At 70.4% G+C, this 55,894-nt stretch carries 54 protein-coding genes, 2 tRNA genes and 1 riboswitch (1 of these 57 cut by a window edge); of the genes, 24 read left to right on the top strand and 32 right to left on the bottom strand.

The window, feature by feature from the left end:
• A protein-coding gene (gene nagB / locus ABZT17_RS25905; RefSeq protein ID WP_356351980.1) for a glucosamine-6-phosphate deaminase crosses the window boundary here: on the top strand, positions 1-678 show its 3' portion. The gene continues 108 nt to the left of window position 1, outside the view; only the last 678 of its 786 coding nucleotides appear in the window; its start codon lies beyond the left edge, outside the window; its stop codon occupies positions 676-678.
• Between the two features lie 118 nt (positions 679-796).
• On the opposite strand, the gene ABZT17_RS25900 is transcribed toward nagB, so the two are convergent.
• From ABZT17_RS25900 to ABZT17_RS25885, 4 genes are all read right to left on the bottom strand, one after another.
• Positions 797-2,377, bottom strand: a complete 1,581-nt coding sequence (locus tag ABZT17_RS25900; protein ID WP_356351979.1) for a glycoside hydrolase family 3 protein — start codon at positions 2,375-2,377, stop codon at positions 797-799.
• An 8-nt stretch (positions 2,378-2,385) separates the two neighbouring features.
• Entirely contained in the window at positions 2,386-3,249 is an 864-nt protein-coding gene (locus ABZT17_RS25895; RefSeq protein WP_356351978.1) for a carbohydrate ABC transporter permease, read from the bottom strand.
• Entirely contained in the window at positions 3,246-4,235 is a 990-nt protein-coding gene (locus tag ABZT17_RS25890) for a sugar ABC transporter permease (protein WP_356351977.1), read from the bottom strand. The genes ABZT17_RS25895 and ABZT17_RS25890 overlap by 4 nt, the downstream gene beginning before the upstream one ends.
• A 106-nt stretch (positions 4,236-4,341) precedes the next feature.
• Positions 4,342-5,622 (bottom strand): extracellular solute-binding protein, encoded by a 1,281-nt coding sequence (locus ABZT17_RS25885; protein WP_356351976.1) that lies wholly within the window; start codon positions 5,620-5,622, stop codon positions 4,342-4,344.
• A 306-nt stretch (positions 5,623-5,928) separates the two neighbouring features.
• On the opposite strand from ABZT17_RS25885, the gene ABZT17_RS25880 reads away from it, so the two are divergent.
• The 9 genes from ABZT17_RS25880 (at position 5,929) to ABZT17_RS25840 (ending at position 16,632) form a co-directional block, all read left to right on the top strand.
• A complete protein-coding gene (locus ABZT17_RS25880) occupies positions 5,929-6,693 on the top strand; it encodes a GntR family transcriptional regulator (RefSeq protein ID WP_356351975.1) in 765 nt (254 codons plus the stop codon).
• Between the two features lie 266 nt (positions 6,694-6,959).
• Entirely contained in the window at positions 6,960-7,214 is a 255-nt protein-coding gene (locus ABZT17_RS25875; RefSeq protein WP_356351974.1) for a DUF3311 domain-containing protein, read from the top strand.
• Positions 7,211-8,830: a monocarboxylate uptake permease MctP gene (gene mctP / locus ABZT17_RS25870; protein WP_356351973.1), complete on the top strand. Its 1,620-nt coding sequence runs from the start codon at positions 7,211-7,213 to the stop codon at positions 8,828-8,830. The genes ABZT17_RS25875 and mctP overlap by 4 nt, the downstream gene beginning before the upstream one ends.
• Positions 8,831-8,916: 86 nt before the next feature.
• A complete protein-coding gene (locus ABZT17_RS25865) occupies positions 8,917-9,420 on the top strand; it encodes a GNAT family N-acetyltransferase (RefSeq protein ID WP_356351972.1) in 504 nt (167 codons plus the stop codon).
• A gap of 55 nt (positions 9,421-9,475) precedes the next feature.
• Positions 9,476-9,624, top strand: a riboswitch (cobalamin riboswitch).
• 120 nt (positions 9,625-9,744) lie between these two features.
• A complete protein-coding gene (locus ABZT17_RS25860) occupies positions 9,745-12,135 on the top strand; it encodes a ribonucleoside-diphosphate reductase subunit alpha (protein WP_356351971.1) in 2,391 nt (796 codons plus the stop codon).
• Complete coding sequence (locus ABZT17_RS25855) at positions 12,135-13,145, top strand: ribonucleotide-diphosphate reductase subunit beta (protein ID WP_356351970.1); 1,011 nt, start codon at positions 12,135-12,137, stop codon at positions 13,143-13,145. Before ABZT17_RS25860 ends, ABZT17_RS25855 begins: the two co-directional genes overlap by 1 nt.
• Positions 13,142-13,750, top strand: coding sequence for a nucleotidyltransferase family protein (locus tag ABZT17_RS25850; protein ID WP_356351993.1), 609 nt, complete (start codon positions 13,142-13,144; stop codon positions 13,748-13,750). The genes ABZT17_RS25855 and ABZT17_RS25850 overlap by 4 nt, the downstream gene beginning before the upstream one ends.
• Positions 13,751-13,985: 235 nt before the next feature.
• Positions 13,986-16,028 (top strand): putative Ig domain-containing protein, encoded by a 2,043-nt coding sequence (locus ABZT17_RS25845; protein ID WP_356351969.1) that lies wholly within the window; start codon positions 13,986-13,988, stop codon positions 16,026-16,028.
• A 121-nt stretch (positions 16,029-16,149) separates the two neighbouring features.
• Positions 16,150-16,632, top strand: a complete 483-nt coding sequence (locus ABZT17_RS25840) for a hypothetical protein (RefSeq protein WP_356351968.1) — start codon at positions 16,150-16,152, stop codon at positions 16,630-16,632.
• Here the strand turns inward: ABZT17_RS25840 and ABZT17_RS25835 are convergent.
• Positions 16,599-16,766, bottom strand: coding sequence for a hypothetical protein (locus ABZT17_RS25835; RefSeq protein ID WP_356351967.1), 168 nt, complete (start codon positions 16,764-16,766; stop codon positions 16,599-16,601). The two genes, ABZT17_RS25840 and ABZT17_RS25835, sit on opposite strands and share 34 nt — an antisense overlap.
• 93 nt (positions 16,767-16,859) lie before the next feature.
• Between ABZT17_RS25835 and ABZT17_RS25830 the strand changes: the two genes are divergently transcribed.
• Positions 16,860-17,828 carry a helix-turn-helix domain-containing protein gene (locus ABZT17_RS25830; RefSeq protein ID WP_356351966.1) on the top strand — a complete coding sequence of 323 codons (969 nt, stop codon included), beginning with the start codon at positions 16,860-16,862 and terminating at the stop codon, positions 17,826-17,828.
• 6 nt (positions 17,829-17,834) lie between these two features.
• Here ABZT17_RS25830 and ABZT17_RS25825 read toward each other — a convergent pair whose 3' ends face one another.
• The 9 genes from ABZT17_RS25825 to ABZT17_RS25785 all read right to left on the bottom strand — a co-directional run bounded on the left by ABZT17_RS25825 (position 17,835) and on the right by ABZT17_RS25785 (position 27,337).
• A complete protein-coding gene (locus tag ABZT17_RS25825; protein ID WP_356351965.1) occupies positions 17,835-19,187 on the bottom strand; it encodes a cytochrome P450 in 1,353 nt (450 codons plus the stop codon).
• The gene (cyc1, locus tag ABZT17_RS25820) at positions 19,184-20,269 is read right to left on the bottom strand and encodes an epi-isozizaene synthase (protein WP_356351964.1); all 1,086 of its coding nucleotides are present in this window, start codon (positions 20,267-20,269) and stop codon (positions 19,184-19,186) included. The genes ABZT17_RS25825 and cyc1 overlap by 4 nt, the downstream gene beginning before the upstream one ends.
• A 290-nt stretch (positions 20,270-20,559) precedes the next feature.
• Positions 20,560-21,210 carry a peptide deformylase gene (gene def / locus ABZT17_RS25815; protein ID WP_356351963.1) on the bottom strand — a complete coding sequence of 217 codons (651 nt, stop codon included), beginning with the start codon at positions 21,208-21,210 and terminating at the stop codon, positions 20,560-20,562.
• Between the two features lie 75 nt (positions 21,211-21,285).
• Positions 21,286-22,266 (bottom strand): hypothetical protein, encoded by a 981-nt coding sequence (locus tag ABZT17_RS25810; RefSeq protein WP_356351962.1) that lies wholly within the window; start codon positions 22,264-22,266, stop codon positions 21,286-21,288.
• A gap of 108 nt (positions 22,267-22,374) precedes the next feature.
• Positions 22,375-23,631, bottom strand: coding sequence for an HD domain-containing protein (locus ABZT17_RS25805; RefSeq protein WP_356351961.1), 1,257 nt, complete (start codon positions 23,629-23,631; stop codon positions 22,375-22,377).
• A gap of 34 nt (positions 23,632-23,665) precedes the next feature.
• Positions 23,666-24,976 carry an HD domain-containing phosphohydrolase gene (locus ABZT17_RS25800; protein ID WP_356351960.1) on the bottom strand — a complete coding sequence of 437 codons (1,311 nt, stop codon included), beginning with the start codon at positions 24,974-24,976 and terminating at the stop codon, positions 23,666-23,668.
• Between the two features lie 124 nt (positions 24,977-25,100).
• Complete coding sequence (locus ABZT17_RS25795) at positions 25,101-25,490, bottom strand: roadblock/LC7 domain-containing protein (protein WP_356351959.1); 390 nt, start codon at positions 25,488-25,490, stop codon at positions 25,101-25,103.
• 648 nt (positions 25,491-26,138) lie between these two features.
• Entirely contained in the window at positions 26,139-26,981 is an 843-nt protein-coding gene (locus ABZT17_RS25790; protein ID WP_356351958.1) for a hypothetical protein, read from the bottom strand.
• The gene (locus ABZT17_RS25785; protein ID WP_356351957.1) at positions 26,978-27,337 is read right to left on the bottom strand and encodes a hypothetical protein; all 360 of its coding nucleotides are present in this window, start codon (positions 27,335-27,337) and stop codon (positions 26,978-26,980) included. The genes ABZT17_RS25790 and ABZT17_RS25785 overlap by 4 nt, the downstream gene beginning before the upstream one ends.
• A gap of 170 nt (positions 27,338-27,507) precedes the next feature.
• On the opposite strand from ABZT17_RS25785, the gene ABZT17_RS25780 reads away from it, so the two are divergent.
• Positions 27,508-27,873, top strand: coding sequence for a hypothetical protein (locus ABZT17_RS25780; RefSeq protein ID WP_356351956.1), 366 nt, complete (start codon positions 27,508-27,510; stop codon positions 27,871-27,873).
• Between the two features lie 126 nt (positions 27,874-27,999).
• Here ABZT17_RS25780 and rsrA read toward each other — a convergent pair whose 3' ends face one another.
• The 4 genes from rsrA to ABZT17_RS25760 all read right to left on the bottom strand — a co-directional run bounded on the left by rsrA (position 28,000) and on the right by ABZT17_RS25760 (position 30,696).
• Positions 28,000-28,311, bottom strand: coding sequence for a mycothiol system anti-sigma-R factor (rsrA, locus tag ABZT17_RS25775; RefSeq protein ID WP_356351955.1), 312 nt, complete (start codon positions 28,309-28,311; stop codon positions 28,000-28,002).
• Entirely contained in the window at positions 28,308-28,991 is a 684-nt protein-coding gene (gene sigR / locus ABZT17_RS25770) for an RNA polymerase sigma factor SigR (RefSeq protein ID WP_356351954.1), read from the bottom strand. The genes rsrA and sigR overlap by 4 nt, the downstream gene beginning before the upstream one ends.
• 258 nt (positions 28,992-29,249) lie before the next feature.
• Positions 29,250-29,879 (bottom strand): alpha/beta family hydrolase, encoded by a 630-nt coding sequence (locus ABZT17_RS25765; RefSeq protein ID WP_356351953.1) that lies wholly within the window; start codon positions 29,877-29,879, stop codon positions 29,250-29,252.
• Between the two features lies 1 nt (position 29,880).
• Positions 29,881-30,696: an SOS response-associated peptidase gene (locus ABZT17_RS25760; protein WP_356351952.1), complete on the bottom strand. Its 816-nt coding sequence runs from the start codon at positions 30,694-30,696 to the stop codon at positions 29,881-29,883.
• 50 nt (positions 30,697-30,746) lie between these two features.
• On the opposite strand from ABZT17_RS25760, the gene ABZT17_RS25755 reads away from it, so the two are divergent.
• From ABZT17_RS25755 to ABZT17_RS25740, 4 genes are all read left to right on the top strand, one after another.
• Positions 30,747-31,469, top strand: a complete 723-nt coding sequence (locus ABZT17_RS25755) for a M50 family metallopeptidase (RefSeq protein ID WP_356351951.1) — start codon at positions 30,747-30,749, stop codon at positions 31,467-31,469.
• A 127-nt stretch (positions 31,470-31,596) separates the two neighbouring features.
• Positions 31,597-32,925, top strand: coding sequence for a 3-phosphoshikimate 1-carboxyvinyltransferase (gene aroA / locus ABZT17_RS25750; RefSeq protein ID WP_356351950.1), 1,329 nt, complete (start codon positions 31,597-31,599; stop codon positions 32,923-32,925).
• Between the two features lie 11 nt (positions 32,926-32,936).
• Entirely contained in the window at positions 32,937-33,947 is a 1,011-nt protein-coding gene (gene rsgA / locus ABZT17_RS25745; protein WP_356351949.1) for a ribosome small subunit-dependent GTPase A, read from the top strand.
• A 97-nt stretch (positions 33,948-34,044) separates the two neighbouring features.
• Positions 34,045-34,368, top strand: coding sequence for a multidrug efflux SMR transporter (locus ABZT17_RS25740; RefSeq protein ID WP_356351948.1), 324 nt, complete (start codon positions 34,045-34,047; stop codon positions 34,366-34,368).
• Between the two features lie 45 nt (positions 34,369-34,413).
• Here the strand turns inward: ABZT17_RS25740 and ABZT17_RS25735 are convergent, their stop codons facing one another.
• Positions 34,414-35,022 carry a helix-turn-helix domain-containing protein gene (locus ABZT17_RS25735; RefSeq protein ID WP_356351947.1) on the bottom strand — a complete coding sequence of 203 codons (609 nt, stop codon included), beginning with the start codon at positions 35,020-35,022 and terminating at the stop codon, positions 34,414-34,416.
• Between the two features lie 175 nt (positions 35,023-35,197).
• On the opposite strand from ABZT17_RS25735, the gene hisN reads away from it, so the two are divergent.
• The 3 genes from hisN (at position 35,198) to ABZT17_RS25720 (ending at position 37,094) form a co-directional block, all read left to right on the top strand.
• Entirely contained in the window at positions 35,198-35,998 is an 801-nt protein-coding gene (gene hisN, locus ABZT17_RS25730; RefSeq protein WP_356351946.1) for a histidinol-phosphatase, read from the top strand.
• 161 nt (positions 35,999-36,159) lie between these two features.
• Entirely contained in the window at positions 36,160-36,558 is a 399-nt protein-coding gene (locus ABZT17_RS25725) for a CBS domain-containing protein (protein ID WP_356351945.1), read from the top strand.
• Between the two features lie 119 nt (positions 36,559-36,677).
• A complete protein-coding gene (locus ABZT17_RS25720) occupies positions 36,678-37,094 on the top strand; it encodes a Fur family transcriptional regulator (RefSeq protein ID WP_356351944.1) in 417 nt (138 codons plus the stop codon).
• A gap of 171 nt (positions 37,095-37,265) precedes the next feature.
• On the opposite strand, the gene ABZT17_RS25715 is transcribed toward ABZT17_RS25720, so the two are convergent.
• The 4 genes from ABZT17_RS25715 to ABZT17_RS25700 form a co-directional block, all read right to left on the bottom strand.
• Positions 37,266-37,339 (bottom strand) — tRNA-Met (locus ABZT17_RS25715).
• Between the two features lie 68 nt (positions 37,340-37,407).
• Positions 37,408-39,228, bottom strand: coding sequence for a tetratricopeptide repeat protein (locus tag ABZT17_RS25710; protein ID WP_356351943.1), 1,821 nt, complete (start codon positions 39,226-39,228; stop codon positions 37,408-37,410).
• Positions 39,229-39,434: 206 nt separating this feature from the next.
• A tRNA-Met gene (locus ABZT17_RS25705) sits at positions 39,435-39,508 on the bottom strand.
• A gap of 43 nt (positions 39,509-39,551) precedes the next feature.
• A complete protein-coding gene (locus tag ABZT17_RS25700) occupies positions 39,552-42,521 on the bottom strand; it encodes a UPF0182 family protein (protein WP_356351992.1) in 2,970 nt (989 codons plus the stop codon).
• Between the two features lie 166 nt (positions 42,522-42,687).
• Here ABZT17_RS25700 and ABZT17_RS25695 point away from each other — a divergent pair, with 166 nt between their 5' ends.
• On the top strand, positions 42,688-43,230 hold the full coding sequence (locus ABZT17_RS25695; protein WP_356351942.1) for a PPA1309 family protein: 543 nt from the start codon (positions 42,688-42,690) through the stop codon (positions 43,228-43,230).
• A gap of 72 nt (positions 43,231-43,302) precedes the next feature.
• On the opposite strand, the gene ABZT17_RS25690 is transcribed toward ABZT17_RS25695, so the two are convergent.
• The 4 genes from ABZT17_RS25690 to ABZT17_RS25675 all read right to left on the bottom strand — a co-directional run bounded on the left by ABZT17_RS25690 (position 43,303) and on the right by ABZT17_RS25675 (position 46,492).
• Entirely contained in the window at positions 43,303-44,400 is a 1,098-nt protein-coding gene (locus ABZT17_RS25690; RefSeq protein WP_356351941.1) for a PDZ domain-containing protein, read from the bottom strand.
• A 53-nt stretch (positions 44,401-44,453) separates the two neighbouring features.
• A complete protein-coding gene (locus ABZT17_RS25685; RefSeq protein WP_356351940.1) occupies positions 44,454-44,618 on the bottom strand; it encodes a hypothetical protein in 165 nt (54 codons plus the stop codon).
• A gap of 167 nt (positions 44,619-44,785) precedes the next feature.
• Positions 44,786-45,247, bottom strand: coding sequence for a molybdenum cofactor biosynthesis protein MoaE (locus ABZT17_RS25680; RefSeq protein ID WP_356351939.1), 462 nt, complete (start codon positions 45,245-45,247; stop codon positions 44,786-44,788).
• Positions 45,248-45,379: 132 nt separating this feature from the next.
• Positions 45,380-46,492, bottom strand: coding sequence for an SDR family oxidoreductase (locus ABZT17_RS25675; RefSeq protein ID WP_356351938.1), 1,113 nt, complete (start codon positions 46,490-46,492; stop codon positions 45,380-45,382).
• Positions 46,493-46,684: 192 nt separating this feature from the next.
• On the opposite strand from ABZT17_RS25675, the gene ABZT17_RS25670 reads away from it, so the two are divergent.
• Both ABZT17_RS25670 and ABZT17_RS25665 read left to right on the top strand, forming a co-directional pair.
• Complete coding sequence (locus ABZT17_RS25670) at positions 46,685-48,142, top strand: zinc-dependent metalloprotease (RefSeq protein ID WP_356351937.1); 1,458 nt, start codon at positions 46,685-46,687, stop codon at positions 48,140-48,142.
• The gene (locus ABZT17_RS25665; RefSeq protein WP_356351936.1) at positions 48,139-48,660 is read left to right on the top strand and encodes an NUDIX hydrolase; all 522 of its coding nucleotides are present in this window, start codon (positions 48,139-48,141) and stop codon (positions 48,658-48,660) included. Before ABZT17_RS25670 ends, ABZT17_RS25665 begins: the two co-directional genes overlap by 4 nt.
• 69 nt (positions 48,661-48,729) lie before the next feature.
• On the opposite strand, the gene ABZT17_RS25660 is transcribed toward ABZT17_RS25665, so the two are convergent.
• The 4 genes from ABZT17_RS25660 to ABZT17_RS25645 all read right to left on the bottom strand — a co-directional run bounded on the left by ABZT17_RS25660 (position 48,730) and on the right by ABZT17_RS25645 (position 52,618).
• Positions 48,730-49,485: an AIM24 family protein gene (locus ABZT17_RS25660; RefSeq protein ID WP_356351935.1), complete on the bottom strand. Its 756-nt coding sequence runs from the start codon at positions 49,483-49,485 to the stop codon at positions 48,730-48,732.
• A gap of 17 nt (positions 49,486-49,502) precedes the next feature.
• Positions 49,503-50,183, bottom strand: a complete 681-nt coding sequence (locus tag ABZT17_RS25655) for an AIM24 family protein (RefSeq protein WP_356351934.1) — start codon at positions 50,181-50,183, stop codon at positions 49,503-49,505.
• 11 nt (positions 50,184-50,194) lie between these two features.
• A complete protein-coding gene (locus ABZT17_RS25650) occupies positions 50,195-51,898 on the bottom strand; it encodes a TerD family protein (protein ID WP_356351933.1) in 1,704 nt (567 codons plus the stop codon).
• A gap of 123 nt (positions 51,899-52,021) precedes the next feature.
• Positions 52,022-52,618 (bottom strand): M48 family metallopeptidase, encoded by a 597-nt coding sequence (locus ABZT17_RS25645; RefSeq protein WP_356351932.1) that lies wholly within the window; start codon positions 52,616-52,618, stop codon positions 52,022-52,024.
• Positions 52,619-52,899: 281 nt separating this feature from the next.
• Here ABZT17_RS25645 and ABZT17_RS25640 point away from each other — a divergent pair, with 281 nt between their 5' ends.
• Both ABZT17_RS25640 and ABZT17_RS25635 read left to right on the top strand, forming a co-directional pair.
• Positions 52,900-54,168, top strand: a complete 1,269-nt coding sequence (locus tag ABZT17_RS25640) for a TOMM precursor leader peptide-binding protein (protein ID WP_356351931.1) — start codon at positions 52,900-52,902, stop codon at positions 54,166-54,168.
• A complete protein-coding gene (locus ABZT17_RS25635; RefSeq protein WP_356351930.1) occupies positions 54,161-55,528 on the top strand; it encodes an AarF/ABC1/UbiB kinase family protein in 1,368 nt (455 codons plus the stop codon). Before ABZT17_RS25640 ends, ABZT17_RS25635 begins: the two co-directional genes overlap by 8 nt.
• 1 nt (position 55,529) lies before the next feature.
• Here ABZT17_RS25635 and ABZT17_RS25630 read toward each other — a convergent pair whose 3' ends face one another.
• Positions 55,530-55,739: a hypothetical protein gene (locus ABZT17_RS25630; protein WP_356351929.1), complete on the bottom strand. Its 210-nt coding sequence runs from the start codon at positions 55,737-55,739 to the stop codon at positions 55,530-55,532.
• Positions 55,740-55,894: the final 155 nt, after the last annotated feature.

The raw sequence follows: 55,894 nt of genomic DNA, 5'->3' as shown, positions 1-55,894 counted from the left end.
GGCTCGACACCGCTGCCCATCTACGAGGCCCTGGCGGCCAAGGTGCGCTCGGGGGCCGTGGACGCCTCGCGGGCGCGGGTCGCCCAGCTCGACGAGTACGTGGGGCTGCCGGCCGAGCATCCGGAGTCGTACCGGTCCGTGGTGCGGCGGGAGGTGCTGGAGCCGCTGGGGATCAAGACGGACGCGTTCATGGGTCCGGACGGGACGGCGGAGGACGTGCAGTCGGCGTGCGCCGCGTACGACGCCGCGCTGGCCGAGGCCGGGGGCGTGGATCTGCAGTTGCTGGGGATCGGGACGGACGGGCACATAGGCTTCAACGAGCCCTGTTCCTCGTTGGCCTCGCGGACCCGTATCAAGACCCTGACCGAGCAGACGCGGGTGGACAACGCGCGGTTCTTCGACGGGGACATCGCGCAGGTGCCGCACCATGTGATCACCCAGGGAATCGGGACGATCCTCGAGGCACGGCATCTGGTGCTGCTCGCCACGGGTGAGGGCAAGGCGGACGCGGTGGCGGCGACGGTGGAGGGGCCGTTGGCCGCGGTGTGCCCCGCCTCGGCGCTTCAGTTGCACCCGCATGCGACGGTCGTGGTCGACGAGGGGGCCGCGTCCAAGCTGAAGCTCGCGGACTACTTCCGGCACACCTACGTCAACAAGCCGGACTGGCAAGGGATCTAGCGCCCCCGGACGACGGGACGGGCGCCGGTTCCCTCGAAAGGAACCGGCGCCCGTGCCGTCGTAACGGCTGCTCCCCTGCAGCCGCCACTCCCCCGTGATCCTTACTCCCCCGCGCCCATCACTCCCCCGTGCTCCCCGCGATGACCTCCGCCGCCGCCCTGCCGCACACCCTGGCCGCGCCGTGGGTGGCGATGTGGAGGGCGCCTCTCGGCGGTGCCTGGGGGAGGCCCATTTCGACGACGATCGTGTCGGGGCGGGTGCGGAGGATGGTGTCGAGGGCGGTTGCCATCCAGGGGTGGCGGTGTTCGTCGCGGACGACGGCCACGATACGGCGGCGGCCGGCCGCGGCCAGGGCCGCGAGGCCCGCGGAGTCACCGGTGAAGGTGCCGGTCTCCGTGCCGGGAAGCAGACGGAAGAGCTCCGCCGCCACACCCCAGGGCGTCTCGTTGCCGACCGCGAAGTTCGCGACCGGCGAGAGGGCGGCGACATAGGGCGGTTCGGTGAGCGGCACCGAGTCCCCGGGCCGCACCCGACCGCCGCCGGACGCATCCCGGAGGTCAACGCCTCCCGCGGCCGTGATCCGCAGGGCGCGTCGGGCCGCGCGCAGGCCGATCTCGCTGTCGGTGGACGGGTGGTCGGGGGCCGAGGAGGTTCCGTGCGAGGCGGTCTCCGCCTTGGCCGTCCTTGCCTCCGCCGTCCAGCGGGCGAGTGCGCGGACCCGTTCCGCCGCGTCGGCGAGGCGGGTCTCGGGGAGTTCGCCGGTGCGTACCGCCGTGACCAGGGCGTCGCGCAGGCGGCGTACGGTGTCGGCGTCCGACAGGCCGCCGCCCACGCAGATCGCGTCGGCGCCGGCGGCGATCGCGAGGACGCTGCCCCGTTCGATGCCGTAGGTGGCGGCGATGGCCTGCATTTCCATGCCGTCGGTGACGATCAGGCCGTCGTAGCCGAGTTCGCCGCGCAGCAGGTCCGTCAGGACCGGATGCGACAGCGTCGCCGGGCGGTCGGCGTCGAGGTCCGGGACCAGGATGTGGGCCGTCATGAGCGCGCGGCTGCCGGCGGCGATGGCCGCGCGGAACGGGGTCAGTTCGCGCTGCGCGAGGATCTCGGACGACACGTCGATGCGCGGAAGCGCGTGGTGGGAGTCGACCGCCGTGTCACCGTGGCCGGGGAAGTGTTTGGTGCAGGCCGCCACACCGGCGGACTGGAGGCCGGTGACATAGGCCGCGGTGTGGCGGGCGACCAGGTCCGGATCGGCGCCGAAGGAGCGTACGCCGATGACCGGGTTGGACGGGTTGGAGTTGACGTCGGCCGAGGGGGCCCAGTTGAGGTTGACTCCGCAGGCCGCGAGGCGGCGGCCCAGTTCGGCGGCGACCTCCTGGGTCAGGGCGACGTCGTCGACCGCGCCGAGCGCGTTGTTGCCGGGGAAGGAGGAGCCGGTGCGCACCTCCAGACGGGTGACGTCGCCGCCCTCCTCGTCGATGGCGACCAGGACGTCGTCCCGTTCGGCGCGCAACTGGGCGGTGAGGTCGGCCAGTTGCTCGGCAGTGGCGATGTTGCGGCCGAAGATGCCGACCGAGGCGAGCCCCTCGCCGAGGTTGCGCAACACCCAGTCGGGGGCGGTGGTGCCGGTGAAACCGGGCTGAAGGACCGTCAGTGCGTCGCGGGTCAGGGTGTCTGTGCCGCTGGCGAGAGTCGTCATCGGGGGCGTCATCCCTTCACTGCGCCGGCGGTCAGGCCCGCGGCCATCTTGCGCTGGACCAGGAGGAACAGGACGACGATGGGCACCGCCATCATCGTGGCTCCGGCCATCATCGGGGCGTATTCGGTGCCGTGCTTGGTGGTGAAGTTGCCCAGCCAGACGGTCGCCGTCTGGTGCTCCTGGCTGAGCAGCATCAGGGCGTAGATGTACTCGTTCCAGGCCTGGATGAAGGCGTAGACCGAGGTGGCGACCATGCCGGGGGCCAGCAGCGGGAAGACCACGCGGATGAAGGCGCCGGTGCGGGAGCAGCCGTCGACCATCGCCGCCTCCTCCAGCTCCTTGGGGATGTTGACGATGAAGCCGCGCAGCGTCCACACCGTGAACGGCAGGATGAAGGTCAGATACGTGATGATCAGACCGGAGAGCTTGTCGTACTGGTCCAGGTCGTTGAGGAGCAGGAAGACCGGGATGATCATGGCGACCAGCGGGACCATCTGGACCGCGAGGATGCCGACGATCACGATCTTGCGGCCGCGGAAGGCGAACCGGGAGATCGCCAGCGCCGCCAGCAGGCCGACCACGATGCCGATGCCCACGACCGACAGGGAGACGATCAGGCTGCGCCCGACCGGGCCCCAGAAGTCCGCGATCGCCAGCGCCCGGCGGAAGTTGTCGAGCGTGAAGCCGGTCGGGAACAGGCTCGGGTCGGGGTCGATGGTGTCCTTGGCCGGTTTGATGGCCGTGTTGAGCATCCAGTAGACGGGGAAGCCGGCGGAGAGGAAGACGAGGATGCCGAGGAGGTTCCAGCCGGCCTTCGACTTCCGGGGCCGGCCGGTGGCGGACGGGGTCCGCCCGGTGGTGATCGCGCTCATTCGACCTCTCCGATCTTCAGCATCTGCCGCATGTACACCGCGACCACGCCGAGCAGCAGGACCACGGTGATCAGGGCGATCGCGGAGCCCTGGGCGTAGTCGTTGATCTCGAAGGCTCGCTTGTACGAGTAGGTGGTGAGGAGCTGGAAGTCGTCCTCGGGGTGCCCGTCCCGCATCACGAAGACCTGCGGGAAGACGCCCATGTCCCAGATGACCGACAGGGTCGTGAGCATCACGATGATCGGCTTGAGGATGGGCAGGGTGACGAAGCGGAAGACACCCCAGGAGCCCGCGCCGTCCAGCCGCGCCGCCTCCTCCAGCTCCGCCGGGACCTGGGTGAGCCCGGCGCTGAGGGTGATGACGACGAAGGGGACGGCTCCCCAGACCACCAGCAGCATGATGACGGCGAGCCCCTGCGGGCCGCTGGCGAACCAGTTGTGACCGATCAGGTCCACGCCGGGCAGCTTGCTGAGCAGCGCGTTGAGGATGCCGTAGTCGCTGTCGAACAGCCATTTGAAGACCGTGGTGGCGACGATGATGGGCATGCCCCAGCTGGCCACGAGCACGATGTTGACCATGGTCTTCACCCAGCCGGAGACGCGCTGGAGCAGCAGCGCGATCAGCATGCCGATGACCATCGTGAAGATGACCGAGCCGGCGGCGAAGACGATCGTGCGGACCACGACCTGCCAGAACTCGCTGTCGCCCAGCACCCCGCTGAAGTTGTCGAACCCGACCCACTCGGCCGGCTGGAAGCCCCACAGCTGGGACTGGCCGAACTTCTGGAAGGACAGGGTGACCAGGCGGACCAGCGGATAGCCCATGACCAGGCCGAGGATCAGCAGACAGGGCGCGAGCAGCAGCCATGGAGTGCCCGCGCTCCCCGAAGTCCCGCTTCTGCGCGGCTTGTTCGGGGCGGCCGGTGGTGGTGGCGCCTGCCGCGGCGGCGGCACCTTGGCGGGGGTGGTGGTGTCTGCGGCACTCATCGCGCGCTCCTCAGCGGTCCCTCAGGCCATACGGTCTTACCGTCGTACGAGGAGCAGGGCCCCCTGCCCCCGATCAGCCCGGGGGTCAACGGGCCCTGCCCTGTGGTCACTTGGTGTTGATGACCTTGTCGATCGCGGCGTCCGCTTCCTTCGCGGCGGCCTCGACCGTCTCCTTGCCGGTGCCGATGTTCTGCAGCATGGTCTGCAGGACCTGGGCCTTCTCGACCTGGCCCCAGCCGGGCGCCATCGGGACGAACCAGTTGGACTCGGCCGCGGTGGCCGGGACCGCCGTCGCGGGGTCGTTCTTCAGGGTCGCGAGGTCGGTCTTGTTGTTGGGCAGGTTGCCCTTGGCCATCAGGCCCTTCTGGCCGGCGGGGCCGGTGAAGGCGTTGATCCACTCGGCGGCGACGCCCTGCGCCTTGGACTTGACCGGGATGGCGAGGTCCGAACCGCCCAGGAAGACGGGCATGTTCTTGCCGGACGGACCCGGCATCACGAAGTTCTCGAGGTTGTCCTTGAGCTTGCCGGTCTTGTCGTTCTTCGGGTCGGCCGCGGTGGCGCCCTCCCACGCGGCACCGAAGATCATGCCGGACTTGCCCTGGCCGTAGACGATGTAACGGTCGGACTCGTCCTTGGTCTTGTCGCCGTGCATGTACTTGTCGATGACGGTCTTGAACTCGGTGAGGCCCTTGATGGACTCGGGCGAGGAGAGGCTGCCCTTCCACTGGCCGCCCGACTCGGTGGCGATGGCGCCGCCGGCGTCGTAGACGTAGGACATGGCGGCGTACCAGTCGCGGGTGGGCTGGTACCAGGCGGAGAACTTGTCGCCCTCCTTCTTCTGCACCTTGTCCAGGTCGGAGAGGAGCTCGCTGTACGTCTTCGGCGGGGTCTTGGCACCGACCGAGGCGAACAGGTCCTTGCGCCAGTTGGCGACGCGGCCGCCGGCGTAGTACGGGACGCCGTAGGTCTTGCCCTGGTAGGTGACGGACGCCTTGAGGCCGTCGAGCCAGGCGGAGGAGTTGGTGAACTTCGAGGGGTCCACGGGGGCGAAGGCGCCCTTGACCATGTAGCCGAGCATCTCGGTGTTGCCCATCTCCACCACGTCCGGCACCTTGTCGGTGGCGAGGACCGCGTCGAGCTTGGTGTTCTTGTCCGGCCAGCCGTAGTACTCGTGCTTGATCTTGATGCCGGGGTGGGCCTTCTGGACGGCCGCGTCGGCCGCCTTCACCAGGTTCGGCCAGTTGTTCTGGGCGTCGACGGTCAGCCAGACCGTCAGCTCCTTGGCGTCGGTGCCCCCGCCCGACGAACCCTTGTCGTTGCCCCCGCACGCCGCGATGGAGACCATCATGCCCGCGATACCGATCGCGGCTATGAGCTTGCGCTTCACGCCACCCTCCTCAGGGATGCCCACACCTCCCCGCTCATGCGCCGGGACCTGAACCAATGGTGTAGACCAGTAGGGGGAGCTTGGACCAGACCACGAAGCCTGTCAAGAGTCCTCGAAACGGCCCTGACCAGCCGTTATGCGACCTACATATGCAGGAACCTTTAAGTAAGAAACCAGCGAAATCAGCGCCGCCGGAGTAATCTCGTCCGCTAGACCACTTGGCCTCGTGGACTAGACCAAAAGAAGCGGCGACGGTATACAGAAGGATCACGAAGTGACCCGCATCCGGAGCCGGGAAGGCAGAGCATGAGCAGCGACGTCAGCAGTGCGGACAACGAGGGCGGCGCAGGCGTCCGTACCGCGCGCGTGCCCAAGTACTACCGGCTGAAGAAACACCTGCTCGACATGACGGAGACACAGTCGCCCGGCACACCGGTACCGCCCGAGCGCACCCTCGCCGCCGAGTTCGACACCTCCCGCACGACCGTGCGCCAGGCGCTCCAGGAGCTGGTCGTCGAGGGCCGGCTCGAACGCATCCAGGGCAAGGGCACCTTCGTCGCCAAGCCGAAGGTCTCCCAGGCGCTCCAACTCACCTCGTACACCGAGGACATGCGCGCCCAGGGCCTGGAGCCGACCTCGCAGCTCCTCGACATCGGCTACATCACGGCCGACGACCGCCTCGCCGAGTTGCTCGACATCACCGCCGGCGGCCGGGTGCTGCGCATCGAGCGCCTGCGCATGGCCAACGCCGAGCCGATGGCCATCGAGACGACCCACCTCAGCGCCAAGCGCTTCCCGGCCCTGCGCCGCTCCCTGGTCAAGTACACGTCCCTCTACACGGCGTTGGCCGAGGTCTACGACGTCCACCTGGCCGAGGCCGAGGAGACCATCGAGACCTCCCTGGCCACCCCCCGCGAGGCCGGCCTCCTCGGCACCGACGTGGGCCTGCCGATGCTGATGCTCTCCCGCCACTCCTTCGACAAGACGGGCGAGCCGGTGGAGTGGGTGCGGTCGGTGTACCGGGGGGACCGCTACAAGTTCGTGGCCCGGCTCAAGCGACCGCAGGACTAGCGACGCTTCGGGGGGGGCCGTGGCGGGCCGTGCCGTGGCGGCGCGTTGCGGTGGCCGCGTGTCCGTCCCCCCAACCGCCGCCGTCCGGGCCCTCGTTGCGCCGATCGGTGCGGCGGGCCACCGGTCGTTGACACCGATGTCGGACCTTCACGGAATCGACATACCGATATACGGACGAGGTCTTCCGTCCCCATGACGCCGTGACCTACATTGCCTGCGCGTTACACACGTGAACACAGGCGATCGCGAGGGGACGGAGCCGCCGTATGTCCGAAGTGCCTGAAGTGAGACCGCCGATGGTGACCCCGGTCCGAGTGATCATCGCCGTATGCCTGATCGCGCCCTTCGTGGCCATGCTCTGGGTCGGCTCCTACGCCAGAACCGACCCGACGCTCATCGGCGTCCCGTTCTTCTACTGGTACCAGATGCTCTGGGTGCTGATCTCCACGGCGCTGACCATGACCGCCTACAAGCTGTGGCAGCGTGACCAGCGCGCCCGCAAGGGGGGTGCGGGCAAGTGAAGGACGGTGTGAACGGCGTCGCGCTCGGCGTCTTCATCTTCTTCTTCCTGGCCGTCACGGTCATGGGCTTCGTGGCCGCGCGCTGGCGCAAGGCCGAGAACGAGCACTCGCTCGACGAATGGGGCCTGGGCGGACGGTCGTTCGGCACCTGGATCACCTGGTTCCTGCTGGGCGGCGACCTGTACACGGCGTACACCTTCGTCGCGGTCCCCGCGGTGATCTACGCGGCGGGCGCGGCCGGCTTCTTCGCGGTGCCCTACACGATCCTCGTCTACCCGCTGATCTTCACCTTCCTGCCCCGCCTCTGGTCGGTCTCGCACCGCCACGGGTATGTCACCACCTCGGACTTCGTACGCGGCCGGTTCGGTTCGAAGGGGCTGTCCCTCGCCGTGGCGCTGACCGGCATCCTCGCGACGATGCCGTACATCGCGCTCCAGCTGGTGGGCATCCAGGCCGTGCTGGACGTCATGGGCATCGGCGGCAGCGCGGGCTCCAACTGGTTCGTGAAGGACCTGCCGCTGCTGATCGCCTTCGGCGTGCTGGCGGCCTACACCTACTCCTCCGGCCTGCGCGCCCCGGCCCTGATCGCGTTCGTCAAGGACACGCTGATCTACATCGTCATCGCGGTGGCGATCATCTACATCCCGATCAAGCTGGGCGGCTTCGACGACATCTTCGCCTCGGCGAACGAGAAGTTCACCAAGGCGGGCGCGGGCGCCCTGGTCTCCCCGCCGGCGGCCCAGTGGACGTACGCCACCCTGGCGTTGGGCTCCGCGCTGGCGCTCTTCATGTACCCGCACTCGATCACCGCGACGCTCTCCTCGAAGAGCCGCGAGGTGATCCGCCGCAACACCACGATCCTGCCGCTGTACTCGCTGATGCTGGGGCTGCTCGCGCTCCTCGGCTTCATGGCGATCAAGAGCGGGGTGTCCGTCACCAACCCCCAGCTGGCGATCCCCCAGCTCTTCGAGAACATGTTCCCGAGCTGGTTCGCGGGCGTGGCCTTCGCGGCGATCGGCATCGGGGCGCTGGTCCCGGCGGCGATCATGTCGATCGCGGCCGCGAACCTCTTCACCCGCAACATCTACAAGGACTTCATCAAGCCGGACGCGACGCCGGAGCAGGAGACCAAGGTCTCCAAGCTGGTCTCGCTGCTGGTGAAGGTCGGTGCGCTGGTCTTCGTCCTCACCATGGACAAGACGGTCGCCATCAACTTCCAGCTCCTGGGCGGCATCTGGATCCTGCAGACCTTCCCGGCCCTGGTCGGCGGCCTGTTCACCCGCTGGTTCCACCGCTGGGCGCTGCTCGCCGGCTGGGCGGTCGGCATGGTCTACGGCACGGTGGCCGCGTACAACGTCGCGTCCCCGACCAACCCCGGCCAGAAGCACTTCGGCGGCTCCAACGCCGAGATCCCCGGCCTCGGCGAGATGGGCTACATCGGCCTGACCGCGTTCACGCTGAACGTGGCGGTGACCGTGGTCCTGACCTTCGCCCTGAAGGCGCTGAAGGCTCCCGAGGGCGTCGACGAGACCAAGCCGTCCGACTACACGGCGGACGCGGGCGACCCGGGGGTGGAGGTGGAGCTGCCACCGGCGACGGCGGGCGCCTCCCACTAGGGCGTGTCGCGAAAGCCCCGCCTGCCGACGGGCCGCCGGAGTCGTCCGGCGGCCCGTTGTCGTATCCGTCCGGCACACTCGGGTTCATGGACATCGTGATCCGGCCGGTGGAACCCACCGAATACGACGAGATCGGCGAGATCACCGCTCAGGCCTACCTCCAGGACGGCCTCCTGGCCTTCGGTGACAGCGACTGGTACCTGGACGAGCTGCGGAACGTGGCCAAGCGCGCCGCCGCCGCGGAAGTGCTCGTGGCCACCCTGGACGGCCGGCTGCTCGGCACCGTCACCCATGTCCCCGCCGGCGGCCCGATGGCCGACCTCGCCGGCCCCGGCGAGGCGGAGATCCGCATGCTCGCCGTGGCCGGGGCGGCTCGGGGCCGCGGCGCCGGAGAGGCCCTCGTGCGTGCCTGCGTCGACCGGGCGAAGGCCGCCCCCGGCTGCACCGGAGTCGTCCTGTCCACCCAGCCGGTCATGCGCGCCGCCCACCGCATCTACGGACGCCTCGGCTTCGTCCGCGCCCCCGAGCGCGACTGGCGGCCGATCCCCGGTGACGACTTCACCCTCATCACCTATCAGTTGACGTTCTGACACGCTCCGAAGTCACCGCGACACAACATCTGGGGCCACTCCCGTCAGCCGGCACAACATGTATGCTCATGCTCGCTGTCGCCGCAGGGGAATCCGGTGCGAATCCGGAACTGTCCCGCAACGGTGTACTTGTGCATGTCCGTTCCCCCGAACCGTCCTGCACAGGCGTGAGTCCGAGGACCTGCCGACAGTGCGCCCGGCCATCCGGCCCGGGCGCCTGACGTCCGGGCCTCGTGGAATGGGCCGGTGGACGCGACGCGCCGTGCGCTCGTGAGCTGCCCCCTGCCCTCCCAAGGCCCCGTGCCGAGCGAGGGAGAGCCCCACGTGACCATCGCGCCAGCCGAACCGGCTTCAGCGACCACGACCGCGACCACGACCGCCCCTGTGGACGAGGACGGTCCCGAAGCCGCCCTGCTGCGGACCCTGACCGAGCTGACCGCCGACCTCCCCGACACCGACCCGGGCCGGGTCGCCGCGGCGGCGCTGCGCGGCCGGTCCGCGCACGCGGACGAGGCGGAGTTGCGCGAGCTGGCCACGGAGGCCGCCGCCGGGCTCATCTCCGAGGACCCCGCCTACAGCAGGCTGGCCGCCCGGCTCCTGACGATCGGCATCGCCGCCGAGGCCGCCTCCCAGGGCGTCACGTCCTTCACCGAGTCCGTCGCCGTCGGCCACCGCGAGGGGCTCGTCGCCGACCGCACGGCGGAGTTCGTGCGCGTCCACGCCGACCGCCTGGACGCGCTGATCGACCGCCGGGCCGACGACCGCTTCGGCTACTTCGGCCTGCGCACCCTGCACAGCCGCTACCTGCTGCGCCACCCGATCACCCGCAAGGTGATCGAGACGCCCCAGCACTTCATGCTCCGGGTGGCGAGCGGTCTCGCCGAGGACACCGGGTCCGGCGCGGAGGCGGGCTCCCGCGCCGTCGACGAGGTGGCCGACCTCTACGGCCTGATGAGCCGCCTCGACTACCTCCCCTCCTCCCCCACCCTCTTCAACTCCGGCACCCGGCACCCCCAGATGTCGTCCTGCTACCTCCTCGACTCACCCCGGGACGAGCTGGACTCCATCTACGACCGCTACCACCAGGTCGCCCGTCTCTCGAAGCACGCCGGCGGCATCGGCATCGCCTACTCCCGCATCCGCGCCCGGGGTTCACTGATCCGCGGCACCAACGGGCACTCCAACGGCATCGTCCCGTTCCTCAAGACCCTCGACGCCTCGGTCGCCGCGGTGAACCAGGGCGGCCGGCGCAAGGGTGCCGCCGCGGTCTACCTGGAGACCTGGCACTCCGACATCGAGGAGTTCCTGGAACTGCGCGACAACACCGGTGAGGACGCCCGCCGTACGCACAACCTGAACCTTGCGCACTGGATCCCGGACGAGTTCATGCGCCGGGTCGACGCCGACGAGCAGTGGAGCCTCTTCTCCCCCGCCGACGTACCGGAGCTGACGGACCTGTGGGGCGAGGAGTTCGACACGGCGTACCGCCGGGCGGAGGCCGCGGGTCTGGCCCGTAGGACCATCGCCGCCCGTGACCTCTACGGCCGTATGATGCGCACCCTCGCACAGACCGGCAACGGCTGGATGACCTTCAAGGACGCCGCCAACCGCACCGCGAACCAGACCGCCGAACCCGGCCATGTCATCCACTCCTCCAACCTGTGCACGGAGATCCTGGAGGTCACGGACGACGGGGAGACGGCGGTCTGCAACCTGGGCTCGGTGAACCTGGGAGCGTTCGTGTCCGGTCAGGACATCGACTGGGAGCGGCTGGACGCGACGGTCCGCACCGCCGTCACCTTCCTCGACCGCGTGGTCGACATCAACTTCTACCCGACCGAGCAGGCGGGCCGGTCGAACGCGCGCTGGCGCCCCGTCGGCCTCGGCGCGATGGGCCTCCAGGACGTCTTCTTCAAGCTGCGCCTGCCCTTCGACTCCCCCGAGGCCAAGGCGCTCTCCAGCCGTGTCGCCGAGCGGATCATGCTCGCCGCGTACGAGGCCTCCGCCGACCTGGCCGAGCGCGCCGGCCCCCTCCCGGCCTGGGAGAAGACCCGTACCGCCCGGGGCGTCCTGCACCCCGACCACTACGCCACCGAGCCCACCTGGCCGGACCGCTGGGCGGCACTGCGCCGCCGTGTCGCCGAAGTGGGGCTGCGCAACAGCCTGTTGCTGGCGATCGCGCCGACGGCCACCATCGCCTCCATCGCGGGCGTCTACGAGTGCATCGAGCCGCAGGTCTCCAACCTCTTCAAGCGCGAGACCCTCTCCGGCGAGTTCCTCCAGGTCAACTCCTATCTGGTGCGGGACCTCAAGGAGCTCGGCGTCTGGGACGCCCGCACCCGTGAGGCGCTGCGGGAGGCGAACGGCTCGGTCCAGGAGCTCGCCTGGATCCCGGCGGACGTACGGGCGCTGTACCGCACGGCGTGGGAGATCCCGCAGCGTGCCCTGATCGACATGGCGGCGGCCCGCACCCCGTACCTCGACCAGTCCCAGTCCCTGAACCTGTTCCTGGAGACCCCGACCATCGGCAAGCTCTCGTCGATGTACGCGTACGCCTGGAAGCAGGGCCTGAAGACGACGTACTACCTGCGCTCGCGCCCGGCGACCAGGATCGCCCGCGCGGCCCGGGCGACCGTCCCGCCGCCGCAGGTGACGTCGGAGGAAGCCGTCGCCTGTTCCCTGGAAAACCCCGAGTCCTGCGAGGCCTGCCAGTGATGCCCAGCAACCAGAACCTTCTCGACCCCGGCTTCGAGCTCACCCTGAGGCCCATGCGCTACCCGGACTTCTACGAGCGCTACCGGGACGCCATCAAGAACACCTGGACGGTGGAGGAGGTCGACCTCCACTCCGACGTCTCCGACCTGGCGAAGCTGACGCCGGGCGAGCAGCACCTGATCGGGCGCCTGGTGGCCTTCTTCGCGACCGGCGACTCGATCGTGGCGAACAACCTGGTGCTGACGCTGTACAAGCACATCAACTCCCCCGAGGCCAGGCTCTATCTGAGCCGCCAGCTGTTCGAGGAGGCCGTCCACGTCCAGTTCTATCTGACCCTGCTGGACACCTATCTCCCCGACCCGGACGACCGCGCCGCGGCCTTCGCCGCGGTCGAGAACATCCCCTCCATCCGTGAGAAGGCCGAGTTCTGCTTCAGGTGGATCGACTCGGTCGAGAAGCTGGACCGCCTGGAGTCCAGGGCCGACCGCCGTCGCTTCCTCCTCAACCTGATCTGCTTCGCGGCCTGCATCGAGGGCCTGTTCTTCTACGGCGCCTTCGCCTACGTCTACTGGTTCCGCAGCCGGGGCCTGCTGCACGGTCTGGCCACCGGCACCAACTGGGTGTTCCGCGACGAGACCATGCACATGAGCTTCGCCTTCGACGTGGTCGACACCGTCCGCAAGGAGGAGCCGGACCTCTTCGACGAGCGGCTGCGGCAGGAGGTGACGGACATGCTGAGGGAGGCGGTCGAGGCCGAGCTGCAGTTCGGGCGCGATCTGTGCGGTGACGGGCTGCCCGGCATGAACACCGAGTCGATGCGGCAGTACCTGGAGTGCGTGGCCGACCAGCGCCTCACCCGGCTGGGCTTCGCCCCGGTGTACGGCTCCGAGAACCCCTTCTCCTTCATGGAGTTGCAGGGGGTCCAGGAACTGACCAACTTCTTCGAGCGCCGCCCCTCGGCCTACCAGGTGGCGGTCGAGGGCACCGTCGACCTGGACGAGGACTTCTGATTCCCGACGAGGAACTCGACCTGCTGCGCACGGTGTTGTCCCGCAACACCGTGCTCACGGAGGTGCTGGCCCGCACCGCGACGATGGGGCTGCCCGGCTGGTATCTCACCGCCGGGTGCCTCTTCCAGACGGTGTGGAACGTCGTCACCCGGCGGCCGCCCACCCACGGCATCAAGGACTACGACGTCTTCTACTTCGACGCCGGTGATCTGTCCTGGGAGGCCGAGGACGCCGTGATCCGGGCGGGCCGGGAGCTCTTCGCCGGCCTGCCGGCCGAGGTCGAGATCCGCAACGAGGCGCGGGTGCACCTCTGGTACGAGCAGAAGTTCGGGGTGCCGTGCGCGCCGCACACCTCCACCGAGGCGGCCATCGACCGGTTCGCCGCGACGACCTGCTGTCTCGGCGTGCGGCTGGAGGCCGACGGACGGTGGCGGGTCTACGCCCCGCACGGGCTCTCCGACGTGTTCGATCTCGTCGTACGGCCGAACCCGGTGCTCGCCCCGCGGTTCGTATACGAGACGAAGGCCGCTCGATGGCGGGAGCTGTGGCCGGAGTTGACCGTGCTGCCGTGGCCGGAGACCACCTCGTCCATGGAGGGTCCATAGGGCCTCCATCGGCCGTCCATGGACTTCCCACGGAGCGGCAAAGTTCTTCCGGCGCGTCTGTTCCGGGCTCCTCGCACCCGGCTAACTTCTGGCCGTCCTGTCATGCACGCACAACGTCGGCACAGGATGCTCAAATGTCATGCCCATGACGAACCACGCGCACCGCCGCCGCTACGCGCGTCACAGGCCTGCCATCAGCGTCGAGAACCCCACTCCCACGACGGAGGCAGTACCCATGCGTGAGAAGCCCAGACGGAGCCTGCGAAGACTCCTCACGGTCGCCGTACCCGCCCTCGCCCTCGGCCTCGCCGGGCTCGTCGCCGTGCCCGCGCAGGCGGCGCCCGCGACGACCCACACCTCCCGGGTCACCCAGAACGCCAAGGCGCTCACCTCTCCCGCCCGCCAGGGCTTCCACTCGACCGGCAAGGCCGGCCAGAAGGTGCCGACCAAGCACCTCTGCGCCACCGCCGCGCCCGGCCACGCGGCCTGTTTCGCCCAACGCCGCACGGACATCAGGCAGCGGCTCGCGTCGGCGGCGGCCGCCGCCGCGCCCTCCGGTCTCAGCCCGGCCAACCTGCACAGCGCCTACAACCTGCCCTCGACGGGCGGCTCGGGCCTGACGGTCGCCGTGGTCGACGCCTACAACGACCCCAACGCCGCCTCCGACCTGGCCACTTACCGCTCGACCTACGGCCTGTCGGCGTGCACGGTGGCGAGCGGCTGCTTCAAGCAGGTCAGTCAGACGGGTTCGACGACCTCGCTGCCGACCAACGACAGCGGGTGGGCCGGTGAAGAGGCCCTCGACATCGACATGGTCAGCGCCGTCTGCCCGAACTGCAACATCATCCTCGTCGAGGCCAACTCCGCCACCGACGCCGACCTCGGCGCCGCCGAGAACGAGGCCGTCGCGCTGGGCGCCAAGTTCGTCTCCAACAGCTGGGGCGGCTCCGAGTCCTCCTCGCAGACCAGCGAGGACACCTCGTACTTCAAGCACCCGGGTGTCGCCATCACCGTCTCCGCGGGCGACTCCGCCTACGGCGCCGAGTACCCGGCGACCTCGCAGTACGTGACGGCCGTCGGCGGTACCGCCCTCTCCACCTCGTCCAACTCCCGCGGCTGGACCGAGTCCGTGTGGAAGACCAGCTCCACCGAGGGCACCGGCTCCGGCTGCTCGGCCTACGACGCCAAGCCGAGCTGGCAGACCGACACCGGCTGCACCAAGCGCATGGAGGCCGACGTCTCCGCCGTCGCCGACCCGGCCACCGGTGTGGCCGTGTACGACACCTACGGCGGGTCCGGATGGGCCGTCTACGGCGGTACGAGCGCCTCGTCGCCGATCATCGCGGGCGTGTACGCCCTCGCCGGCACCCCGGGTTCGAGCGACTACCCGGCGAAGTACCCCTACTCCCACACCAGCAACCTCTACGACGTCACCAGCGGCAACAACGGCTCCTGCTCGACGTCCTACTTCTGCACCGCCGGCACCGGCTACGACGGCCCGACCGGCTGGGGCACCCCGAACGGCACCACCGCCTTCACCGCCGGCACCACGACGGGCAACACGGTGACCGTCACCAACCCGGGCAGCCAGTCGACGACCACCGGCGGCTCGGTCAGCCTGCAGATCAGCGCCAGCGACAGCGCGGGCGCCGCGCTGACCTACAGCGCGAGCGGTCTGCCCACCGGGCTGTCCATCAGCTCGACCGGTCTGATCTCCGGTACGGCGTCCACCGCGGGCACCTACCAGGTCACCGTCACCGCGAAAGACTCCACCGGCGCCTCCGGCTCGGCCTCCTTCTCCTGGACCGTCGGCTCCAGCAGCTCCACCTGCACCTCGGCGCAGCTGCTCGGCAACCCCGGCTTCGAGTCGGGCGCCACCACCTGGACCGCGTCCAGCGGGGTCATCACCAATTCCACCAGTGAGTCGGCGCACGCGGGCTCGTACTACGCCTGGCTCGACGGCTACGGCTCCAGCCACACCGACACGCTCTCCCAGTCGGTGACCGTGCCCAGCGGCTGCAAGGCCACCTTCACCTTCTACCTGCACATCGACACGGCCGAGACCGGCAGCACCGCGTACGACAAGCTGACGGTCAGCGCCGGTTCGACCACCCTGGCGACGTACTCGAACGTCAACGCCGCCTCCGGCTACGCGCAGAAGTCCTTCGACCTGAGCTCGTACGCGGGCTCGACCGTCACCCTGAAGTTCAGCGGTGTCGAGGACTCCTCGCTGCAGACCAGCTTCGTGCTCGACGACACCGCCGTCACGACCAGCTGATCCCGTTCGCACCCGTACGACCCCGGGCCCCGGTCGCCGCCTTCGCGGCCGGGGCCCGGTCGTGCGTACCGGAGTGGATCCAGGGATGTGGGTGACACGTCAAAGGGGAGAGGAGGCCCCCATGCGTCGAACGATCCCCCACACGACTCTCGCCCTCACGGCACTCACCCTGGTGCTGGCCGGCTGCGGCAGCCAGGCCGACAGCGGCAAGGGAGGCGACGGCGGCAGCGTGTCGTCGTCGCCCACCCCGACGGCCGGTCCGACCGGCAGCCCGTCGCCGAGCACCCCGGGGTGTACGCCGGCCTCGACGCTCGGCGCCTCCGACAGCGGTCGTACGGTCTGCCTGACCGTGGGCGACACGCTCCGGATCACCCTCGACGGGACCAGGCAGCGGCCGTGGAAGCCGGTCACCGGGAGCGGGTCCGTGCTGGCGGCCACCAACAGCGGCATCGTGCTGCTGCCCGGGGACGCGAGCGCCGCCTTCAAGGCGGTGGAGAAGGGGAAGACCCGGCTCCGGTCCACCCGGCCGCTGTGCGCCGAGCAGCCCGGCCGGGTCTCCTGCCTGGGCATTCAGGAGTGGTGGGTCGCCGTAGTGGTGAAGTGACGCCTTGCCTGACGGATCTCGCGGTCGATGCGGCGGTCGCGGGCGATACCGAGCACGGCCGGCAGGACCAGGAGAACGAGGAGAGCGAGAACGGTGAGCATTCCGATCAGTCCTTCGATGTGTGCCGTATCCATGGACACCACTGTCGCGCCGTTAGCTCCTTACAAACAGTGGCAGGACTGCCGTAGACCCTCGAAATACTGCCAAGCCTGAGGCACACTGGATCCATGCTGAAGAACGTCGCCGCCGTCGTCCTCGACGGCGTGAACCCCTTCGAGCTGGCCGTCGTCTGCGAGGTCTTCGGAATCGACCGCAGTGACGACGGACTGCCCGTGTACGACTTCGCGGTCGCCTCCGCCGAGGGACCGGTGCTGAGCACGCGCGGCGCGGGCTTCTCCATGCAGGTGGAGCACGGTCTGGAGCGGCTGGAGGAGGCCGATCTGATCGCCGTGCCGGCGGGGGCCTGCTACGGGACGCGGGAGTTCCCGCCCGAGCTGCTCCAGGCACTGCGGCGCGGGGTCGAGCGCGGGGCGCGGGTGCTCAGCGTCTGCTCCGGAGTCTTCGTACTGGCCGCGGCCGGGCTCCTGGACGACCGCCGCTGTGCCGTGCACTGGCACGACGCCGAGCAGCTGGCCCGGGCCTACCCGCGGCTGACCGTCGAGCCCGACGTCCTCTACGTCGACGAGGGCTCGGTGATCACCTCGGCGGGCACCGCCGCCGGCATCGACGCCTGTCTGCACATCGTGCGCCAGGAGCAGGGCCCCGAGGTCGCCAACCGGATCGCCCGGCGGATGGTGGTGCCGCCGCACCGGGACGGCGGACAGGCCCAGTACATCGAGCGCCCGCTGCCCCGGTCGCACGTCGACACGGTCGCCGGGGTGCTGGTGTGGATGGAGCGGCACCTCGACGAGGAGGTGACCGTCGAGCAGCTCGCCGAGCGCGCGCACATGTCGCCGCGGACCTTCGCCCGCCGCTTCCAGCAGGAGACGGGGACGACTCCCTACCGCTGGATCCTGCGCCAACGCGTGCTGCTGGCCCAGCGGTTGCTGGAGGCGACGGACGAGACGGTGGACACGATCGCCGGACGGGCGGGCTTCGGCAACGCGGCCGCGCTGCGTCACCAGTTCGTCCAGGCGATCGGGACCACACCGAACGCCTACCGGCGCACCTTCCGGGGACCGGAGGCGGCCGCCTGACTCAGTTCACCGCGCGGTCGGCCGCAGCTTCAGCGCGCGCGGCCGCAGGGTGATGCCGATCCTGGGCCGGGTGTCGGAGCCGGACGCGTGCTCGAAGGAGTAGGTCCGGGCCGCCTCCGCGGTGAGCAGCGTCAGCTCGGCCATCGAGAAGTGGTCGGCCGGGCACTTGCGGTTGCCGACGCTGAACGGCTTCATCGCGTACTTCGGCACCTCCTTCGCCCGCTCGGGCAGCCAGCGTTCGGGATCGAACTCCTCGTGGCGCTCGAACGACCGCGCGTCGCGCTGGATCGCGTACGGGCTGTACACGATGTCGGCGCCCGCGGGAATTCGGTATCCGCCGAGCTCGGTGTCGGTGACCGCTCGCCGGGTCAATATCCATACGGACGGATGCAGGCGCATTGTCTCGACGACCACATTCGCGGTGTACGTCAGCTTCCGCACGTCTTCGAATGCGATCGGCCGATCGCCGGCCACGCTATTCACCTCGGCGCGGATCTTGTCGGCCGCGTCCGGGTGGTCGGTGAGCACCAGGAGCAGTGACATGACCGTGGAGCCGACGGATTCGTCGCCCGCGGTGAGCATGGCGACGACCTGATCGTGGATCTCCTGCTCCCCGATCGGCTCGCCATTCTCGTCCCGGGCCTCCAGCAAAGCCGTGAGCAAATCGTTCGGCTTTTGACCTGATGCCCTGCGGTCGGCGACGATCTCGTCCACCAGGAGGTGCAAATCGGCCAGCGCCCGGTTGAATTCGCGGTTGGCCGGAAGCGGCACCCGATAAAGCGGTCCGAGCGGTACGACCATGCGCTGGTACATACCACGGAACAAGGTGGCCAGTGCACCGGATATGCGTTCCGCCCGCTCGTCGTTGCAGGTGTCGTGCATGAGACAGCGCACCGAGATCCGGCAGGCCACCCGGAACGCCTCGGCGGTGGCGTCGATCACCTCCCCGGAGCGCCAGCGGGCCATCAGCGCACGGACCTCCTCCTCCATGACGGGCCCGTAGCCGGGGATCGCGTCGAGCCGGAAGGCGGGCTGGATGGTGCGGCGCTGCCGTCGGTGCAGCGGGCCGTTGGCGGTGGCCACGCCCTCCTTGCCGAGCAGGCTCTCCAGCGACTCCCACAGCGGCCCCGCGATGATCCAGTCGGGGCTGAGGGCGACGGCTCCGGTGAGTTCGGGCGTGGTGACGGCGTACACCGTCTTGGGTCCGAGCCTCAGCCGTACGACGTCGCCGTGGTCGCGCAGCCCGGTCAGGAAGGCCAGCGGGTCGCGCAGCAGCTTCCAGCCGTGGCCGAGCAGCCGCGTCCCGCCGGCGGCGAAGGGCGGTTCGCCCACCCTCGGCTTGACGGTCTCGACGGTCATTTCTCACCTGCCGCTTCGTTGTTGACGTACGGGGGCGTGGACCGGTCGTCCCAGCTGTCGACCATGTATCGGCCGGACTCGTGGTGGAACCAGTAGACCGCGGAGAACCAGTTCCGCATATTGCGGACGCAGGCACCGACGGCGGCGCTGAGTTCTTTTTCGCGCACGGTGCCTTCGGCCAGGACTTCGGCGAAGCGCAGGGCGCCCCGTTCCGCCACGACGAAATCGGAAATGCATTTCTCGACGCGCCGCCTGACTTCGGCGATCGCCTCTTCCAGTGTCATCCCCTCGTGTTTGATGAGACTGATCCCGAGATTGTGCACCTCGTCTCCCGCTATTTCCTTCGGGAGCGAGCAGAGGTCGTTGTACCAGGCGGCGAACTCCTGGCTCAGCAGTGCGGCCCGGCGAAATGCCGGGTGTTTCCGCACGACGTCCGGGAGTTCACACCCCGCACTGGGTTCCAGCAGATCGGTCCAGATATGGTGCGCGAAGGTGAGCCGCCGTAGGACGAGGTATTCCTCGACCGTGGGAATGACGCCCTCGGTGCGGTTGCGGAACTCCCGGTCGTATGCGTCGATCACCGCGTGGAAGTGCCGGGCGAAGCGGGCGTTCCAGGTGCCCGGCAGGAACGAGTACAGCCGGACCATGCTGTCCGCGAAGGCGGCGACCAGCGGGTCCTGGTGGTGCAGGTACCGCCGCGGCCGGTCCAGCGCCGCGTGCAGCTGAAGCCGCAGCCGGCGCCAGGCGTCCGGCCTTCGATGGACGATGTCACGGTCGTGCCGGTCGTCCCAGACGAAGAACCACGCGCTGTAGTCGGCTATCGCCTGGAGCACCTCGTCCGGGGCACCCAGGTAGTACCCGGCCATGAGGTCCGTGTAGCACAGTCGATCGGCATATTCCGCCACCTTGTCCGCGGGCATGAGCCGTTTTTCCAGCATCCAGGTGCGTGTCTTCTCCTGGAGTCGAGGCCAATAGGGATGGAGTTGCCGGGGAAACGCTGCCTCGATCACCGGAAGAGAGAGCGACGGTGGGACCGCGATCGCGGTCCCGGTCGATGTGGTGCTGTATGGGAAAGCAGGCACGAACGAGCCCCTCTCAGCCGCCAGTTACGCACGCCCCTCCCGATGTGCCCGGCGTGCGCCGTTGCGTATCCCCGCAGTTCCTATTCAGCACCACAACTGACCGATCTGGGAACGGATTTGCTTCATTCACCACCCCACACTGCCGGGATTCTCCCCTTGTGTGACCGGTTATCGATCACCACGTCCACACACGCGATCGAACATGTGACGGACAGACGAACGGCGCCCGGTCAGGAAGGGAAACCTGAACGGACGCCGTGCGTACGGGACGGGTGAGCGCTCCCGGGGGCTCAGTCGTTGGCGACCACGGGGTAGCGGGGCTCGTTCTCAGCCATCTGCCGCAGGGCGTCCTTGCGCTCGCGCTTGGACAGCCGGTCGATGTACAGGTAGCCGTACAGGTGGTCGGTCTCGTGCTGCAAACACCGAGCGAAGTAGCCGGTGCCCCGCACCCTGATCGGGTTGCCCTTCTCGTCCTGACCGGTCACCTCGGCGTAGTCCGGCCGGGCGAGCGGCGCGTACGCGGTGGGCACGGAGAGACAGCCCTCGTTGCTGTCGTCCAGCCGGCGCTTCTCGGCGGGCAGGTCGACCAGCTTGGGGTTGCAGACGACCCCCACATGCCGCACGCCCTCGTCGTCCCCGCAGTCGTACACGAAGACCTTCAGGTCGACGCCGATCTGGTTGGCGGCCAGGCCCACGCCCTCGGCGGTGCGCTGCGAGGCGAACATGTCCGCGACCAACTGCTGCAGCTCGTCGCCGAACTCGGTGACGTCCTTGCACTCCTTGTGCAGAACGGGGTTCCCGACGACGGTGATCGGCCGCGAGGTGCCGCGCTCACGCCAGGCCGCCTCCCGCTCCTCGGTCTCCCCGGTGTCGATGACGAAGCCCTCGTCGTCCACGGGGAGCACGCCCGCGTGCTGCTGATCGGTGTCCTGCTGCGCCATGACCGACGTATGCCTTCCTGCACAAACAAATGAATCGAAGGGGGGTGTGGTGCGGATCCAGGGTACGGCGAATGTTCAGCAGACCTCTTCCAGATCCCGCCAGTCCCTGGAGTCCGGGCTGTCCGCGACCCATCCGTCGAGCAGTCCCCGGACCAGCGAGGCGGGCGCGGCGACCCCGCACTCCCGCTCCGGCACCCAGAGCTGCCCGTCGGTGCGGTGGCCCAGGGGCCCGGGGTGACCGGGTTCGCTGTGGTCATGGGGGTCCAGATGCTCCCCGTCGCCCTCGTCGGAGGGCATCCTCGACTCCGAGCACATACGGCACAGCAGCCGCACGGAGGACGACCAGTCCTCGGCGGCGAAGCCGGCGTCCGCTGCCAGCTGCTCCAGCGCGTCCCGGTCCGCCTCGGTCGCCGCCTCCAGCAGCACCACCCAGGTGGGCACGGGCGACGGCGCCCACAGCTCGATCTCGTCGAAGACGGGGTAGGCGTGCCCGGCGGCCGTGGTCCGCTCGCCGTGCGGCACCCCGTCGTGCAGGACGACCTCACCCCAGCGGCGCCCGGAGGACGGCAGGGGAATCGACAGCACCTCGATCCGCGCGGGATCCAGCCGCCGCCCCCACACCACCTCGGCCTCGCCCTCCGGGGACAGCCGGACCGCCGCGCTGCCGAGTTCCATCCCCACCGGCTCACCGCCCGCCACGGCGGCCCCCGGCACCCGCAGCCCGTAGGCCTGCCAGGCCCGCCGGGCCAGCGGCCAGTCCTGCAGGGCCGTCGCCGCGATGCCGACGTTCCACCAGTCGGGCGCCCCGGTCTCCCGGTCGAGCAGCGCGACGGCCCTAAGGCCCGCGGCCCGCGCCTGCTCCCAGTCGTGCCGGAACTTGTGCAGCAGGGCGAGGTTGAACCAGGACTCCGACAGCCACGGCTCCAGATCGGCGGCGCGCGTCAGCAACGCACCCGCGTCCTCGTACCGGCCGTCGCCGATCAGAGTGAAGGCGCGATCCGTGGCCTGCCGCCAGGAGGCGGAGGGCCGGTGCCGTCCCTTGCCGAAGATCCTCACGATTCCCGCCTGCCAGTTCCGTGGAGTGGGCTGGCTAGTACCGCCCCCGGACACCCTCTCATTCGCATCCAACCACGTGCGGCTGGAAGGGCGCTCATTACCCATGGGTTACCCAGCCGGGAGGGGGGTCAGACAGCCCCTCGCCAGGACCCGGGCCAGCGATTCCACGACCTCGGGGGCGTAGTCCCCGGCGGTCCCCAGGCGCAGCTCCTCCAACGCCCTGAGCGGCCCGCCGGGACCGGCGTCGCGCACCTTCTCCTCGTAGGCGTTCACGGCCCGGACGATCCGCGCGGCGACGGGCTGCTCCCGGTACGGGTCGGCCTGCCGCTCCACGACCACGGCGACCGCCGAGTCGACCCCGGTCTGGCGTACGACGGCCCCGCCGAGCAGCGCGATCCGGCGCTGTTCCGCGTCGGGCAGCGTCGCGGTGGCGCCCGCCGGGACCGGGTCGACCAGGCTGAGCTGGCCGATGTCGTGCATGAGGGCCGCGGACTCCAGGACGGCGAGTTCCGGCCGGGTGAGCCCCAGGTCCCGGCCGACGGCCCGGCTGAGCTCGGCGACCCGGCGGGCGTGACCGGCGGGGGTGTATCCGGCGATCTCGGTGGCCCGGGCGAGGGAGGCGATGGTCTGGCGGTATGTCGCCCGGACGGCCGCGTACCGCTTGAAGGACAGCTGGGTCAGCAGCAGCGGCAACGAGAAGACCGGCAGGGCCCACAGTCCTACGACCGCCACCGCGAGCGCCATCACCGCACCGGTCGCCCCCACGGCCGACCCGATGCCGAGCAGTCCGCGCAGCTCGTCCCTCAGCAGCGGACCGAAGGGCCAGCCGGTGCGGGAGTGCGCGAGCGCGGCGGCGAGGACACAGTCGCACAGGGCGGTGAGAGTGAGGAGCGCGAGCAGCAGAAGGGCGTAGGCCGGGCCGCTCCATTCCTCGAACGCCCCCCGGTTGTGCAGGGGTTGGAAGCAGACCGCGGTGAAGCCCACGGTGAGGACACGGCGGGCGAGATGGTCGGGCATCGCCCCCTGACCGCGCGCGATGTGCGGAACACCGCCCAGCAGTGAGGCGGCGAGGACGACGGTCACCACCTGGGTCACCCCGTGCTGCGTCGGCTGCCCTGCGTCCGCCCCGAGCAGCGCGTACGACAGGGCCCCGGCGGCCCCCAGCGGCGCGGCCTCCCGCACCCGGGCGCCGGTCCAGCGACCGAGCTCACCGACGGCGATGAGCACACCGAAGGCGAGAGCGGCCGGGCGCTCCTCCATACCGGTCCAGAGAGTGACGGCGAGGGAGCCGCCGGCGAGGAGGGCGGCGGAGGTGTGGATGAGGGCGGTGAGGGTGATCCGGGCAGCACATCGCCGCGCCCTCACCGCGCCACCCCCGACCGCCCGGGACAACGCGCCCTCACCGCCGCACCCCCGACCGCTCCGCCACCGTGGGCGCCGGGACCGCCGTGTCGCGTTCCTCGTCCGCCGTCACCGTCGGGTGCCATCCGTCCCGGACCAGCGCGCGCACCAGCGCGGCCACCATCCGGGGGTCGAACTGCGCGCCCGCACACCGTTCGAGCTCCTCCAGCGCCACCGGCACGGGCCGCGCCCGCCGGTAGGAACGGGTGGACGTCATGGCGTCGAAGGCGTCCGCGACCGCCACCACCCGTGCGGATTCCGGGATGTGAGCACCCCTCAGCCCGTACGGGTATCCGCTGCCGTCCAGCCGCTCGTGATGATGGAGCACGGCCGCCCTGGCCTCCCCCAGAAAACCGATTCCGCGCACCATCTCGTGCCCGTACTCCGGATGCAGCTCGATCACCCGCCGCTCCTCGGCGGTCAGCGGCCCGTCCTTGCGCAACAGCCGGGTGGGGACGCCGAGTTTGCCCACGTCGTGCAGGATCCCGGCGAAGCGCAGTACCTCGACCCGCTCGTCGTCCATGCCCAGTTCACGCGCGATCATCATCGAGGCCTGTCCGACGCGCTCGCTGTGCCCGCGGGTGTACCCGTCCTTGATGTCGACGGCCTGGACCAGCGCCCGGATGGTCGCCTGGTGGGCCGCCCGCTCCCGGTGGTACTGGGCGAACACCCACCAGGACACACACATCGGCAGCAGCACGAGCAGGGCGGCGACGGGCCCGAACGGGCTGCGCCACAGGACCGCCATCATCAGTCCGGCGAGCCCGTGCACGGACACGGGAGCGAGGGACCGTACGAACAGGCCACGCCAGGCCCGCCGTAGCGGAATCCGTTCGGCGGCCGCCAGGATCCCGCCGTCGAGGAGGGCCGACGCCAGGCAGAAGGCGAGCACGGCGGCCCCGGCGGGCAGCAGCGCGCAGGGGAGGACGGAGCCGACGAGCGCGTCCCGTCCGCCGAGCGCACAGTGCACCGAACCGGCGGCCCAGACGCTGAGGGCCAGTTGGGCCACGCGCCACAACCGCCTCAGGGCATACGGCCGTTGCTCGACGCGGGCGAGCAGCACCCCGGGCAGCGGGACCAGCGCGGCGGCGGACGGGGGCAGCAGGAAGGCGCCGGCGAGGAGGACGGGGTAGAACGTTCCGGCGAAGCGCCAGTGCGCGGCGGCCTGTTCGCAGGCCGCGTAGACGACCGCGAGCAGCAGCACCGCCCACCAGGGCGTGGGTGTCCTCGGCAGGGGCAGCACACAGAGCAGGGCGCAGAGGACCGCACAGGCGACGTACACACGCGCCCGTGCCGGAACCGCCTCCATCACAGCCCTCCCCGGCCGACCCTCCTCCGGCCGACGAGCCTAGAGCGGGGCGGGCGGGTCTGCGGGCTGATGAACCGCGGATTAGCACGTTCGAGTGATGCGCGGGCGGGCGATCCCGTGCGGCTCAGTGGGCCACGTCGGCGGCGAGCACCTTCTTCAGCGCCTCCACGGTGCCCGGCGACTCGCGCTGGAACGCGGCGAGGTCGAGGCCGTCGTCGCCGGTCACGGTGAGCAGGGCGCGCTCGCCCACGGCCATCACGACGACATGCCCCGAGCCGCAGCGGACGACGACCTCGCGCAGCGCGCCGGTCCGGGCGGTGTCGGCCATACGGCGTGCCACCCCGAGAGTCGCCGCGGCGAGAGCGGCCACGGACTCCGGGTGCACGGTGTCGGCGTCCGCCTCGACCAGCAGGCCGTCCACGGTGGACAGGACGCTCTCGCTGACCCCCATCACCCGTTCTCGCAGCGAGGTCAGAATCCCGGTCAGGGAATCGGGTGAGGGGTTCTCGGTCATGCGATGCGCTCCTTGTTCCGGGCCGGCGGCGGCGTCAGTCGGGTTCCGGGAGAGCCCGCAGCAGTCGGCCGACGCGCTGCAGTGTTTCGATCGAGGGCTGTTCGGCGGCGAGATCTTCGGCCGACAGCATCGACAGGAGTCCGGGCGGCGGTGCCGCCGCGGCCGACACCGTGTCCCGTCGGGGCAGGGGCGGTCGTGCGGGGAGGGGTTCCCCCGGTAAGGCGGCCGGGCGACCGGGGTCGGTGTCCGGCGCGGAGTCTGAGGCAGGGGCTGATGCGGGGTCTGGTACGGAGTCTGGTGGGACGTCGGGTGGGAGGTCTGGCGTGAGATCCGGGGCCAAGTCCGGTGTGGTGGCCGCTTCTTGAGGTCGCGGTGTCCGCTCCGGCGCCTTGCGTCGCTTCACCGGCGCCTTGCGTCGCTGCCGTGGGGCTTTGCTTCTCGGTCCCGGAGTCCCAGGCTCCGGGGCCGGGCTTCTCGGTTCCGGTGTCCCAGGCTCCGGCGCCGGGCTTCTCGGTCCCGGAGTCCGAGGCTCCGGCGCCGGGCTTCTCGGTTCCGGTGTCCTGCTTCTCGGTCCCGGTTCCTCGCCCCGCTGTTCCGGTGTTCCGCGTCTCTTCCCGGACGTGTTCCCCCGTCCGTCCTTCGGGCTCACTAGCCGCCCCTCCCCTTCCGTCCCGGATCGTGTCCGGGAAGCCCGCCGCCGGGTCTGCGTCTGGGCAGCGCCGCGGTTCTCGGCGGCGGCGCGGCGGCGGACGCGTCGGTCGTCGGGACACGGGGCGCGGTGCTGGGCCGGGTGCCGGACGCGGCCCGCCGCTCCCAGCTCACCAGGCCGAGGGCTTCCAGCCGGACGAGGTCCAGCAGCACCGCGTACAGTCCACGCCCTCGTGCGAAGGCGATGTCGCGGGGTGTACGGCGGCCGTTGACGCTGTCGAGGACGCCCCGCTGCCCCGGTGTGAGCCATCCGCCGGTCCGGGCCCCGCCCGAAGGGGGGACAATCACCGGACGGACACGAGTCAGTTCGCCCGGCGGCCCCCACAGCCGCGACAGCAGCGACATACGGCGCGAGGTCTCCTCGGTCAGCCGCCGCGGCTCCACGCCCGGCTCGGCGACCAGCGCGGGTTCGGGCTCGCCCAACTCCCGGTCGCCCGGGGGGCTCAGGGCCATGGCGAAGGCGCCGTCGAAGACGGCCGCCGTGGCGACGACCTCCAGTTCGGCGGCGCCGATCAGTCCCGCGGCCACCAGATGCCCGCCGAGCCGGTCCGCGTCGGGCTGTTCGGCGCAGGCGGCCAGCCACTCCTCGTCACCGATCCGGCCCGAGGCGAGCAGCGTCGAGGTGAGGGGCGGCGCGCCCGGCGTCTCGATCGCGCCGATCAGTCCGTCACGCAGATGGATGGTGCCGCCGGGCTGCCCCGAGACCCGTACCGTCCCGGTGAAGCCGTCGTCCCGCAGCAGTTGCAGCAGCGCCGGCAGATTGCGGGCCGTGGGCGCCGTCACGCCAGCACCTCGCGGGCCCGGTCGCCCAGACTCCGCAGCGCCAGCGCCATGTTGGCGCGGTCACGGTCGAGTCCGGCGGTCAGCAGCAGCGGGTCACCGGCCGGGCGGGGCACGGCGAACAGCACCTGGAGACGGGTCGTACTGGTGGTGACCACGCTCTCCAACTCCCCCTCGGCTCCCGCCGCGCCGAGCCGTTCGGCGATGAGGGCGGCGAGCTGTGACGCCTCGGGACCGTCGCCCGCCTCGGCGAGGTCGCCCGCGGCGCCGTAGGTCAGGCCGGTGACGGCGTCGACGAGCGCGACACCGGTGACCCCGGGGGAATCGAGAAGCCGGTCCAGGGACGCCTGAAGCGCCATCACCATTTCCCCCATTCCCCCACCAAAGTTCCACGACCCACAGTACTTTGAACGTCAACTTTCACAACACCCACAAAAGTTGACGTACTGCGACCAGTGAGTCACTCAAGTTCGATCGTAGATGGCCGGACATCGACCGGTCAGCAGCACTGGGGAATTGGGGCAACAACATGAACATCGAGACCGCGCTCAAGGAAGCCATGTCCATCGAAGGCGCGCTCGGCGTCGCCCTCGTCGACTACGAGAGCGGAATGTCGCTCGGCACGCTCGGCGGCGGGCAGAACCTCGACCTCGAGCTCGCGGCGGCCGGGAACACCGAGGTCGTCCGCTCCAAGATGCGCACGCTCGCGTCGCTGCACATGGACGACACCATCGAGGACATCCTGATCACCCTCGGCCGGCAGTACCACCTGATCCGGCCTCTGGCCGGCAGCACGGGAAGTCTCTTCCTCTACCTCGCGCTGGACCGCTCCCGCGGCAACCTCGCCCTGGCCAGGCACGGACTGAAGCGGATCGAGTCCGGCCTGGAAGTCTGAACACAGGGCTGTCCGAACACAGAGCTGTCTGAACACAGAGCTCCGGAAACGGTGCTCCGAAGACGGGGCTCCGGGCCCGGAGCCCCCGACGTCCGCTGCGGTCACCCGCACGGGGTCCTGCGCCGGTCAGGACTCCTGCGGGGCCGCGGGGGCCGCGGTGATGTCGTGCTCGGGCACGGTCTGTCCGGAGCGGATCAGGTCCAGCCGCCCCAGGACCTTGGCGCGCAGGTCGCTCGGCACGTCGTCATGCCCGCAGCACCGCTTGACCAGCTTCTTCACGGCCTGCTCAAGGCCGTACTTCTCCAGGCACGGCGAGCACTCCGTGAAGTGCTGCTTGAACTTGTCGCGGTCGACGTCCGGCATCTCACTGTCGAGGAACTCGTAGAGATGGTCCAGGACTTCACTGCAGTCCGTCTCGTGCGGCTCTCCGCAGCTCATGAGCCCGAGCCTTTCGCTTCGTCCGACTCTCCGGCGCCGGCCGGGACCAGGCCGCGCTCACGCGCGTAGTCCTCGAGCATGCCGCGCAGTTGGCGGCGGCCCCGGTGCAGCCGGGACATCACCGTACCGATGGGTGTCCCCATGATGTCCGCGATCTCCTTGTAGGCAAAGCCCTCGACGTCCGCGAGATACACGGCGATGCGGAACTCCTCGGGGATCGCCTGGAGCGCTTCCTTCACGTCCGAGTCGGGCAGGTGGTCGAGCGCCTGCGACTCGGCGGAGCGCAGACCGGTCGACATGTGCGACTCGGCACGGGCGAGCTGCCAGTCCTCGATCTCCTCCGCCGCCGACCGCTGCGGCTCACGCTGCTTCTTGCGGTAGGAGTTGATGAAGGTGTTCGTGAGGATCCGGTACAGCCACGCCTTGAGGTTGGTGCCTTCACGGAACTGGTGGAAGGACGCGTACGCCTTGGCGTACGTCTCCTGCACCAGGTCCTCCGCGTCGGCCGGGTTGCGCGTCATACGCAGCGCGGCCGAGTACATCTGGTCGAGGAATTCGAGCGCGTCCCGCTCGAAGCGCGCGCTGCGCTCCGCGGTCGACTCCGCGCCGACGCCCTGGCCCTCGGGCAGCTCCGCCTGGCCGTTGTCGGCCCCTGCGTCGATCCCAGCGACCGGACCCACCTCCTCAAGATTCCGGGCAGCACCGAAACCGGTACCACCGGAATTGGAGGATAGACGACGACCCGTCCCCGCCGCCCCTCGAATCGGGGTGGTCTTGGCCGCAGTCAGCACCGTCCAGTCCAGGTCAGTGCGGCTGCTGCGGCTCGGGCAGATGGTCGAACCCATGCGGCGGACTTCCTCTCCTACGACGATCGGCGCTGGTCGTTCAGCACTTCTGTCCGCCTCAACAGAGGTCCGCTCCGCAACATTCCCGGCCCATTACCCGAGTGACCCGGTCCACTCCACCACCGCGTCCGTGATGATCGCCACGGCTTGTTCCTGAGTGATGTCGGCCCGTTTGGGCACGGCGAAGCCATGATCGCCGTACGGAACCTCGACCAGCCGGAAGTCCCCGTCGGGGAACTCCTCCGGCTTCCCGAACGGGTCGTTCCCGCCCTGTACGACGAGCGTGGGCACCCCGGATCCGAGCAGTTCCCCGGCCCGCGACCGCTCCGGCCTGCCCGGCGGGTGGAGCGGGAAGCTGAGGGCGAGCACGGCATGGGCACCCAGCTCGACGGCCGTACGACAGGCCACGCGGGCGCCTGCGCTGCGGCCCCCGGAGACGACGGGGAGCCCCGACCCGCTCACGGCGGGCCAGATTCCCCGCCACCCCACGTCCAGCGTCTTCGGGGCGGGCGCCAGCTTCTTGCCGGCCACCCGCCAGGGCTGCTCCACCAGGGCGACGGTCACACCGTGCGCCGGCAGGACGGCGGCGAGTGCCCGCAGGTCACGGGCTTCGACACCGCCCCCGGCCCCATGGCTCACCGCCAGTACCAGCCGGGGCTCCTTCGCGGGGTGCCAGGTGATGCGGGCGTCCCCCGCGTCCGTGGCGATGATCTCGGCCGTCATGTCAGAAGAGTGTGCCCTCTTCCGGCCCCTCCAGCTCCTTCAGCAGCTCCGGTCCGTTGTTGCGGACGTTGCTGACCGCCGTGGAGACCGGGTACGCGCGCATCAGTCCGGGCGGCGGGGGCGCGAGGAGCGACCGCAGGTCGTCCAGGTCGGTGCGGGACGGGTCGAGCCAGGTGTCCCAGCGGTCCGGGGTGAGCATCAGGGGCATGCGCGGGTGGATCTCGGAGAGCGAGTACGGCCCCTCGGCGGGCGCCACGGCCAGCGGGCCGGTCTCGGCCTCCGTGGTGATGACCGAACACGTCACCCACCAGGCCTGCGGATGGTCGTCCGGCAGGGTCCTGTCCCGCCAGAACTCGTACAGGCCGGCCATCGCGAACACCGACCCGTCGGCGGGCAGCACGAAGTACGGCTGCTTGCGCGGCCGCTTCTTCCTGCCCTCGACCTCCAGATCCCGCTCGTCCTTGCCGGTCACCCACTCGTAGTACCCGTCGGCCGGGATGATGCAGCGGCGCGAGGAGAAGGCCCGCTTGTAGGAGGGCTTCTCGTGGACGGTCTCGGCCCGGGCGTTGATCATCCGCGCCCCGCCCTCGGGGGTCTTCGACCAGCTCGGCACCAGTCCCCACTTCAGCTTGCGCAGCTGCCGAACCGGCCGTGGGCTGTCCGCGTCCTTCACAGGGCGGTCGAGGACGGCGTAGACCTCCTTGGTCGGGGCCACGTTGTAGTCGGGCGCGAGAACCTCCTCGGGTTCCCAACTCTCAATCTCAAAGATTCCTGCGAGATCCTCGGGCCTACGACTAGCTGCATACCGTCCGCACATACGTGCCACACTGCCAGATCCGCCGAGCCCCATGGGAGCCACCGCCGACAATGGACAGCACCGCATCCGCCTCGCTCGTCTCCCTGTGGGACCGTGTCTTCGGCACCCAGCCCGACCCGGATCTGTGGGTGGTGATCGCGACCCTGGTCGCCGCGCTCGCGGTGACCGTGCCGCACGGCGTCTGGCGCGTCTCCCGCAACGCCATCACCATCGCCCACGAAGGCGGCCACGGCCTGGTGGCGCTCCTGACCGGCCGCACCCTCACCGGGATACGCCTGCACTCCGACACCAGCGGCCTCACGGTCAGCCGGGGCAAGCCGCACGGGATCGGCATGATCCTCACCGCGGCCGCCGGCTACACGGCTCCCCCGCTCCTCGGCCTGGGCGGCGCCGCCCTTCTGGCCGTCGGCCACATCACCCTCCTGCTCTGGCTGGCCACCGCCCTGCTGGTGGCGATGCTGGTGATGATCCGCAACGCGTACGGCGCCGTGACGGTGATCGTCACCGGCGGCGCCTTCCTCCTGGTCTCCTGGCTGGCGGGCCCCCAGGTACAGGCGGCGTTCGCCTACGCGGTGGTGTGGTTCCTGCTGGTGGGAGGCGTACGGCCGGCCTTCGAGCTCCAGGCGAAGCGGATGCGGGGAGGGGCGGGCGACTCGGACGCGGACCAGCTGTCGCGCCTGACGCATGTACCGGCGGGGTTGTGGCTGTTCCTGTTCCACGCGGTGAGCCTGTGTTCACTCATCGGCGGAGGGCGCTGGCTGCTGGAGCAGTGAAGCGCCCTCGTGGCGGCTTCCCAGGGGCGCGGGACTGTACAGGAGCGGCTCCGCCGCGGGGCGCGAGCAGCCCTCACCGCGCCGCACCTTCAAAACGATGTGCCCACCCCCCTTATAAAGTGAACCCATGGCCCAAAACCCCGCCACGAACCCCGCCCTCTGGCCCGCCCCCACCGCGAGCGGAGCCGTCGACGCGACGGTCCACGTCCCGGGGTCCAAGTCGGTCACCAACCGCGCCCTGGTCCTGGCCGCGCTGGCCAGCGAGCCCGGCTGGCTGCGCCGCCCCCTGCGTTCCCGCGACACCCTGCTGATGCTGGGCGCCCTGCGCGCGATGGGCGTCGACATCGAGGAGGGGATCGGCCCCGACGGCACCGGCGAGACCTGGCGCGTCCTCCCCACCGGCCTGCACGGCCCGGCCACGGTGGACGTCGGCAACGCCGGCACGGTGATGCGTTTCCTGCCCCCCGTCGCCGCCCTCGCCGACGGCGAGATCCGCTTCGACGGCGACCCCCGCTCCTACGAGCGCCCCCTGCACGGCGTCATCGACGCCCTCCGCGTCCTCGGCGCCCGTATCGACGACGACGGCCGGGGCGCGCTGCCGCTGACCGTGTTCGGCGGCGGAGCGCTGGACGGCGGCCCGGTGGAGGTCGACGCCTCCTCGTCGTCCCAGTTCGTGAGCGCCCTCCTCCTCTCCGGCCCCCGCTTCAACCAGGGCGTGGAGGTCCGCCATGTGGGCGGCTCCCTGCCCTCGCTCCCGCACATCCGTATGACCGTCGACATGCTGCGCGCGGTCGGCGCCCAGGTGGACACGCCGGAGTCGGGCGGTGAGCCGAACGTGTGGCGGGTGACGCCGGGCGCGCTGCTGGGCCGGGACCTGACCATCGAGCCGGACCTGTCGAACGCCCAGCCGTTCCTCGCCGCCGCCCTGGTGACCGGCGGCAAGGTGGTCGTCCCCGACTGGCCCGCCCGCACCACCCAGCCCGGCGACAGGTTGCGGGAGATCTTCACCGAAATGGGCGGTTCCTGCGAACTCACCGAGTACGGCCTGGAGTTCACCGGTTCGGGTGCCGTCCATGGAATCGACGTGGACCTGGGCGAGGTCGGCGAGCTGACCCCCGGTATCGCCGCGGTGGCCGCCCTGGCCGACTCCCCCTCCACGCTCCGCGGCGTAGCCCATCTCCGCCTGCACGAGACGGACCGGCTGGCCGCGCTCACCAAGGAGATCAACGAGCTCGGCGGTGATGTCACCGAGACCGCCGACGGCCTGCACATCCGCCCGCGCCGGCTGCACGGCGGGATCTTCCACACCTACGAGGACCACCGCATGGCGACGGCCGGCGCGATCATCGGCCTGGCGGTGGAGGGCGTACAGATCGAGAACGTGGCGACCACGGCGAAGACCCTGCCGGACTTCCCCGACCTGTGGACCGGGATGCTCGGGAGCGACGGGGCTTAGGGGCGTAGGAGATGCGCCGCTACGGCAAGCACACCGACGAGGACGACATCCGCAGCCGCCCGAACCGCAAGGGCACCCGACCCCGTACGAACATCCGTCCCGCGCACGAGGACGCGGCCGAGGGCATGGTCCTCACCGTCGACCGCGGCCGGCTGACCTGTCTGGTCGAGGACCGGACGGTGCTGGCGATGAAGGCCCGCGAGCTGGGCCGCAAGGCGGCGGTGGTCGGCGACCGGGTGGCGCTCGTCGGCGATCTGTCCGGCAAGAAGGACACCCTGGCCCGCATCGTCCGCATCGAGGAGCGCAGTTCGCTGCTGCGCCGCACGGCGGACGACGACGACCCGTACGAGCGGGTGGTGGTGGCCAACGCCGACCAGTTGGCCGTCGTCACGGCCCTGGCCGACCCGGAGCCCCGCCCCCGTCTGATCGACCGCTGCCTGGTGGCGGCCTACGACGGCGGTCTGACCCCCCTGCTCGTCCTGACCAAGTCCGACCTGGCCCCACCCGACAAGCTTCTGGAGCTCTACGGCGACCTGGACATCCCGTACGTGGTCACGAGCCGCGAGGAGCTGGAGAACGGCGACGCGGCGGACCGCGTACGGGCGGAACTGGACGGCAAGATCACGGCGTTCGTGGGCCACTCGGGCGTGGGCAAGACGACCCTCGTCAACGCGCTCGTCCCCGAGGACCGCCGCCGGCTCACCGGCCATGTCAACGCGGTGACCGGCCGCGGCCGGCACACCACCACCTCCGCCCTCGCCCTCCCCCTCGACGGCGAGGACGGCTGGGTGATCGACACCCCTGGTGTCCGCTCCTTCGGCCTCGCGCACATCGACCCGTCCCGGGTCATCCACGCCTTCCCGGACCTGGTGCCCGGCACGGAGGGCTGCCCGCGCGCGTGCAGTCACGACGAGCCGGACTGCGCGCTGGACGAGTGGGTGGCCGAGGGCCACGCGGACCCCGCCCGGCTCTACTCGCTGCGCCGGCTGCTGGCGACGCGGGAGCGCAGGGAAGGCGACTGAGCGGACGTCAGGGGCTACTGACCACGGCGTTGTTTGGCGGTACCCGAGTCAGGTAAGTGCATAATCGCACCGAGCCGGACATACGGGAGGACAGCACATGGCGTGGCTGCTGGTGGTGGTGGCCGGGATGCTCGAAACGGGTTTCGCCGTGTGCCTCAAGCTCTCCCACGGCTTCACCCGACTGTGGCCGACGATCGCGTTCTGCGTCTTCGCCCTGGGCAGCTTCGGTCTCCTCACCCTCTCCCTGAAGAAACTCGACGTCGGCCCCGCCTATGCCGTCTGGACCGGTATCGGCGCGGCCGGCACCGCCATCTACGGCATGATCTTCCTGGGTGACCTGGTCTCCACCCTGAAGATCGTCTCGATCAGCTTCGTGATCATCGGAGTCATCGGCCTGCAACTCTCGGGCTCGGCGCACTAGGGTCCCGGGTGTTCCGTCCCGGTGGGTTGTGACGGCAGCGGGCGCTCACACCGTCTGGCGGGGCAGGGCCGTGCGGACCAGTTCTCCGACGCCGCCCTCTCCCGGCGGCGCGGCCACGCAGGACAGCGCCAGCCGCACCACCAGCTCGCAGGAGCGGGCCAGATCGGCCGTGTCCGCCTTGTGCGCCGCGGGTCCCGACAGCACGGCCACCGCCCGGTCCCGGACCAGCGCCACGAAGTCACCGGGCGAGGGCAGCGGGCCGTCGGCGCGGCGCTGGGCCGGTACGGCGGAGGAGGACGGGACGGCGGAGAGCGTCGGCGAGGGCAGGCGCTCGCTCCAGCACCCGGTGAGCATGGCCCGTACGAGCGCGTTCTCCCGGGCGGCCGACGCCGTCCACTCGGCGGTCGCGGTCAGCCGCTCGCGGGCGTCGCTGTGGGTGGCGAGCGCACGCTCCACCCCCGCGAGATAGCCGTCGGCCTCCCTTCTGACCAGCGCCCGGGCGAGCCCCTCCTTGCTGCCGAACTCGTTGTAGAGGGTCTGCCGGGACACTCCGGCCGCCGCGGCGACGTCCACCATCCGTACGGCGGACCACGGCCGGCGCGCCAGCGCCGTGTACGCGGCGTCCAGTAGGGATTCCCGCGCTGCAGGCATCATCGCCTCCCTGGGGCGAGCGGCTCTGCGCCCAGATTTGACGCGCACAGGGGCACTGTCAAGGGTTCGCGGGCGCGCGCGACGGCGCCCTTCGGTCACCGTGTGCCGTCAAGCTGCTGCCAAACCGTGAGCAAGGCCCGCTAGCAACGCCCCGACCATGGCGGATAGCGTTCGTTCCATGCCGGACTACCTCGACGACCTCCGTTTCGCCCACGTTCTCGCGGACGCGGCCGACGCGACGACCATGGCGCGCTTCAAGGCGCTGGACCTCAAGGTCGAGACCAAGCCGGACATGACGCCGGTCAGCGAGGCGGACAAGGCGGCGGAGGAACTCATCCGCGGCCACCTCCACCGCTCCCGCCCCCGTGACGCGATCCTCGGCGAGGAGTACGGCATCGAGGGCACGGGCCCCCGCCGCTGGGTGATCGACCCGATCGACGGCACCAAGAACTACGTACGGGGCGTCCCGGTCTGGGCCACCCTGATCTCCCTGATGGAGGCGGCCGAGGGCGGCTACCAGCCCGTCGTCGGCGTGGTCTCCGCGCCCGCGCTGGGCCGCCGCTGGTGGGCCGCCAAGGACCACGGCGCCTTCACCGGCCGCAGCCTCACCTCCGCCTCCCGGCTGCGGGTCTCACAGGTCGGCAGACTCTCGGACGCCTCCTTCGCGTACTCCTCCCTCTCCGGCTGGGAGGAGCAGGGCCGGCTGAACGGCTTCCTGGACCTCACCCGCGAGGTGTGGCGCACGCGCGCGTACGGCGACTTCTGGCCGTACATGATGGTCGCCGAGGGCGCGGTCGACCTCTGCGCCGAGCCGGAGCTCTCGCTCTGGGACATGGCCGCCAACGCGATCATCGTCACCGAGGCGGGCGGCACCTTCACCGGCCTCGACGGCCGCCCGGGCCCCCACAGCGGCAACGCGGCGGCGTCGAACGGCCTGCTGCACGACGAGTTGCTGGGGTATGTGAACCAGCGCTACTGAGCGCGCAGAGAAGACACAGATGAGCGCGCACGCCCTCAATTGGCTGCGCGCACCCCCTTGTTGACCCCCGCTTTACCTGTCACTCTGAGAGTCGCCCCACTTGTGAATTTGTGAATCCATGAACTATCGCTCCGGATTCCCCTAGGAGGTGGCTCGAACCCATGCTCGTCCGCGACGCCATGAGCACCGTGGTCCTCACCATCGGCCCCGCCCACACCCTCCGCCAGGCAGCCGCGCTGATGTCCGCCCGCCGGGTGGGCGCGGCCGTGGTCCTGGACCCCGACGCCGGCGGTATCGGCATCCTCACCGAACGCGACGTACTCAACTCGATCGGCCTCGGTCAGAGCCCGGACACCGAGCGCGCGCACGCCCACACCACCAACGACGTCGTCTTCGCCGCCCCGTCCTGGACCCTGGAGGAGGCGGCCCGCGCCATGGCCCACGGCGGCTTCCGCCATCTGATCGTCCTCGACCACGGCGAGACCGTGGGCATCGTCTCGGTCCGCGACATCATCCGCTGCTGGGCCCCGGCCCGTCAGCAGGTGGCCCTCTCCCACTAGAAGACACTCACCGGAACAAGGAGAGAAGGCGCCCACCGACCCGGGCAAGGGCTCGCATTAGACGCAGTCTAAAGTCAAACCCGTTCGCGACCTGGTCCCCTTCTGTTAGGCTGGACCGTATGAGCGACCTTCTGGAACGGCTGCGCGGACGCGGATGGCGGATGACCGCGCAGCGGCGCGTCGTGGCCGAGGTTCTCGACGGCGAGCACGTCCATCTGACGGCTGACGAGGTCCACGCCCGGGCCGTCGCCAAGCTGCCCGAGATCTCCCGGGCGACCGTCTACAACACGCTGGGCGAACTGGTCTCCCTCGGCGAGGTGCTCGAGGTCGCCACGGACAAGCGGGCCAAGCGCTACGACCCGAACGCCCACACACCCCACCACCACCTGGTCTGCGCCCAGTGCGGCGCCATCAAGGACGTCCACCCGACCGGCAACCCGCTCGCCGACCTCCCCGACTCGGAACGCTTCGGCTTCTCCGTCTCGGACGTCGAGGTCACCTACCGAGGCGTCTGCCCGAACTGCGCGGCAGCGTAACGGCGGTAACGTCGTAACACCCATCGCGAGAGCCCCGGCCCCCACGGGCGCCGGGGCTTCGCGCCGTCTACAGACATGCTGCGCCCCGGCACACGGTATCGAGGGCCGGATCTACCGGGCACAACACCGAGGGCCGGAACCCATTTCTGGATTCCGGCCCTCGGCCTTCAGTAGCGGGGACAGGATTTGAACCTGCGACCTCTGGGTTATGAGCCCAGCGAGCTACCGAGCTGCTCCACCCCGCGTCGATGAACGCAACGTTACGTCAAGGGCGCGACAGGAAGCAAATCGCTTTTCGAACCCCCGCTCACGCTCAGGCGGACAGCTCCTCGCGCAGCGCGTCGCGCAACCGGGCCGCGCGCTCCGAAACCTCCGCCGGGCCCAGGGAAACCGCCCTGTCCGCCCACCGCTGTCCCTCCGCGAGAGCCCCCTGCCGCGTGTAGACCAGGGCCAGCCGCAGCGCCGCCCGCCCGTGCCCGGCGTCGGCCGCCCGAGTCCACCACACGGCGGCCTCCGGCTCGCTGCCCTCCCGGGCCAGCAGCAGCCCCAGGTTGAAGGCGCCGTTACGGGACCCGGCCTCGGCCGCCACCCGGTACCACCGGGCCGCCTCGACCACGTCCCCGCGCGCCGCCGCCATCATCCCGACCCGGACCTGCGCCCGCCGGTGCCCCTGCGTCGCCGCCCGCTCGTACCACTCCTCGCACTCGGTCTTCTCGTGCAGCACCTCACCCAGCTCATGCGCGGGCTCCGGCGGCCGCCGTGCGTCGAGCACGGTCGCCAGCCGGTACGCCGCCTCCGCGCTGCCGCCCCCCGCGGCACAGCGCAGATGCCGCTCGGCGGCCTGCTCGTCGCCGTCGCGCAGCCGGGCCATACCGACCTGCAGCGCCGCCTCGCTGTGTCCGGCGGCGGCGGCACGCCCGTACCACCGCAGCGCGACCTCGTCCTCGCCCCGCCCCGCGAAGAGAATCCCCAGGTTGAAGGCGGCGTCCACGCTCCCGGCCTCCGCGGCCTTGGAGAACCACGGCTCGGCCCCGGTCGCGTCCCCGCCCTGCAGCAGCAGGATGGCGAGCGCGTTGGCCGCCTCCCGGTGCCCCGCGTACGCGGCACGCCGGTACCACTGCTCGGCCTGCGCGGTCCGCCCCTGCTCCGCGCAGAGCAGCCCGAGGTTGTACGCACCGTTGTCGTCCCCGGCGTCCATCGCCGCCCGGTACCACCGCTCGGCGGTCTGTGTCTCACCGCGCTCGGCGTGCAGGGCGCCCAGCGCGTTGGCGGCGTTCCCGTCCCCGTCCTGGGCGGCGCGCAGCCACCACACGGCGGCGCTCTCGGTGTCGCCGGCGTCCCGCAGCAGGAACCCCAGCGCGCAGGCGGCGCGCGCCTCGCCGTCCTTGGCGGAGGTCAGATACCAGCGCCCGGCCTCCTTGAGCTCACCGCGCTTCTCCAGGATCGCCCCGAGGTGCAGCGCGGCCCGCCGATGCCCGCGCGCGGCTGCCTGCCGGTAGAACTGCTCGGCCCGGCCCAGCAGTTCGACACCGTTGTCGGACCCGCCCTCCTCCAGACCGGCCACCTTGCGATCGAGCGCACGGGCCAGCCGGTACGCCGCCTCCCGGTGCCCCCGCTCGGCCGCGGCCCGCATCCACTCCTCGGCCCCGGCGTCCCCGCGGTGCTCCAGCAGATCGGCGAGCGCGTACGCGCCGAGCGCGTGTCCCTGTTCGGCGGACTGGCGCAGCCAGTACTCGGCGGCCGGCTCGTCCCCGCGCTCGCGGTGGTGCCGCCCGAGCGCGTGCGCGGCCGCGGCCGACCCGGCGACGGCGGCGATCCGCCACCATCCGGCGGCCTCGTCGGGGTATCCGCGCTGATGGAGCAGGACTCCCAGGTTGTTGGCGGCGGCACGGTCACCGGCCGCGGTGGCGGCACGCAGCTGGGGTTCGGCTCCGTCGAGGTCGCCACGGCGCAGCAGCAGGGCCCCGAGGACACTCATCGCCTCGACGTCGCCGGCCTCCGCGGCGAGCCGGTGACGCAGTTCCTCGGCAGCCTGCTCGGCAGCCTCCCCTGCCTCGGCCTCGTCCGGCCCGGCGGAAGGCTGCACAAATCGCCCTGTCTCGAACAGAGTTGCCTTGTCCCCCATAACGTCCATCGTCGCACCACCTGCAACCTGGGTACACCTGGTATACCGCAGCCAGTGAGGTCACTTCAGCGTTTTGTCGACATGCCCACAGAGAGACAAGTCAAACACAGTTCCCCCCACGGTCCACGGCGGCACGGGCATCCCCCACGTCGGCACATGCGTTCGCACATCACGAAGGCCCGGATCCTTGGTTGGATCCGGGCCTTCGACTTCAGTAGCGGGGACAGGATTTGAACCTGCGACCTCTGGGTTATGAGCCCAGCGAGCTACCGAGCTGCTCCACCCCGCGTCGTTGTGCAGCAACCGTATCACGACGCGGGAGGGGCATTTGATCAGCCGCTGCCCGAACTCCCGCTGGGACTCGGACTACTGCTGGGACTACTGCTGGGGCTGGTGCTCGGACTCGGGGTGGCAGTGCCCTTGTTGCCGCTGCCACCACTGGTCTTGCCGGCCTTGGACTGTGCCTCTTCGGCCCGCTTGAGCGCGGCCTCCAGGTCCTTCTGGGCCTCGCCGTACGCCTTCCAGTCCCCCTTCTTCAGGGCCGCCTGGCCGGCGTCGAAGGCCTTCTGGGCATCGTCGAGGGCCTGCTGGACCGTCGGGTTGCCCGACGTCGGCGGCGGGGTCGTCGTCCCCGTGTCCGGTGGCGGGGTGGTCGAACTCTCCGCTCCGAAGACCTTGTTGAGGGCCTGGTCGAGCGTGTCCTCGAACGCGGTCTTGTCGCCGTAGCTCACCAACACCTTGCGCAGGAGGGGGTACTTGAGTCCACCACCGCGTACGTAGACCGGCTCCACGTACAGCAGTCCTCCGTCGAGGGGCACCGTCAGCAGGTTGCCGTACTCGATGTCGGAGTCGCCGCCCTTGAGCAGCTTGATCGACTCGGCGATGTCCTGTTCGGAGTTGAACTGGCTCTGCACCTGTTTGGGTCCGTCGACCGTCGTACTGGTCGGCAGTTTCAGGATTCTGATCTTGCCGTAGTCGCTGGAGCCCGCCTCGGCGTCGACCGACATGAACGCGCTGAGGTTGTCACGCCCGTTCGGTGTGAACGTCGTCGTCAGCGAGAACGTCTGTGCCGACTGGTCCGGCATCTTCATGCTCAGGTAGTACGGCGGCACCGCGTTGCCCGACTGGTTCGTCGGGTCGTTGGGCACCTGCCACACCTCGCTGCCGGTGAGGAAGGTCTGCGCGTTGGTGACGTGGTACCGGGTCAGCAGCTCGCGCTGGACCTTGAACAGGTCCTGCGGGTAACGCAGGTGGTCCATCAGGGACTTCGAGATGGCGGTCCTCGGCTCGACCGTGTGCGGGAAGGCCTTCATCCAGGTCTTCAGGACGGGGTCCTCGGTGTCCCACTGGTAGAGCTTGACCTGGCCGGTGTAGGCGTCCACGGTCGCCTTCACCGAGTTGCGGATGTAGTTGACCTGGTTCTGCTGGGCCACCACCGCACGCGAGTTGTTGCTCGCGGTCAACGAGTCGGCCGTGGTGTCCCCGAGGGTCGTACGGGAGGCGTACGGGTATCCGTTGGTCGTCGTGTACGCGTCGACGATCCACTGGATACGGCCGTCCACCACCGCGGGATAGGCGTCGCCGTCGATGGTCAGCCAGGGCGCCACCGCCTCCACGCGCTCCTTGGGCGTGCGGTTGTACAGGATCCGCGACCCCTTGCCGATCGCCCCGGAGTAGAGGATCTGCGGCTCGCTGAACGCCACCGCGTACGCCGCCCGGTTGATCGGGTTGTCGAGGTTGACGCCGCTCTTGCCCTTGTAGCTGGTGGTCTTCTCACCGCTGTCGTCGGAGTAGTCGATCTCCTTCTGGGGACCGCCGACGATCGAGTACGTGGTCGTCTTCTCGCCGTAGTAGATCTGCTGCTTGTACTCCCCGAGATCACCGGTGGAGGGCAGGTCGGACTCGGTGAAGACCGGCTGGCCGTTGGCGTCCGCGTCGGTGCCCTTGGCGGCGACGACGCCGTAGCCGTGGGTGTAGCGGAAGTGGTCGTTGATCCAGTTGTTCTTCGGGATGCCGGCGAGGTTCAGCTCGCGCAGACCGATGACCGTGTCCTGGACCTTGCCGTCGTTGGTGTAGCGGTCGACGTCCAGGTTGGTCGGGAACCCGTAGTAGTTCCTGATCTGCTGGAGCTGCTGGAACGTCGGCGAGACCACGTTCGGGTCCAGGATGCGGATGCTCGCCGTGGAGTCGACGTCGTCGCGCAGCTTGGTCTTGTCCGTGGTCTTGCTGGTGCCCGAGTAGTCGCTGACCTTGGTGTCGTCGATGCCGTAGGCCTCGCGGGTCGCCTTGAGGTTCTTCTGGACGTACGGGGCTTCCTTGGCCTGCTCGTTCGGCTGGACCTGGAACTTCTGCACGATCGCCGGGTAGAGCCCGCCGATCAGGATCGCCGAGAGCACCATCAGACCGAAGCCGATCACGGGCAGCTGCCAGGTGCGACGCCACAGGGTGGCGAAGAACAGCAGCGCGCAGATGACGGCGATGCAGAACAGGATGGTCTTCGCGGGCAGGTACGCGTTCGCGTCGACGTACCTGAGGCCCGTCCAGTTGTCGGTCGCCTTGAAGTCGCTGGACTTGACGGCGAGGCCGTACCGGTCGAGCCAGTACGCGACCCCCTTCAGGGCCACGAAGATGCCGAGCAGCACCGAGAGATGACCGGTCGCTGCCGCGGTGGCCCGGGCACCCGGGCTGGTGACCCGGAGGCCGCCGTACAGGTAGTGCGTGAGCGCCGCGGCGATCAGGGAGAGGATCGCGGCTGCGAAGCCGAAGCCGAGCAGGAAGCGGTACCAGGGCAGGTCGAACGCGTAGAAGGAGACGTCTAGGTGGAACTGCGGGTCCTTCTGGTGGAAGGGCACGCCGTTGACCCACATCAGCCAGGTCCGCCACTGGCTCGACGCCGAGGCGCCGGCGATCAGGCCCACCAGGGCGGTGATCCCGAGCAGCAGCCACTTCTTGTACGGCGCGATGCCCATCCGGTAGCGGTCGAGGCTCTGCTGCTCCATCGACATGGCGCTCAGCGGCGGCCGCAGCCGGTGCGCCAGCCAGATGTTGAGGCCGACGGCGAGGGCCATGAGCAGGCCGAAGACGAAGAACAGCCCGATCTTGGTCCACAGCGTGGTCGTGAAGACGGACGAGTAGTGCACCGACCGGTACCAGAGCCAGTCCGTCCAGAAGCCCGCGAACATGGTGAACGCCATGCCGAGCACGGCGAGGACACCCAGTGTCATGAGCAGGGTCCGGACACGCCGGGACGGGCGGCCCACTCTGATCCGTGGCCCCGTCGGGCCTCCGCCGCGGTCCGGCATCTGGAAAGCCAAGGTGCGCACCTCGAAGTCGCTGTCGGTTCGTCAGGCCCCCGCGTGTTCGTGAGCCCCTCCGTGGCCCCCCGTGATCGCGGGCCCACACCTATGCAACTTACTCACCGTTTACTCGGTTCCCGATTCCGGCCATGAACGAGGCAGGATTGTGACCATGTCCAACACCCCCATGGCAGCGAGCCCGCTCACCCGGGCCGTACTCGAGATCGACGAGTACGCCTCCGGCCTCGGCTGGGACCAGCCCGCCCGCCTTTTCGCCCTGGTCGACACCGCTCGGCTGCGGACCCAGGAACCCGCTCTCGCGGCCCAGCTCGGGCTGGAAAACGAACAGGAGTCCACCGGTCTCACCCCGATCGAGCAGGACGAGATCCCGGCGGGCAAGCCGCTCGACGAGTTCCTCGGCACCATCGCCTGGCCCGACGCGGTGGCCGGCTGCGCGCTCACGGTGGAGCGCCTGATGCTGCCGCCGTCCGCGGAGGCCCAGGTCCCCGAGGGCCTGAACGAGAAGAAGCTCGCCCGCTGGGTCGCCGAGCACCCGGACCGTCAGGAGGTCCGGATGACGGTGGCGGTCCTGCGCGACGGCACCCGCGAGTCGGCCCTCAGGCTGCGCGACAAGGACACCCCGACGGAGGTCCTCACGGGCGGCGACCTGGTCCCCGGCCTCGCCGAGGCCCTGACGGCGACCTTCGAGGACTGATCTCCTCGGGTACGGCTCCGGGGGCGCCCCTGGGTTGCGAGGGCGCCCCCGTCGTCGTACCGGACCCGCTCGTCAGCCCTTGGTCGTGCACTTCGGCAGGGCGTCGGTGTCGCCGCCGCGGATGTCCTTCAGCGCGGCGAGGGCGTCCGCGATGGTGTTCACCTTGACCAGCCTCAGCCCGCTCGGGGTGTCCTTGGCGGCGGCCGCGCAGTTCTCCGACGGGGTCAGGAAGAACTGGGCACCCTTGCTGCGCGCGCCGACCGTCTTCATCTCGATGCCGCCGATCGGCCCGACCTTGCCGCTGTCGTCGATCGTGCCGGTGCCGGCCACGAACTTGCCGCCGGTGAGGCTGCCCGGGGTGAGCTTGTCGTAGATGCCGAGCGAGAACATCAGACCGGCGCTGGGCCCGCCGACGTCGGCGAGCTTGATGTCGACGGTGAACGGGAAGGTGTGATCGGTCCCCGCCGAGATCCCGACGATGGCCCGCTTCGCACCGCTGTCGTCGGACGTGGCCGTGGTGATCGTGACCTTCTGCGTCTTGGTCGCCGTCGTGTGCGCCTTCTCCGCGGCGGCCTGCTCCTTGGCGGGCACGACGGTGAAGACGACGTCCTGACCGGGCTTGTGTCTGGTCACCAGCTTGGCGACGTCGGTCGGCTCCTTGACAGTCGTACCGTCGACGGCCTTGATGACGTCCCCGGCGTGCAGCTTGCCCTCGGCGGGCGAGTCCTTGACCACGGTGGAGACGATCACCCAGGACTTCACCGGGATGCCGAGCTCCTTGAGGGCGGCCACCTTGGCGCTCTCCTGGGACTGGCTGAACTCCTCGGCGTTCTCCTGGGTGGACTGCTCCTCGGTCTTGCCGTCCGGGTAGAGCGTGTCGTGGGGCACGACCTTGTTGTCGTGCGCGAGCCAGCCGTAGACGGCCTCGACGAGGTTCATCCGGTAGTCGGCGCTGGTGACCCTGACCGTGGTCATGTTCAGATGCCCGCTGGTCGCGTAGGTCTTGCGCCCCGAGATCTGCAGCACCGGCTCGCCGTCGTGGTCCCCGAGCGTGTTCACCGTCGGTCCGGGCGACATCTCCGCGTACGGCACGGGGATGAACACTCCCGCGCACAGGAGCGCGATCAGCATCAGGGTGGAGGCGAGCATCGTCGCGGTGCGGCGTGGCATGCCATGACAGTACGGGACGCCCCTGTCGGCGGACCGTCAGGCCCACCTCTTGGTCAGGTGCCGGAGTGGGTCCTGTCCATGGCCTCGCGGAAGCGCGCGTACCCGTCGAGCTCGGGTCCGTCGCTGCGGATCTTCCGGGTCCGGTTGGCCCAGCTTCCCCACAGACCGGCGGCGATCCCGGCGATCAGGGGAATCAACAACCAGACGAGCGCACCCACGCCGACCTCCCAACCCCGGTGAGCCACCTCAAGAACTGACTGATCAGCAGACTAACCATCCGCACTGACAACGCTCACGCCAGGGGTGCGGTTACGCAACCGGAGGCCGACCGAGGGACCTCACCAGGCGCCGGCCGAGGGATCTCCTCCGGCGCCGACGGAGAGACTCAGCAGGCGCCGACCCACTCCTCCGTACCGTCCGAGAAGGTCTGGTGCTTCCAGATCGGCACCTCGTGCTTGAGGTCGTCGATCAGCTTGCGGCAGGCCTCGAAGGCCTCCCCGCGGTGCGGACACGAGACGGCGACGACGACGGCGAGGTCCCCGACCACCAGGTCCCCCACCCGATGCACGGCGGCCAGCGCCCGCACGGGATACTCCGCGACGACCTTCTCCGCGATCCGCCGCATCTCGGCCTCGGCACTGGGGTGGCACGAGTACCCGAGCCGGTCGACGTCGGCGCCCCCGTCGTGGTTGCGCACGGTCCCCACGAACAGCGCGGTCCCTCCGGCCGCGTCGTCCCCGACGGCCCGGAAGACCTCGTCGAGCGAGAGCGCGGTCTCACGGATGGAGAGGAGCTTGATGGGTTCGTCGGCGGCCAGCTCGCCGGGGTGATCATGGGTAGGTGCCATACGTCCATCGTGCCGCACGGGTCCGACAACCCGGAACTGAACTTTCCTACAGGCGTGGCCGCCCTGTCGCGGGATGCGCGCCCCGACCCGGACCCCGGAGGCACCGGGCCGTGTCGGTCCGCGGTCGCCGCCTCAGATGCGCCGCCGGGCCTTCCGCGCCCGCCGCACCACGGCCGCCGCGCCCAGCAGAGCGACCGTCGCCCCCGCGGCCCCCGCCGCGGTCGCGTCCTTCCGGCCCAGCCGCCGTCCGGCAACCGTGTGCCTCCCGGAGACCTCTTCGAGCAGTTCTGCGAGCACTTCCTCGTTGGTCCACTGCGGCCGCCACCCGGCGTCGTGCAGCCGGCTCCCGCTCACCACCCAGGGGTACATCGTGTAGGCGAGGTCCCCGGCAGGCGAGGGGGTCAGCCCGATCCGGTGCAGCCGGGCCGCCGCGCCCAGCGCGACCGCCGACGGCAGTTCCATCCGCCGGATCCCGCTGAGCTCCTCGACCTCCTCCTGCTCCAGCCATCCCTCGCACCCGACCGCGAGCTCCCCCTCGACCTTCTCCAGGACGGCGTACTCCAGAGCGCCGCACAGATCCTCGACATGGCAGAACTGCCAGGCGGGCCGCGACCCGGCGACGACGAGCAGCCGGGGCGACTCGAAATACCTGGTCAGCGCGGTGTCGGTGCCTCCGACCAGCACCGCGGGGCGCACGACGGTGACATTGAGCCCGGGGTGCGCCCGGGGCGCGCGGCGCGCGAGCCGCTCGATCTCCAGCAGGTCACCCACACCGGTGGCCTCGGCCGTGGCGCGCAGCTCGGCGTCCTCCGACAGCGGCAGCTCGTTGTCCGGCAGCGCCCCGTACACCATGGAGGACGTGCACAGCACGACCCGGTGGACCCCGGCCGCCGCGGCGGCCGTCAGGACGGTCTGCGTCCCCCGCACGTTGTAAGCCGTTCGGGCGGCCGCGTCCGTCTCCAGATCGAGGTCCAGGGCCAGATGGACCACCACGTCGGCCCCGCGCAGCTTGTCCGCGATGGCCGGATCCCGTACATCGAGGATGTGCCACTGCGCCGCCGCGCACTCGCCGCGCCGCTCGTCGATGGCGATGACCTGCTTGACCTCCTCCGACGCGGCGAGCCGCTCGGTGAGCAGCGCTCCGACGCCGGTCGCGGCGCCGGTGACGGCCACGACGGGACCGCGCACCGTCGGCGGGGTTGCTTCGTTTCGCGCTGCGCGAACCTGCGGATCTGGGGAACTCACCGGGCGTCTCCAGCGGTTGTCTTCAGTAAGAACGCGAGTGACGCGTCCGTACCAGGTGGCATCCATCCTGCCGCAGGCCAGGAGTCGGCGAAGCACCGAGGCCCGAACCGCCCATGGTGTCTAGGCTGGGTGGTGTTATCGGGCAGCCGTGCCGTCGGAGACAACCGGCGGCCTTACCAGCCGAGGAATCCCGTGAGTGACACCCCATTCGGATTCGGCCTTCCGCCGGAGGAGCCGGAAGACGGCGACGAGGGCAAGAAGAAGGACCAGCAGAGCGGTGGTGGTCAGGGCCCGGCCAACCCGTTCGGTTTCGGCGGGCTGCCCGGCGCCGGGGGCTTTGGCGGCCCGGGCGGTCCTGGCGCCGACAATCCGCTCGCTGCCATGTTCGGTTCGCTGAACCCCACCGACCTGGGCGCCGCCTTCCAGCAGCTGGGCCAGATGCTCTCCTACGAGGGCGGCCCGGTGAACTGGGACATGGCCAAGCAGATCGCCCGCCAGACGGTCTCCCAGGGCACGTCGGACGGCACGAAGGACGCGAGCGTCGGCCCGGCCGAGCGCACCGCGGTCGAGGAGGCCGTCCGCCTGGCCGACCTGTGGCTGGACGACGCCACCTCGCTGCCCTCCGGCGCCGGCTCCGCCGTCGCGTGGTCGCGCGCGGAATGGGTCGAGGCGACCCTGCCCGCGTGGCAGGAGCTGGTCGACCCGGTCGCCGAGCGGGTCGGCGCGGCGATGGGCGATGTCCTGCCGGAGGAGATGCAGGCCATGGCCGGCCCGCTGATCGGCATGATGCGTTCGATGGGCGGTGCCATGTTCGGCACGCAGATCGGACAGGCCGTGGGTGTGCTCGCGGGCGAGGTCGTCGGCTCGACCGACATCGGCCTGCCGCTGGGCCCGGCCGGCAAGGCCGCGCTACTGCCGGTGAACATCGAGTCCTTCGGCAAGGACCTGGGAGTGCCCAAGGAGGAGGTGCGGCTGTATCTCGCCCTGCGCGAGGCCGCCCACCAGCGCCTCTTCGCCCATGTGCCGTGGCTGCGCTCGCATCTCTACGGCGCGGTCGACGGCTATGCGCGCGGCATCAAGGTCGACACCGCCAAGCTGGAGGACGTGGTCGGCCAGTTCGACCCGCAGAACCCCGAGCAGCTGCAGGACGCCCTCCAGCAGGGCATGTTCCAGCCGGAGGACACGCCCGAGCAGAAGGCGGCCCTGGCCCGTCTGGAGACGGCCCTGGCGCTCGTCGAGGGCTGGGTCGACGCGGTCGTCCACGCGGCCGCGAAGCCCCGGCTGTCGTCCGCGGACGCGCTGCGCGAGACGCTGCGCCGCCGCCGTGCGACGGGCGGCCCGGCGGAGCAGACGTTCGCCACGCTGATCGGCCTGGAGCTGCGCCCGCGCCGCCTGCGCGACGCCTCCCGTCTGTGGGCCTCGCTCACGGACGCGCGCGGGGTCGACGGCCGCGACGCCCTGTGGTCCCACCCGGACATGCTCCCCACCGCCTCCGACCTGGACGACCCGGACGGCTTCGTCCACCGCGAGCAGCTGGACTTCTCCGAGCTGGACAAGATGCTGGGCGAGGCGGCGGGCGGCTCCACCGAGAAGCCGAACCTCAAGAAGGACGACACCGAGCACGACGGCAAGGGCGACGACACCGAGTGAGCCTGTACGACGACGCGGTCCTCGTCCTGAAGGGCTACGAGGACCAGGAAGAGCTGCGTCAGGCCTATCTGGACCATTTGGCGGCCCACTCGGACGGCATGTGGAAGGCCTGTCACGCGGGCCACATCACAGCGAGCGCCCTGGTGATCGATCCGGCGCGTGGGCGGGTGCTGCTGACCCTCCACAAGAAGCTCCGGATGTGGCTCCAGATGGGCGGCCACTGCGAGCCGCAGGACACCTCGGTGGAGGCGGCGGCCCTGCGGGAGGCCACCGAGGAGTCGGGCGTGCGTGGGCTGGCACTGCTGCCGGGCGGCCCGGTCCGCCTCGACCGGCACCCCATCCCGGCCCCCTGCCACTGGCACTTCGACGTCCAGTACGCCGTCCTGGCCCCACCGGACGCGGTCCAGGAGATCAGCGACGAGTCCCTGGACCTGCGCTGGTTCGCGTACGACGAGGTGGCGGCCGTAGCGGACGACTCGGTCGTACGACTGCTGGAGGCGACCCGCGCCAGGCTCTGAGCCCGGTCATGGGTAAGGGGCGCCCGCACTGGCGGGCGCCCCTTACCTCTGCCTCTGTCCTCGGGAGCGTCAGCTCCAGACGTTCCCCTGGTTCTGCGCCCGGGCTCCGTGCTGCCCCATGCCGTACTGGGCGGCGAGGCCCGACCCGATCTGGGCGTTCTGCGGCGGCAGCAGCTCGCTCGGCTGGACCAGCGCGAAACCGCTGCCCATGAAGCTGAGCTCCCAGCCCTCACCGGTGTTGCCCCGGCGGCGCCACACCCCGGAGGAGTGCGTCTGCGCCTGCATCTGCACCCGCAGCCCGGTCGACCAGGCGACGATCGCGTCGGCGTCGCAGTTGACGTACTTGTCCGGCGTGACCTGCATCATCAGCGGCGCGCCCGAGGTCATCAGGGCGACCTTGCCGCGGCCGGTGATGTTGAGCTGGTACTTCCCGGACCCGGAGATGCCGTAGAGGCTGTCGACGGCGATGACCTCGTGGTGCAGCGAGGAGTCCATCGCGAGGACGTAGCCGCTGTCGACGGTAAGGCCGTCCTGCTCCACGTCCACCACATGGATGTGCTGGGCGAGGTTGGCGAAGTAGACCGTGCCCTGCCCGTGGCAGCGCATCAGGCTGAGGCCCTCGCCGGTGTACGCACGCGCGCGCGCCTGCTGGTTGCTCTGGTACTCGGCGTCGAACTCGACGAGCCCCTGGTAGGCGACCATGGTGCCCTTGCGGGCCAGGATGTCGTCGTGGCCCTCCAGGAGGACCCGCAGCAGCTGCTTGTTCTGCAGGCTGTAGCGGTCCTGGGACTGCGAGTCGTTGAAGGCGAAAAGCGGACTCTGCATGACGTTCTGGCTCCCCCTCAGCCCCGGAACCGGAGGCGGTCGGTGCTGTCCTCGCTGGGCTGGACGACGACGATGCCCTGACCGGAGAAGGCCATCTGGTAGGCCTCGCCGCTGCCGCGGCCGATCAGCGACTGCGCCTTGAAGCTGCGCTTGCCCTTCACCTTGAGGTTCGGGGACCAGGCGACGAGCGCGTCGGGGTCGACGTAGGTCTCGTCCTCGCCGCCGCCGCAGTCGACGACGATCGGCTTGCCCCGGGAGGTCAGCGCGACCCAGCCCTGCCCGGAGATCTTCGTGTTCCACAGCCCCTGTCCGGCGAACTTCGCGAGCCCCTTGACCCGCTCCACCCCCCAGGTGAGGTGGGCGTCGAAGGCGAGCAGGTTGGTCGCGTTGACGGAGATGCCGTCCCCGTTGAGGTTGATGACGACGACGTTGGCCCCGTAGTCGGCGAGATAGAGCAGTCCGTCACCGGAGCACTTCATCAGGGGCGCGCCCTCGCCGGTCATCCAGTCCCGGGCGATCTGGCGCACGGCCGGCGGGTTGGGCTCGTACTGGATGAAACCCTCGTAGGCGATCATGGACCCCACGCGCGCGAAGAGGTCCTGTCCGCTCTGCATGGCGACCTTGAGCATGTGGTCGCCGTGGTTCTCCATGCGGGTGGTGACGGGTGCGGGGGCGTAGCCCGCGAGCGGCTGGTACATGACGGGCTCCCTCAGACCTCGTACGGCTGGACGACGATGAAGTTGCCGGGGGCGCCCCGGAACTGCAGGTTGACGCTCTCGCCGGTGTCACCCGGATAGGCGTTGCGCCGCATCCGGACCTGGCTGGAGACGATCACCTGGGAGGCGGCCGACCAGGCGACCACGGCGTTGGCGTCGGCGAACGTCGTCGGCGTCACGGGCAGCACCACGGGCGTGCCGTGCGTCTTGACGACGATCGTGCCGGTCCCCTGGAACTGCATCGTGAACAGCGCGCCCCCGGGGATGCCGTGTCCCTCGATGCGCCGGACCTCGTGCTGAAGGCTCTCGTCGAAGGCGAGGACGTTCTCGGCGGACACGCAGATCGCGTCGCCCTGGAGCTCGATGGGGTGCAGATAGGTGGCGTTCTCGGCGAGGAACACCTGGCCCTGGCCGGTGCAGCGCATCAGCTGCATCTCCTGGCCGGTCGCGTTGCCCACGATCCGGCCGGCGAAGCCCGCGCCCTTGTAACCGAAGTCGACCTTGCCCTGGTAGAGCACCATGCTGCCCTGACGGGCGAGCACGGGCTGGCCGCCCATGCCGAGGTCGACGCGGACGAGCTTGCTGTTCTGCAGGGTCCAGCGCTGCCCGGTGGGCGTCTCCTTGAACATCGACAGCGCGGCGGTCACTCCGGCACCGCCCTGGGGAGCGCCCTGCGGGACGCCGTAGCCACCGGGCTGCTGCCCCGGGACCTGGCCGAGGGGCGGCTGCTGACCGTAGCCGGGGGGCGCGGCCGGCTGGCCGTATCCCGGCGGCGGGGCCGGGACGTGCGGCGCCGGCGGCTGGCCGTATCCGGGCGGTGGCGGGGCCGTCTGGCCGGGCGGCTGTCCGTACGGCTGCTGCTGCGGCGGCTGGCCGTACGGGGTGGGCGCCGGTCCCGGAGGCGGTACGGAAGCGCCGCCGGGCGGGGCCATGGGCGCGACGATTGTGGGCGCGGCGTGCACGTTCGGGACGGGCGCGGGAGCACCGGGCGGGGGCGGAGTCGCGCCCGGCGGGGGCGCGAAGCCCTGCGGGGCCGGAGCGGGGACGGGCGCGGGCGCCGGGGCGGCCGGGGCGCCGAACGCGGGGGGCGCGCCGGTCTGGACGGGCGGTGCGAAGCCGGGGGCGGCGCCGGACTGCGGCTGCTGCGGGGCGGGCGCTGCGGGCGCCTCCTCCATGACCTCGCCGCCGAAGTTCTTCAGCAGCGCTTCCAGGCCACCGTCGAAGCCCTGGCCCACGGCCGCGAACCGCCAGACGTCCTTCAGATAGAAGTCGCCCAGCATCACGGCCCGTTCGGTGGTGAACTCCGAGCCGTTGAAGGCATACCGGGCCACCTCCTCGCCACCCGCGACGATCCGGAGGTATCCGGGCGCGACCTGCGACATCTGGCCGGCGCCGTCGATGGTCGCCGTGAACGACAGCTTCTGGATCTGTGGCGGGATCCTGTCCAGCGTGATCCGGAAGGACTCCGTGTCACCCGCCTGGGTGCCGAGGAGCTGGATGGACTCCTCGGGGGACTTCGGCTGGTTGAAGAAGACGAAGTAGCGGTCGTCCGAGAGCCGCTCGTCGGCGTCGAGGCCGAAGCAGCTGATGTCGAACGTCAGTCCGGGGCCGCTGATCTGCACGCCTACGTACAGATCCGTGCCCGCGGTGAGGTCACTGATCCTGGCCTTGTGGCCGCGTTGGAATTCCCTGGCCATGCGTAACGACCGTCCCCCATCCCGAATGCGAGTGCGTCGCGCCAGGCTAACGGCAAACTCCGACATCGCATGAAGCCGGTACAGACCCGGTACACAACACGCGGGCGTGGCCGGAAGTGGCCGTCACTCCTCGCGAGCGCCGGGAAGGTGCGGCAACCGTTCCGCGGCGACCACTCCCTCGAGATAGCCCCGGGCCCGCTCGGTACGCGGATAGGCCTCCAACAGCCGCCAGAAACGGGGCCCGTGGCCCGGCACCAGCAGATGTGCCAGCTCGTGCACGAGGACGTAGTCGACGACGTATTCCGGCATGCCCTGGAGCCGGTGCGAGAGGCGGATGCTGCCCTCGGACGGGGTGCACGAGCCCCAGCGGGTGTTCTGGTTGGTGACCCAGCGCACCGAGGTGGGCCGGGCCCGGCCGTCGAAGTACTGCGCGGACAACCGCTCGGCGCGCTCGGCCAGCTCGGTGTCGCCCAGCACCCGTTTGCTCTCCTGGGCGGCCAGCTTGTCGAGCATGACGGTGACCCAGCGCTGCTCCTCCGCCTCGGACATCCGGGCAGGGATGAGTACGACGGTGCGATCGCCCTCGCGGTACGCGGATACCGTCCGGCGTCGCCGGGCGCTCCTGCGAACCTCGATCGCGCTCGCCCCCGAGCCGCTCGGCGGCTGGCTCGTCGTGCTGCGCTGTGGCATTCCGGCGCTGTGCAGTGGGTCGGCGGGCACGCCCCGACGTTACCCGCTGCACACGGGGGAAGTCCCGCCTCCCGGACGGTTCCGTCTCGATCCCCCACCGAGCGTTTGATTTGTACGACGAATACCCGTCGCCTGTGGACAACTTTCGGCGCCCGTGGTCGGGTCCGGGCATGCTGGGTCTCGCCGGGGAAGCCGCGATCGCCCGTCGACCGACCATCGACCGATCGCCGGCCGGTCACCGACCGAGTGGTCACCGACCGCATCCTCACCGGCCGACGGGGACGATCTCTCAGGGTTACGGGGGCCTGTTCATGGATGCGATGGAATCGACGTGCGCGGCGGACGGGACGAGCCCGGTCGCTCCGCTGGTGAAGCCCGCCCTCCGGCGTGGCTGGCGGGATCTCAACACGGTGCAGTTCGGGATGACTCCGGCGCACGCGATGACCCTGGGTCCGATGGATCCGGCGACCGGCGGCTTCCTCGATCTGCTCAACGGCACCCGGGGGCTGCCGCTGCTGCGCGAGGAGGGGCGGCGCCTGGATCTGCCCGACGGGCATGTCGACAAGCTGGTGGGGCGGCTGACGCGGGCCGGACTGCTGGACGACGCGAAGGGAGGCGGTCCGGCCGCGGACGCCCTGCGCGGCAAGAAGGACGTCCTCGACCGCCTGCGTCCCGACCTGGCCTCGCTGTCCGTGCTCACCGCCGAGCCGGGCGAGGCGATGGGGCGTCTGGCGGCCCGCCGGGCACTGCGCGTGCAGGTCCGCGGTGCGGGCCGGGTGGGCGCGCTGCTGGCCTCGCTGCTGGCGGCCGCGGGGGTCGGCGAGGTCGACGTCCGGGACATCGGCCGGGTCGAGCGATGGGACGTCACCCCGGGCGGGCTGCCCGCGGAGTCGATCGGCGCCCGCCGGGACGAGGCCGCCCGCCAGGCCGTGCGCCGCGCCGCTCCGGACCGCCGACCGCGCCGCACCTCCACGACGCCGTCCGGGGACGGCGACCCCGGCTTCTCGCTGGTGATCCTGGCCCCGCGCGACGACGTCTCCGTCCACGCACCGGCCCCGTCCGCCGCCGAACCCCTCGTCACCTCGGGCACTCCGCATCTGTACGCCGGTGTGGTGGAGGCCACAGGCGTCGTGGGCCCCCTCGTCCTGCCCGGCGAGACGGGTTGCGCGGGCTGTCTGCACGAGGGGCGCACGGACCGGGATCCGGCCTGGCCCCGCCTGGTCACCCAGTGGCGCTCGGGTGCGGGCCGGTCACCACAGGTGCGGCCCTGCGACCTGACGCTGGCCACCACGGTCGCCGGGCTGGCGGCGGCCCACGCGCTCGCGTTCCTCGACGGCCGTCTCCCGGCGACCGCGGGTGCCCGCTGGGAGGTCTCGCTGCCCGGTCTGAACTGGCATGCCCGGCCGGTCTGGGCGCATCCGGCATGCCCGTGCGGGGCGGCGGAGAAGGTAAGTAAGGGAGAACACATCGCCGAGGACGCGGGTTCGCACGAGACAATGGCAGTGCAGCGGTCGCCGAAGGAGTTGTGCCGTAAGGCAGACACGGCGCGGCCGGCAGGGACTTGGAGGGCGCATGTCTGATCTTCCCCGCAAGGCGGTCACCCGGACCGCCAAGCTGGCCGCGCTCCCGCTCGGCTTCGCCGGGCGGGCGACCTGGGGACTGGGCAAGCGGATCGTCGGCGAGTCCGCGGAGATCGTCGGCCGCGAGCTTCAACAGCGCACGGCGGAGCAGCTGTTCAAGGTGCTCGGCGAGCTCAAGGGCGGGGCGATGAAGTTCGGCCAGGCCCTGTCCGTCTTCGAGTCGGCCCTGCCGGAGGAGGTCGCGGGCCCCTACCGTGCGGCCCTGACGAAGCTGCAGGAGGCGGCCCCGCCGATGCCGACGCGCACCGTGCACGGGGTGCTCGGCCAGCGGCTCGGCGAAAGCTGGAAGGACCTGTTCCTGGAGTTCGAGGACAAGCCGGCCGCGGCGGCCTCGATCGGCCAGGTGCACCGGGGGGTGTGGCACGACGGCCGCGAGGTGGCGGTCAAGGTGCAGTACCCGGGAGCCGGCGAGGCCCTGCTGTCCGATCTGAACCAACTCAGCCGTTTCGCCCGCCTTCTGGGCCCACTCATCCCCGGCATGGACATCAAGCCGCTGATCACGGAGCTCAAGGACCGGGTCTCCGAGGAGCTCGACTACGGCCTGGAGGCCCAGGCCCAGCAGGCGCACGCCGAGGAGTTCGCGGACGACCCGGACGTGGTGGTGCCGGCGGTGGTCCACCAGTGCGACCAGGTCCTGGTCACGGAGTGGATGGAGGGCGTCCCGCTCTCGGAGATCATCGCCGACGGCACCACCGGGCAGCGCGACCGCGCCGGTCAGCTCCTGGCCCGTTTCCTCTTCTCCGGCCCGGCTCGCACCGGCCTGCTGCACGCCGACCCGCATCCCGGCAACTTCCGTCTGCTGCCCGGCGGCCCGGACGGCGAGGACGACTGGCGGCTCGGCGTCCTGGACTTCGGCACCGTCGACCGGCTCCCCGGCGGACTGCCGGCCCCGATCGGCGACTCCCTGCGGATGACCATCGAAGGGGAGGCGGAGTCCGTCTACGAACTCCTCCGCGAGGAGGGCTTCGTCAAGGACTCCATAGAGCTGGACCCGGCGGCCGTCCTCGACTATCTGCTGCCGATCATCGAGCCGGCCCGGGCCGACGAGTTCACCTTCACCCGCGGCTGGATGCGCAGCCAGGCGGCCCGCATCGCCGACCCCCGCTCCCCCGCCTACCAGCTGGGCAAGCAGCTGAACCTGCCGCCCGCCTACCTCCTGATACACCGGGTGACCCTGAGCACGATCGGTGTGCTGTGCCAGCTGGGCGCGACGGTACGGCTGCGCGAGGAACTGGAGGAGTGGCTGCCGGGGTTCGTGCCCGAGGAGTACACCGAGGGCGAGTCGGCCGCGGAGGCCTGACCTACCACCAGGCCGAGTCCAGCCGCCCCTCGATCGCCCTGAGGTTCTCCCGGGAGCAGGTGTCGCAGATGTACTGGCGGACGCCGTTCTCCACGGAGAACGTCCAGGTGGGCTGTGGAACGTCGGCCCGGGTGCCGCAGCGGGCGCACACCAGGGGCCGCGGCTCGGTCGGGGAGCCCGGATCGGTGCTGCCTCCGTCAAGACTCGTCACCCGGTGACGATAACTCCGCACGGGACCGGCCGGCGGGCACAACGCACCGCGGGGGCCGGTCCGTGCGAACGGACCGGCTCAGCTGCCTGCCGCCGAGCGAGATCAGGGTGACCGCCGCCCCCGGCACCACCAACACGCCCGTTGCACCGGCCAAC

This window comes from Streptomyces sp. NPDC005648, assembly GCF_040605395.1.
Classification (GTDB): Bacteria; Actinomycetota; Actinomycetes; order Streptomycetales; family Streptomycetaceae; genus Streptomyces.
Note: the sequence above shows the minus strand (reverse complement) of the source record. Positions and strands in the feature narration are given on the sequence as shown.

What these genes read in the sequence shown, in the direction of transcription:
- ABZT17_RS25900 (WP_356351979.1), bottom strand. Translation starts at nt 2,377, where the DNA reads ATGACGACTCTCGCCAGCGGCACAGACACCCTGACCCGCGACGCACTG.
- ABZT17_RS25895 (WP_356351978.1), bottom strand. Translation starts at nt 3,249, where the DNA reads ATGAGCGCGATCACCACCGGGCGGACCCCGTCCGCCACCGGCCGGCCC.
- ABZT17_RS25890 (WP_356351977.1), bottom strand. Translation starts at nt 4,235, where the DNA reads ATGAGTGCCGCAGACACCACCACCCCCGCCAAGGTGCCGCCGCCGCGG.
- ABZT17_RS25880 (WP_356351975.1), top strand. Translation starts at nt 5,929, where the DNA reads ATGAGCAGCGACGTCAGCAGTGCGGACAACGAGGGCGGCGCAGGCGTC.
- ABZT17_RS25875 (WP_356351974.1), top strand. Translation starts at nt 6,960, where the DNA reads ATGTCCGAAGTGCCTGAAGTGAGACCGCCGATGGTGACCCCGGTCCGA.
- ABZT17_RS25865 (WP_356351972.1), top strand. Translation starts at nt 8,917, where the DNA reads ATGGACATCGTGATCCGGCCGGTGGAACCCACCGAATACGACGAGATC.
- ABZT17_RS25855 (WP_356351970.1), top strand. Translation starts at nt 12,135, where the DNA reads ATGCCCAGCAACCAGAACCTTCTCGACCCCGGCTTCGAGCTCACCCTG.
- ABZT17_RS25845 (WP_356351969.1), top strand. Translation starts at nt 13,986, where the DNA reads ATGCGTGAGAAGCCCAGACGGAGCCTGCGAAGACTCCTCACGGTCGCC.
- ABZT17_RS25840 (WP_356351968.1), top strand. Translation starts at nt 16,150, where the DNA reads ATGCGTCGAACGATCCCCCACACGACTCTCGCCCTCACGGCACTCACC.
- ABZT17_RS25835 (WP_356351967.1), bottom strand. Translation starts at nt 16,766, where the DNA reads ATGGATACGGCACACATCGAAGGACTGATCGGAATGCTCACCGTTCTC.
- ABZT17_RS25830 (WP_356351966.1), top strand. Translation starts at nt 16,860, where the DNA reads ATGCTGAAGAACGTCGCCGCCGTCGTCCTCGACGGCGTGAACCCCTTC.
- ABZT17_RS25825 (WP_356351965.1), bottom strand. Translation starts at nt 19,187, where the DNA reads ATGACCGTCGAGACCGTCAAGCCGAGGGTGGGCGAACCGCCCTTCGCC.
- def (WP_356351963.1), bottom strand. Translation starts at nt 21,210, where the DNA reads ATGGCGCAGCAGGACACCGATCAGCAGCACGCGGGCGTGCTCCCCGTG.
- ABZT17_RS25800 (WP_356351960.1), bottom strand. Translation starts at nt 24,976, where the DNA reads ATGGAGGCGGTTCCGGCACGGGCGCGTGTGTACGTCGCCTGTGCGGTC.
- ABZT17_RS25795 (WP_356351959.1), bottom strand. Translation starts at nt 25,490, where the DNA reads ATGACCGAGAACCCCTCACCCGATTCCCTGACCGGGATTCTGACCTCG.
- ABZT17_RS25785 (WP_356351957.1), bottom strand. Translation starts at nt 27,337, where the DNA reads ATGGCGCTTCAGGCGTCCCTGGACCGGCTTCTCGATTCCCCCGGGGTC.
- ABZT17_RS25780 (WP_356351956.1), top strand. Translation starts at nt 27,508, where the DNA reads ATGAACATCGAGACCGCGCTCAAGGAAGCCATGTCCATCGAAGGCGCG.
- rsrA (WP_356351955.1), bottom strand. Translation starts at nt 28,311, where the DNA reads ATGAGCTGCGGAGAGCCGCACGAGACGGACTGCAGTGAAGTCCTGGAC.
- ABZT17_RS25765 (WP_356351953.1), bottom strand. Translation starts at nt 29,879, where the DNA reads ATGACGGCCGAGATCATCGCCACGGACGCGGGGGACGCCCGCATCACC.
- ABZT17_RS25760 (WP_356351952.1), bottom strand. Translation starts at nt 30,696, where the DNA reads ATGTGCGGACGGTATGCAGCTAGTCGTAGGCCCGAGGATCTCGCAGGA.
- ABZT17_RS25755 (WP_356351951.1), top strand. Translation starts at nt 30,747, where the DNA reads ATGGACAGCACCGCATCCGCCTCGCTCGTCTCCCTGTGGGACCGTGTC.
- aroA (WP_356351950.1), top strand. Translation starts at nt 31,597, where the DNA reads ATGGCCCAAAACCCCGCCACGAACCCCGCCCTCTGGCCCGCCCCCACC.
- rsgA (WP_356351949.1), top strand. Translation starts at nt 32,937, where the DNA reads ATGCGCCGCTACGGCAAGCACACCGACGAGGACGACATCCGCAGCCGC.
- ABZT17_RS25740 (WP_356351948.1), top strand. Translation starts at nt 34,045, where the DNA reads ATGGCGTGGCTGCTGGTGGTGGTGGCCGGGATGCTCGAAACGGGTTTC.
- ABZT17_RS25735 (WP_356351947.1), bottom strand. Translation starts at nt 35,022, where the DNA reads ATGATGCCTGCAGCGCGGGAATCCCTACTGGACGCCGCGTACACGGCG.
- hisN (WP_356351946.1), top strand. Translation starts at nt 35,198, where the DNA reads ATGCCGGACTACCTCGACGACCTCCGTTTCGCCCACGTTCTCGCGGAC.
- ABZT17_RS25725 (WP_356351945.1), top strand. Translation starts at nt 36,160, where the DNA reads ATGCTCGTCCGCGACGCCATGAGCACCGTGGTCCTCACCATCGGCCCC.
- ABZT17_RS25720 (WP_356351944.1), top strand. Translation starts at nt 36,678, where the DNA reads ATGAGCGACCTTCTGGAACGGCTGCGCGGACGCGGATGGCGGATGACC.
- ABZT17_RS25710 (WP_356351943.1), bottom strand. Translation starts at nt 39,228, where the DNA reads ATGGACGTTATGGGGGACAAGGCAACTCTGTTCGAGACAGGGCGATTT.
- ABZT17_RS25700 (WP_356351992.1), bottom strand. Translation starts at nt 42,521, where the DNA reads ATGCCGGACCGCGGCGGAGGCCCGACGGGGCCACGGATCAGAGTGGGC.
- ABZT17_RS25695 (WP_356351942.1), top strand. Translation starts at nt 42,688, where the DNA reads ATGTCCAACACCCCCATGGCAGCGAGCCCGCTCACCCGGGCCGTACTC.
- ABZT17_RS25690 (WP_356351941.1), bottom strand. Translation starts at nt 44,400, where the DNA reads ATGCCACGCCGCACCGCGACGATGCTCGCCTCCACCCTGATGCTGATC.
- ABZT17_RS25680 (WP_356351939.1), bottom strand. Translation starts at nt 45,247, where the DNA reads ATGGCACCTACCCATGATCACCCCGGCGAGCTGGCCGCCGACGAACCC.
- ABZT17_RS25660 (WP_356351935.1), bottom strand. Translation starts at nt 49,485, where the DNA reads ATGCAGAGTCCGCTTTTCGCCTTCAACGACTCGCAGTCCCAGGACCGC.
- ABZT17_RS25655 (WP_356351934.1), bottom strand. Translation starts at nt 50,183, where the DNA reads ATGTACCAGCCGCTCGCGGGCTACGCCCCCGCACCCGTCACCACCCGC.
- ABZT17_RS25650 (WP_356351933.1), bottom strand. Translation starts at nt 51,898, where the DNA reads ATGGCCAGGGAATTCCAACGCGGCCACAAGGCCAGGATCAGTGACCTC.
- ABZT17_RS25640 (WP_356351931.1), top strand. Translation starts at nt 52,900, where the DNA reads ATGGATGCGATGGAATCGACGTGCGCGGCGGACGGGACGAGCCCGGTC.
- ABZT17_RS25635 (WP_356351930.1), top strand. Translation starts at nt 54,161, where the DNA reads ATGTCTGATCTTCCCCGCAAGGCGGTCACCCGGACCGCCAAGCTGGCC.